The sequence below is a fragment of the Companilactobacillus keshanensis genome, from assembly GCF_003946205.1.
Taxonomy (GTDB): Bacteria; Bacillota; Bacilli; order Lactobacillales; family Lactobacillaceae; genus Companilactobacillus; species Companilactobacillus keshanensis.
Genome location: NZ_RHOS01000017.1, coordinates 1 through 47310, shown reverse-complemented (window position 1 = coordinate 47310; position 47310 = coordinate 1). Strand labels below are relative to the sequence as shown.

The following is a 47310-nucleotide window of genomic DNA, read 5'->3' as shown; positions in this document are numbered from 1 at the left end:
CGACTCAATTATCTTATCAATTGGACAAGTTAATGTCAACAACTTTTTAAAATAATTTTTTGAAGGTAAAGATGAATAAAACTCATCAATACGTTGTCGCCGTTGCTCTGTCGCAACAACAGGTAATATATTACTAGTTAAGTAACACCTTTGCAAGTACTTTTATAAAAAAAGTTAATTCTTTTTAATTTGCTCTATATCTAGTACCTTGTCGATCCAGTCACTACTATAGAAGCCCTCTTCGTGAGTAACTAGGATCATAGAACCAGGATAATTTCTAAGCGCTTTTCGTAATGAAGATTTACTTTCGTCGTCTAAATGATTGGTTGGTTCATCCATAAATAAGAAATTAGTTGGATCAAACATTAAATCGGCGATTTTAACTTTTGTCTGTTCACCACCAGATAATGATCTAATTGGTGACATGATTTGTTGACTCGTTAAACCAGTTCTAGCCAAAACTTGTCGAACTTCCTTGTTATCTTTCTCAGAATGTTCCTCTCCCACGATTTGGAATGGGGTCGCCATCTTATTCTTCCAATCAAGATCTTGCTTAAAGTATCCCACCTTGACCACCTCTGAGAAATCAAAATTACCTTCTATGGGCTTGATTATATCTAACAGAGTCTTGATAAGAGTGGATTTACCGATACCATTGAATCCCTTAATAACCATTTTTTCTCCACTTACTATAGAGAAGTTAAGCATTTGCTCAAATAAAGGTTTGTCATAACCTATCTTCAAGTCGTTTACTTCAAGTACCATTCTAGAACTTGGTATTTCTTGATAAGGAAAGTTGAAGCTGGCAATTTTTTTATTACCCGGTGGTGTCAAAACATCCATATGTGATAGTTGTTTTTCACGACTCTTAGCACTTTTTGATCTAGTACCAGCTTTAAACTTTCTGATATATGCCTTAGTCTTAGAAATTTTTTCCTGTTGTTTAACATAAGCTTTCATATATGTTTCTTTATTGGCAGTCTTTTGCTTCATAACTTGTTTAAGATTACCAGTATACTTAGTGATCTTTCCAAACTCAATATCAGCCACACAATTAACGATTTTATCCAAAAACCCATAATCATGAGAAATAACTATAAAGGCACCTTCAAAATCATTCAAATAGTCTGATAACCATTCAATATGATTAGTATCCAAATAGTTGGTTGGCTCATCTAATAAAATCATATCTGGTTTTTCCAAAAGAATTTTAGCCAAAATGATCTTTGATCTTTGTCCACCACTTAATTTTGAAACGTCGTGATCATATCCAATGGCGTCTAATCCTAAACCAGTGGCAACCTGTTCGATCTTAGTATCCAGCTCATAAAAATCATTAGCGTCTAATATTTCTTGAAGTTTACCAGCTTTTTCCAGATCATCATCGTCTGGATCATTCATGTAAATCTCAGTTAATTTATCATTTGCTTCATACAACTTGTCAAAAGCAGTCTGAAGATATTCTTTTATGGACATCCCCGCAACTAATTTTGCCTGCTGATCAAGATAGCCAACGGTTAAATGCTTTTGCCAAGTGATCTTGCCTTCGTCTGGTTCGATCTGACCTGTCAAAATCTTAATAAAAGTAGACTTGCCGACCCCGTTTTGACCAGTGATCCCCAAGTGATCTTCTTTGTTTACTTGGAGACTTGCGTCATCGTAAAGTTTTTTATCCAAAAATTGTTGTGTTAACTCATGTACCTCTAAAACACTCATAAATAAACTCCTTATTTTAAAAACATAACAAAAGGCCGAAACAAATTCTGCTTCAGCCTTTTAATTAAAATCCTGATAGTCCGATTGTATCGTTTCTATCTTTATTAGTACCTTCACTGCTTGGCGTACTTTTAATCTTAGTTTCGTAATTCTGGTTTTGATCCCCAGTGTAATTAAACGAGAATCCTAAAGACTTATTGTACTTATTCAATTTTGTTTCCTGATTATCCAAAGTTGCTGGCGTTAAATCTAACTGCTTTCTTAGCTTATTAGATACTCGTTGCAATTCTTTGGTTGGTGCAATTTCATACGAAGATCCATCAATCGTTGAACTAAATCCTTGAACATGATCCGAACCGATTTTTTTGGAGGCTCCTCGATAGTTAAGGAAGATAGACTGCATATCACTGAAACTCAGATTAGTTGTCATTGAATTTGAAATACTGTTCAAGACTTTCTGATAATGAGTGAACGTATTCGCACTTGCTGCACTCTTAATAATAGCAGAGATTACCTGTCTTTGACGTTTTTGTCTACCATAATCACCTTCAGGATCCTCATATCTCATTCTTGAGTAATCCAATGCCTGCTTGCCATTAAGGTGCATTTTACCCTTCTTAAAGTGAGATTCTTTTTCGTCAGTATCCCCATAAGAAAAGCTGAATGGAACATTAACATCAACGCCACCGACACTATTAACGATTTTCTTCAACGAGTTAAAGTCGACTTTTACATAGTAATCAATGGGAACATTTAAGAGTTTTTCAGTCGTCGTAACAGCACTTTCTTCGTTACCTATATTGTAAGCAGAATTGATTTTTTGAATCTTATTAGTGTTGTTATTAGTACCCTTCCAAATTTGAGCCATGGTGTCTCTTGGTACTGATACCATTGTTGTCTTATTTGTCTTGGGATTAACTGTCACAACAATCATCGTATCTGAATTACCACGATAATCTACTTCTGTATCTCTAACGCCGCCATCAGTCGTATCTACCCCTAAAAGTAAAATTGAGATAGGTTTCTTATCAGAAATCTTAACTGAAGCTTGTTTACCGTCGAGTGCTTTGTAAGTCTTACCCAAAGTTTCTTGTGTTTGAGCATAAATTCTAAATCCATATGCACCTAATATGAAAAATACTGTTAAAACTACTAAGCCTAGAATTTTTAAGAAGGATTTCTTTTTTCCTCCACCATTGTTAGAAGCCAACGCACTATTTCTAGTTAAACGACGTCTGTGCTCTCTAGACATATTATTCTTATTATTCATAAATAAACTCCGTTTAGTATATCCTTGAGATTTTCCATTAGTTTATGAAAAATGGACATATTTGTACAACGTTAATAATATACCCTAAAAATATGAAGAAATTTAGTGTACGTTGAAACAATTATAAAAGTTTAAGCTATTCTGTCAAATTACGAACGTGGATATCCACTCATAAATACTAAAAGAAGGATGCGATCTTAACCGCATCCTTCTTGAACTATAGCTCACTTGAACTGAGATCCTCAGTTACTTTAACGCTGACTTTAGTTTTATTTTTCTTTTTTCTTGGTTCATCCATAGCATCATTTAAGTCATTTAAATCACGACCCGTTGTCTCAACGGATAGATATGCACTAACAAAGGTAAATAATGAAAAGACAATAACCATAATTGCAATTGGTAACCAGCTACCTGTAAAAGCTGAAACTAAACTGGCAGCAATTAAAGGACCAAATCCAGTTGCAACAACACCAGCAATTTCTTTTGCCAATGCCATGAAAGTCATCCTATTCTTTGATCCAAACAATTCGGCTAACATTACGTTTTCAAGAGCGAACATACCTTGAACACCAACATTTAATCCAATAACCATTGCAATAGTCAAAAGAACTGTGTTCTTAGTTTGAATCATGAGCAACATTGGAATAGCATAAATCGCCATTGCTCCTGACAAAAACATGTACATCTTTCTACGTCCAATTTTGTCTCCCAAGTATCCGACAATTGGGATCGTAATGAAGGAAACTAGTGAAGCAATAATATTTGCATTAGTTGTTACTGTCTTTTGAACGCTTAAGAAAGTTACCATAAATCCAGCAATATAGGTTTGTAAAATACCACTATTACCAGCTTGACCAAAACGAAGACCTAAAGCTACTAATAAACTCTTATTAGCTACCTTTTTCTTAGAAGTCACTGGGGCTACATTTTTTAAATCAGATATTCTTTCTTCTTCAAGTAGTTTTTTCTTCTCAGCCATAACGGGACTTTCTTTAATAAACAATCTAATCAAAATAGCTACTATCATAATTAAAAATGAAGCATAGAATGGAATTCTCCATCCCCAAGTATATAAACTTTTTTCATCTAATTTCATTAAAATAATTGTCCAAATTAGGTTTGCCAATAATGTCCCTGTTGCAGTACCTAAACAAACAAAACTACCAATCAAACCACGATTACTCTTCTTAGCAAACTCAGCAACCATAACTCCAGCACCACTAATTTCGGCACCTGCACCGAATCCTTGAACAATACGTAAGACCACTAAACCGATTGGGGCCCAAATTCCAACTTGCTGATATGTTGGTAAAAATCCGATAGCTGTAGATGCTAATCCCATCAACATAATTGTTACAAACAAAACTGTTCTACGACCTATCTTATCACCCATACGACCAAAGACATATGCTCCTAAAAGTCTAGCAACATACCCGGCACCATATGTTCCCATAGCCATAACCAAAGCCATCGCAGGAGATGAATCAGGGAAGAATATCTCCCCAAAGACAATCGCCGCAGCTAAGGAATACAATTGAAAATCCATGAATTCCATCGCTGTTCCCATCCAGCCACTAGCAGTAACTTTAATTAACTCCTTTGTATCTACTTCTGTATCATACTTGTTCGCCATTACTTAGTTCACCAGCTTCCATAAAGGTTAGATCCATTAAATTTTAATCAAAGGTCAATACAATTTTACGAGCTTGTTCTGGATGTTCATTCATCAGATCAAATGCTTTTTGAGTATCTTTAATATTGAATTTTTGGTTAACTATTCCATCATCATCTAACAAACCTGATTCAATTGACTTGATGATTGGAGCAAATTGATAAGCCTGTAATCTTGAACCACAGATAGTTAATTGTTTCTGCATAATTGGTTTTTGAGGAATATTAGAAAATTCTTCTGACATACCTAATGGAACAATTCTTCCAGCCACTGAAGTTAGGTCTAAGCATGCTTCAAATGTCTTTGGTGCACCTACGGCATCGATAACAACATTAGCCATTTCACCATTAGTCCATTCTGTAACACGATCTTTAAGATTTTCCTTAGTAACATCAACCACTTCATCAGCACCGTTATGTTTAGCAAATTCTAGTTTTGATTCCAAAACATCAGTTAACATAACTTTGGCACCTTTAGCCTTGGCTACACGTAAAATCAATTGACCAATTGTTCCTCCACCTTGAATTAAAACTGTCTTTCCTAAGCCGACTTCAGCCCTAGTTGTTGAATTTCCAGCAATTGTATAAGGTTCAGACAAAACTGCAGTTGTCCACGGAACATTACTATCTATCTTATGAACCTGTTTTAATGGAATTCTTACATATTCCTGCATACCACCGTCAATATGAACACCTGATACTACCAAGTTTTTGCATACATTAGGCATCCCATGACGACAGGCATAGCATTTTCCGCAATACGCAATTGGCTCAACTACTACATGATCTCCAACAATCACTTCTTTGACATCATCAGAAACTGAATCTATCTCACCAACAAATTCATGTCCCATAACTCTTGGCAAAGTAGCAAAAGGATTTTCACCATGATAAAGGTGATTGTCACTACCACAGATACCTACAGCCTTAACTTTAACGATTACTTCTTTAGAATTTTCAATTTCCGGTTTTGGAACATCTACGATCCTTAAATCTTCTTTTCCATATACACGAGCTGCTAACATTTTTAAAACTCCCTTCCGTAATTAAGCTTTATTGATTGCTTCCCATAAACCATTTAAATACGTTGCTCCCAGAGCTCGATCATAAAGACCATATCCAGGTCGGCCTGATTCATTCCAAATATTCCTACCATGATCTGGGCGGACATAACCTTCAAAATCACTGTCATACATGGCCTTCATAATTTCATACATATCTAATGAACCTTCACTTGATAAATGGGCTGATTCGTGAAAATCAGTTTTACCAGTAAATTTAATATTTCTAGTATGAATAAACGGTGCTCTGTCTTTTTTTACAAATTCCCTAACAATTGCTGGTACATCATTATCTGGATTCTCACCCAAACTTCCTGTACAAATCGTGAAACCATTGTATTTAGATTCATGTAATTCTTCAATTTCTACCATATCTTCACGATTTTTATAAATTCTTGGAAGCCCAAATAATGGCATTGGAGGATCATCTGGATGCATGGCCATCCTCACATCACATTCTTCACAAACTGGAATTATTTCATCCAAAAAATATTTCAAATTATCAGTTAATTTTTGTTCGTTAACATCTTTATAAGCATCAAATAATCGTTTAATCTTACTTAATCTTTCAGGTTCCCAACCAGGCAATGAATATCCTTTAGAATTGCTTTCTACTCGATCAATCATCTCTTGTGGGTCATCCGCCAACTTGTCTAATTCAAAAGACATAACATTAGACCCATCCTGTAAATCAAACTGCAGATCGGTTCTCAACCAATCAAAAACTGGCATAAAGTTATAACAAATAACTTTAACTCCATATTCGGATAAGTTTCGGATCGTCTCTTTGTAGTTTTCAATATATTTATCACGACTAGGTTTCCCAATTTTAATGTCATCATGAATATTGACTGATTCAATTACGTCCATTTTCAAACCGGCGTCATTAATTTCTTTTTTCAATTTAGAAATTTTCTCTTTAGGCCAAACTTCCCCAACGGGAACATCGAAAAGTGCCCCAACAATTTGTGTCATTCCGGGAATCTGCTTTATCTGTTGTAATTTGATTGGATCATCATCAGATCCAAACCATCTAAATCCCATTTCCATAATGTTTAAAAATCCCTTCTATAATTTAGCTAAGGCTTCTGCAATAGCCCCTTTACCCCTAACAAGCTCTTTAAAATAAGCTTCAACCTTGTCTGCTAAACCTATTTCATATAAATCATGAGCAAATATTTGCTTATTATTAAGTAACTTTTTAAAAGTTGTATGAATCAATTCTTCATCCTGTGTTCCTAATTTAATAGGTTTCATAATTTCTTCAACATAGTCATGTAATGGATCTGGGCTCAATGTAAACTCATTACCCATATCATCAACAGCCAAAATATATCTACACCATCCAGCTAATATAAATGGAATAAATTTCAAATCTACTACATTGAGGTTTTTATCATCTAAATAATGTTGAATTGTCACACCATAGCGAATTGGGATTTTTTGAGAAGTATCACTAGCAATTCTTTGTGGTGTATCAGGAATATTTTTATTAGGTAAACGTTTTTTAATTAATTCATTGATGAAATTGTTTGGATCGATTATTTTAGGATCCTTAACAACAGGAAGATCTTCATCAAATCCAAGTCCTTTAATCAACTTAACTAAATCGGGATTAGTCATTTCATCGGCGATGGATTCGTAACCTAACAAACATCCAAAAATTGCTAATGAAGTATGTAAAGGATTAAGGCAAGCGGTAACTTTCATTTGATCAGCATCATTAACGGTTTCTCTATCTGTCATGATTACGCCTGCATTTTCTAATTTGGGACGTCCATTTGGAAAATTATCTTCGATTACTAAATAATGAGTTTCTTCAGTATTACCAAATGGTGCTATATTTGTATGTTTTTGTGTGTGAGTGATTTTTACATCGTCAAATCCCTGATCTTCTAATATTTGAGATACTTTTTCTGAAGGATTAGGAGTAATCCTATCGATCATTGACCAAGGAAAACTAACCTTGTTTTCATCCTTCAAATACACTACAAAATCAGATGTAACTGAACCGTTATCTATCCAACCTTGAGCAATAGTTAAAATTTCCTTTTCAAAGCGTTTTCCGTTCTCAGAAAAATTATCTGTGCTGACCATAGCGATAGGATATTTTCCAGCTTTATAACGAGCCAAAAGCAATCTTGCAATAGCACCCATGTTGGTTGTTGCTTCATCTGGATTACCAGCAATATCTTTTTGAGCGCTTTTTGTAAGATCTCCATTCATATCTGTTAAGACATATCCTTTTTCAGTGATCGATAGGGTAACGAATTGCAATTTAGGATTTTCAAAAATTTTTTTTAATTCTCCCCAACCGGCTGGATTGGCATGGTTGTAGTAAATACTGTCAGCCACACTTGCAAGTAAATTTTTTTGATAGCTACCATCACTTTTCATAATTACTTGTAGCATCTGATTGTCATAGGGATGATAAATATTTTCGATAACTTGATCGTCATATGTTTCTGCAACAACTATTCCACTTTCCATATCTCCACTGTTTAATAAATCGTGAGCAATTTTTGCATGGAAACATCTAAATAAATTACCTCCACCAAAGTGAATCCAAACTGGATCAGTCTTTGTTTTCTCCTTAACTGTTTTGAAATCATATTTGGGAATTGTAATATCACTAGTTGTAAATTGACTGGCGTTATTTAAATAGTTGTCTTTAATGCTAACCATGAAATTCATCTCCTGTTTGAATTCTTTAACATACTAGCATGCTAGTATTTCGATAAAGCTAATTTAGCATCATTTGTAAGCGCTGTCAATAGAGATAAAAAAATAACCCTTCAAGGGTTATTGATAAACCTTTGAAGGATTATGTTAGAAACTAAAGAAGCTTTGTTTTTTTAGTTTTAAATTTTTAATTTCTGCATTTTTCCAATTAGAAAAATATTCAGGATATTTGTCATGAATTGCAATTGTATCTCCAGCAAACTTAGAAATATGTTTATAGATATTTAGCGCCGCCTCTTCTGCTTTTCCCCCTCGAATAGATTCCAAAATATTATTGTGTTCTTGAAGTGTCGGATCGGCCCGCATATTAGATAAAACTTTTAATTTTCTCAGACGATTTTGATCGGCTGAAATTTGTGCCAGAGCCTTTTCAATGTATAACATATTTGCTGCTTTATAAATTATGTGATGAAATTGTTCATCAATTTCAAAAGATTCTTCGTATAATTCTCTTTCTAAAACTTTCTTTTGATTATAAATATTTTGTTCTAATTGCATACAAACATCTTTGCGATCATCAAAATCACAAATCTTAATAACTGCAGCTTGTTCAACTAAGTTACGCATATAAAATGACTCATAAATTCGATCAATATTTATTTGGGATACGTAGGATCCTCGTTGTGGTAAAACTTCTAATAGTCCATCCTCAGCTAATTTTGCACTGGCTTTCTGTATTGGAGTTCTACTGATACCTAACTCTTTGGACAATTGAACGGGACTAATACTTTCTCCTGGAGATAACTCTAAAGATACAATTTTATTGTATAGAGTCTGGTATGCATAATCACTAGCCAATTTGGGTTGTGCACTATTATCCATCACTTTTTCTCACTCCTAATTATAGTAATAACTTCAACTTGTATTCACATCTAAAAAACATCTTAACTCAAGAATACTCTATTTAGATAGTTTTTTAGTTCTTTAACATAATCTGAAAGTAAATTTATTCTTTCAAAATAAAAAAGAGAAAAAAGATAAAAACTTGAAAAAAATCAAGTAATATCTGTTTTCTCTGCCTATCAATGAATCATGAAAATACAATCATCTACAATACTCGATCCAAATTAGGAACTTTATCTGTTTTTTCAGATTTAGATGCAACATCAATTTTACCATCATTCAAGGTAAATCCATCCTTATTGCGACAACGTGGACACTGCATCGTAATTTCATATTTAACAGAGTTGTCTGGATTAGTTCCCAGTTCTTTTTTCTTAAGGATCAGCATGGCTGGATGATTGCACTGACTGCACTTGAACAATAACATTTTACCTTCAGAAACTTTATCTGCTAAGCTCATTGTCCTTAACCCCCCCATTAATTATTCTACTTAGATGTTAATAGATTGCGTACCTCATGACAACCTATTAATTGCTACTATTAGTGTTTATTTTAACATCTGGAACATTTCCACCATAACTTCTGATTTCATTCATAATATCAACAAGCTTTTGCTTTTGATTTTCCTTGTCAGAATCATCATTATTGTATGCATCTTTAACTTTTTGCAGTTGAGAATTATATTGTGGCATCAAGTCACTTACTTTAGTTTTACGTTTTGCAGCTCGTTCGGACTCGATTTGCTCTTTTTCTTGATTATATTCGGCAATTTTCTTATTATCTTTTGAAGTTTGGAACATAGCTTGACTCATATTAAGATCCTTTTGCAAATCAAGAATCTGGTTGTTAAAGTCACTCTTAGCGTTTTGACGTTTAACATTAGCATTCAAATAACGAATTTTTTGTAGTTGATCCAATTTTTTATTGTATTGAGATTGTTTAATGATCGGAGACTCTTTATACTTCTCGATTGCCTTTTCAACCTTGCGTTCGCGAGAATATTCTTCCTTTTTAGTTAAATGATAAATAATACGGTAATCCAAGTTAGCTAAACGTTCAGAATTTTTATTTGTCTGTTCTGAATTATATTTAGAAAAATCTGTATCAATAATATCTTGGATAGATGGCTTCTTATTCTTAGTTTGAACTGATAATTTATCGCCATTGACTGTGATCGTACTTGGCTTCTTAAAATCTTTATTCTTTTCTTTAAGTGAATCGACCAAGTACTCACCTTCCGCTTTAAAGGCCTGCATCGAAAGATTTTCTTCAGCAGTTGTCAAAGTTGATGGCATATCATTACCAGTCCAATTAGCAATCGTAAATTTTGGAGTCATTCCTACAAAATATGAATCCTTACTGTCGTCAGTTGTACCTGTCTTTCCGGCTGTGAAATCATAATTGTCCAATTTTGCATTTTTACCTGAACCATCAGTAATTACTGATTGCATGGTATTCAATGTCATATAACTGGCATCCCTAGTATAGATCGACTTCTTAAGGTGGGTATTTTGATAAATATATCGTTCATTAGCATTGTCATAGATACTACTCAAATTACTTGGAGCTATAAATTTACCGCCTCTAGAAAATGAACTATAAGCTGAAGCCATCTCAGTAGTCGTTACACCATTTTGGAAACCACCAATGGCAATGATCGGATTATCATCTTCTGGTGCTAATCTTGCAAAGTCCATCTTGATCAAATTGTTGTAGTACAAATGTTTACTGTCTTCCAAGGCTAATTTATAAGCAACAGTATTAATTGAATTTGCCAAAGCATCACGAATTGTTGTCTTTCCTTTATAACCACTATACCAATTTTTTCTACCGGCAATAGCCGAATCAATTACAGTACTTTGTGGCAAATAACCACGCTCGAAAGCCGGGCCATATGCTGTAATTGGTTTTGAAGCAGAACCTGGTTGACGATAACCAGTAATAGCACGGTTGACTTGGTCACCATCAGTTGTTCTACCACCAATAATCGCTAAAACATCTCCAGTTTGATTATCAACAATCGTACTAGACACTTGTGGTGCTAGTTTTCCATGTACGTCTCGACCAGTATATGACTTATAAGTATCAGAAACGATACTCTCAATTTTATTCTGAACATCCATGTCAATAGTCGTATGGATACTATATCCCCCTTCCAACAACTCACCACGAGCACGTTCAAATTCTTGTTGATATCTAGTGTAGTACTGACTCATTTCTTTATCACTGCTGAATTTGTATTTCATCATAAAGCCAGAGGACTTCATAAGCTCTTCGGCGGCATTGTTGACGGCATAGCTCAACGCATAATTATTAGAAACATCGTTATCAAATTTATGTTCGTTGATCTTCAATCCTAATGGACGGTTTCTGGCTGTCAAATAGGCGTTATGACTGATCAATTTATTCTTATAGAAAATGTATAGTACCATGTTTCTACGCTTAAATGAGCGTTGCGGATAGCTGACTGGATCATAGTAAGCTGGATTATTTGGAATACCAACTAACATCGCTAATTTATCAATTGATAATTCATTTTGATTCTTTGAAAAGTAGTATTCAGCCGCACTGCTAAATCCGTATGAACCGTGTCCCATATAAACATCATTGATATAGAATTCTAGAATCTGCTTTTTAGTAAATTTCTTCTCTAACTGTTGAGCAATGACCATTTCTTTTAACTTACGATCAACGGTTTGCGACTGATCTTTTAGAACAACATTTTTAACCAGTTGCTGCGTCAAGGTTGATCCACCTTCGATCCTACGATGCAAAATTCTTGCTCCGATTGAACGAATGATAGCATAAACATCAACCCCATGATGAATATAGAATCTCTGATCTTCAACTTTTACCAATCCTTTAGTGATCTTAGGATTGATTTTATTTATCGGAACATAATTGGAACTTGATTGTGACAGTTTCTTTAAGACCTTTCCGTTACGATCGTATATAACGGTAGAATTTTTAGGACGAAAATCGCTCTTCGTCAGCCCTTCACTGTATGAATAACCATCAGCAATAGCGCCTTTGATATCATAACCATACTTCATCCAGAATGTTCCGATTCCACTTAAAATAAGAATGATCAATATCAGTATTATCCACGGCCATTTTCTGTGTTTTCTTTTAATATTTCTTTTAGCTTCTCGCATAATGACCCCTAATCAGCGTAGAATGTTGTTCCTGATGAAATCTTAGATTGCAGACTGGATAAGTCTGATGAACTTATTTGTAGTCCATTGTTGTAGCTGCTTCCACCAGAATAGATAAATCCGATTGTTGATCCATTGCTGAAGTAGATCGACTTACTTAAACTACTATTATTCTTCATCCAAAAGACCGGTGTAGCAGAATTGAAATCAGACGTTGTATTATCTGCGTCAGTGATATCATTACTCTCTAAAGTACTGTCAGTTGCATTATTTAGATACTGCCCAAAACTACTATTACTACTATCAGTGATAATTGCATCATTACTACCGGCCGAAGTAATGACCTTCTTGATATTATACTTGCCTGAACTCACTCTTGAATTACTTACCGAGATATATCCATCCTCGGCAACATAATTTCCATTAACATTAGTCATCAAGGCTAATTTACTACTGCTGGAATCATAATAAAGAACTGTTTTACCTGTTAGCCCAGCATTACTCAATGTATCGGAATCATTATCTGATTTGTTCAAAGTACCGATAATATCGACATTGGCTGGCTTATACTTCTCTGTCAAAGGCGAATTTCTCAAAGCATCCAATTGTTCTTTTGCAGCTGTAACTCTAGCACTAGCACCTTTATGATTAGAATAATAGTCAGTCATCTTCGAAACGGCATCGGTCCATTGCTTTTTAATAGTTTTATTCTTGATCAACTTATAATAAGCATTGACCATAGATATTTTTTTGATATTCAAGCTAGCATTGTTATCGTTGAACTTATCCCAAGTTTTTGAAATATATCCATTGGCATCTTGAGTCTGCTCAAACCAGATTTGAATCATATCTAGTCTATTACGTTGTTTTTGGTAAACATCCTGATTCTTTTCCTTTAGCAGTTTTTTATCTAACTCATTGATCTCACCGCTAGAAACGCCATCTTTATAGTCACTCTTTCCATCAAATAGAGCTGAAACTTGGTTGGATCGAGTCGATCTAGCGTCGATATATCGTTCTAATTCCTGATATCTTTTAACGTTATTCTTAGTTATGATATTATTCCCACTGACTTTGATCAGCTTCCCAACAAAACTAACTGAACCGGAATCAACACGTGTTTTCAAAACCTTATTGCTCTTATCCTGATACTGACCATTTATCTTGGCCGTAACAGCTGCATTGACTACCCCACGTGAAAGCATGACAAAAAATATAACTGCTGTAACAATAGCAATTACCTTGGCCCCTAGTAGTAAATAGTGTACTGATGGAGAAGTACCTTTTAAATATTTTTTATCTTTCACGATTTTCCTCAAATAACGTTTCTTTTTGTATATTATATATATTAAAGTACCACAATTATAAAGGGTGAGAAATTTTGAAAAAATTATTAAAAAAACATCTGAAATTATTAATCACTTTACTGATCCTAATCTTAATAATTTTAACCTATGTCTTCAACTGGGGAAATATCAAAGATAGAACTGTCGACAAAATATCTTCGATCACGATTCCTTTTTCTTTGATCGTTAATCCTAAAAATGTCGATCAAGATGTCACACCAAAATCTATCAAATTAAATGATAAAGATTTTGAGGCAGATAAGACCCAATCGATCAATTTAGTTAATACGATCAATAATAATTATAAGACTACCAAAGATTTTAATTTTCTCACTGAAAAACAGGATAAGTCTCTCACCGATAAAATCAAAAAGCAATCTCATCAATATATCCATGATGTCACCTTGCTGAACTTTGGAAAAGATCGTAAAGGAAAGTACTTGACCATCAGTTTGAATCAATACAATGACACCAAGCAAATCGTCAGTTACCGCTATCGTTTGTACCATAGAAAATCACAGATACTCTCAGTTAAATATCTGAAACAAACTTCAAATATCTATCCTCCACGTTTCATCATTCCTGATGTTAAAGTTGGGGATGCTGGCATTAATAACTCTAAAAACTTTATGCAACGTTTAAAAACCGCTGTCATTAATTCCAATTTGACGATGAATAATGCTTCTGAACCGGGTAATTTCAATCAAATTGCCATAAACCTAGGACTTAGTGCCGACAAGAGTAATAAAGGACTCTACAACTTAGCTAAAAATTCTAATTCTAGAGTTACTAATTACGGAATAGTTGGTTACGAAATATCCGATGTTCCGCGCTATTCGCGGGTTTATATCAAACAACTAAGTAAAGATGAAGATTACTATTACACCTTGACTTACAATCGTAACAGCAAAAAATTTATAAGTTTTCAAAAAGGAATCATCTCAACTGATAACAGAACAAAATAAATAGTGGATACCTAAACGGTATCCACTATTTATTTTGTTAATTAAGCATTCCAAACATCATTAACTTCAATTGTTTGCTCACGATCAGGACCAACAGATATGGTTGCATATTCAACGCCAAGTTGCTCTTTCAAGAAATCAAGATATACTCTAGCTGCTTCTGGAAGATCACCGATTTTTTTAGCACCTGTAATATCATCATCCCAACCTGAAAATGTCTTATAAACAGGTTTGCATTGAGCCAATATATTAAGATTAGCAGGATACTCATCAATTATTTTTCCATTCAAGTCATATCCAGTACATACTTTGATCTCTTTTAAACCAGTTAAAACATCAAGACAGTTCAGTGAAAGGTGAGTAACACCAGCCACATTAGATGAATGACGTAAAACAACTGTATCTAACCAACCCACACGACGAGGACGATGGGTAACTGTTCCATATTCATGACCAGCTTCACGTAAGAAATCGCCAACTTCATTCTCCTGTTCTGTTGGGAATGGACCAGCACCAACACGGGATGTATAGGCTTTAACAACTCCGATAACTTTGTCAACCATTGGAGCACCTATACCGGCACCTGTAGTAACACCGCCGGCTGGATTAGATGAAGTTACATATGGATACGTACCATGGTCAATATCAAGCATGATTCCTTGTGCACCTTCAAATAATACGTTTTTACCGTTCTTTAGTTCTTTATTCAAATAAGCTGAAGTATCGATAACACGATTTTTTACATCTTGTCCAAATTGATAATACTTTTCAAAAACATCATCAAATTTGATCTCATCAGAATTGTAAATCTTTGTAAATAACTCATTCTTTTGCTTTAAGTTTTCTGTAAGTAGGCTCTTGAAGACATCTTTATCCAAGATATCAGCCATTCTGATACCGATACGAGCCACTTTATCCATATAAGCTGGACCAATACCTCTATTAGTAGTTCCTACCTTAGAATCGCCTCTGGCAGCCTCTTGGAGAGAATCCAACTTGATGTGATAGGGCAAGATCAATTGTGCGCGGTTTGAAATCTTCAAACTTGAAGTATCAACACCTTGTTCATGCAAACGATTTAACTCTTCTAAAAGAGATTCTAGATTTAAAACAACACCATTACCAATAACACTAGTCTTATCAGGATAAAGAATTCCTGATGGGACTGATCTTAATTTGTAAACATTACCATCAATGTTTAGGGTATGACCGGCATTATCTCCACCTTGATATCTAGCGATAATATTTGCTTCACCACTGAAGTAATCAGTGATCTTACCTTTACCTTCGTCACCCCATTGGGTACCTACTACGACAACTGTTGTCATGTCTATCTCCTCTTAATTGATTGAGTTTTTGGAACTTGGTCTCGAAATGAGCTGCTAAGAGACAGATTTCTACACTTACTACGACTAACTATCATGGTAAGACTTACCACTATAGTTAGTCTGGGTAATACTCAAAGTCTACCATCTATTCTCCGCTCTCTCTAATTTTCAGGGATATTGGCTATCGATGAAAACTTATTATAAGACTTCACGAACAATAACTTGGCGGTTCCACGCGGACCAGAACGGTTTTTACTGACGATGACCTCTACTTCACCGACATCTTGATCCTCCTGATCCTGTGGTTCACTGTTATCGTCGCCATCTTCATCACGATAATAATCATCACGATAAAGAAAGGCAACGATATCAGCATCCTGTTCAATTGAACCAGATTCACGAATATCTGACAACATTGGTCTCTTATCTTGACGTTGCTCAACGCCACGGGAAAGCTGTGATAACGCAATTATTGGCACATGTAATTCTTTAGCCAGTTTCTTCAAATTACGAGAGATTACCGAAACTTCTTGTTGTCTGTTTTCTTGACCTGTACCTTCGATCAACTGTAAATAATCAATAATAACTAAGTCCAGCTTGCCGCTTTCCTTCAACAGTCGACGACATTTTGATCTGATCTCAGCCATTTTAACACCGGGAGTATCGTCAATATAGACATTAGTCCGTGACAAACTACCCATGGCAACAACCAAACTATTCCACTGATTTTCATCCAATTGGCCTGTACGCAATGAATTGGCATCAATACTACCTTCGGAACATATCATACGGTTAACCAATTGTTCGGCACCCATTTCCAATGAAAAAATAGCGACCGTTGCTTGATCTTTAGTTGCAGCATTTTGTGCCAAATTCAAGGCAAAAGCCGTTTTACCAACACCAGGACGTGCAGCTAAAATAATCAATTCATCTTTATGTAAACCAGTTGTTAAACTATCAAGATCTTTATAACCGGTTGAAAGTCCAGTAACGTCAGTATCTTCACCATACAACTTGTCAATTTCATTGAATGATGACTTTACAACATCGGAAATTTTTCTGAATCCTTGGTGGTTCCGATTTTCAGAAACTTCCATAATGTCTTTTTCAGATTGATCAATGATCGTATCAAGGTCATCAGACTCTTCAAAACTACGGGAGACAATAGTTGTACCAGCATTGATCAAACGTCTTAACACGGCCTTATTTTTGACGATACGAGCATAATAACTGGTATTAGCTGCCGTTGGTACAGCATTTGCTAACTCAGCTAAGTAACTGACCCCACCTATATCCTCAACTTGATTTAAACGATCAAGTTCATTTTGAACAGTCACGACATCGACTGGAGATTCTTGATCATTTAAATTAACCATTGCCTGGAAGACTAATTGATTAGCGTGTTGATAGAAATCCTCTGCTTCAACATATTCCATCGCTTCAATTAGTGCATCTTGGCTTAAAAATACCGCACCTAAAACAGCCTGTTCAGCATCTTTATCATTGGGCGGTATTCTTGTTGTCATTTCATTATTCATTTAAATTACTTCTTTTCGGCAACATGTACTCGAATAGTTGCTTCAACACCCTCAAAAATTTTACTTTTAACATTGATGTAGCCTAATGACTTAACACCTTCGTTTAATTCCATCTTGTGCTTATCAACTTCAAAGCCATATTGTTTTTTTAATTCTTCTGAAATTTTCTTGCTTGTGACTGAACCGAATAGCCGACCATCAGCACCTGATTTAGCCGATATCTCAACAATAGTTTTATCATCTTCAATTTGCTTCTTTAATACTTCTGCTTGAGCTAATTCCTCTTTATAATTCTTAGCCTCTTTATTTTGTTCAGCCTTGAGTTTGGCTACATTTTGGTTAGTAGCTTCAATAGCTTTGTTATTTTTGATCAAGAAGTTTTGGGCATAACCATCTGCAACGTTCTTTACTTCACCCTTTTTTCCTTTTCCTCTTACATCTGCGGTAAAAATAACTTTCACGATGGATTCCTCCTAGTTTTTATTTTCAGATTCAGATAAAACCTGGACCAGTTGTTCTTTAGCCTCATTGACAGTTACGTCAGCAATTTGGGTTGCAGCATCAGATAAGTGACCCCCACCGCCCAATTTTTCCATAATGACTTGTACATTAATATTACCCAAACTACGTGCAGAGATACCTACACGATCATCTGGACGCATACTGATAACAAATGAAGCCTCGACATTATTTAATGATAACAATGTATCAGCTGCTTGAGCAACAATTACTGGATCATAAACTCGATCATTTTCACCAAAGCAAACCGCCATCTGATTTCCGACCATGGTAATTGATTCGATCAGATGATTTCTCTGAATAAATGAATCAATATTTTCTTTTAAAAGATTTTGAATCAAAGTTTCATCGGCACCAACCGAACGTAAATAACTAGCGGCATCAAAGGTTCTGGTACCAGTCCTGAGTGAGAATGATTTGGTATCGACTGTAATACCAGCCAATAACGAAGTAGCCTCGATTTTTTCAATAGCTTTTTTATTCTTAGGTTGATACTCCAACATTTCGGTAATCAGCTCACTGGTTGATGATGCGTAAGGTTCAATATAGATCAACATTGGATTCTCAGGGAACTCTTCACCACGACGATGGTGATCGATAACAACCACTTTTTCACTAGTCTTATTAAATAGATCCGGATTGATCGAGATACTTTGCTTAGAATGATCGACCATAACGATCAAAGTATTTGAAGTAACAGTATTCATCGACTCTTCTGACGAAATAATGTCGTTTTTAATAGCTGGATCTTCATCGATCAAACTGATCAAACGACTAACATCCGTATGCAGATCTTTAGTGTCAATCACAATTTTACATGGTGTATTGTTCATCTGCGCGATCCGTCTAATGCCCAAGCATGATCCTAAAACATCCATATCAGGATGATTATGACCCATAACTAACACTTGGTCGCTGTCCTTTAATAATTCTTGTAAAGCTTCACTTATCATTCTAGCACGAACACGCGTTCGTTTCTCCATTGGATCTGTATTACCACCATAGAAGCGAGCTTTTTGACCGATCTCTTTAACAACGACCTGATCTCCACCTCGACCCAGCGATAGATTGAGGTTTTTTTGCGCTTCGTCATTCAAAACATTCAAATCATCAACACCGTATGAGAATCCCATACTCAAAGTTAATGGAACATTCTGTTGGGATGTATACTCTCTAATGACATCTAAAATCTTAAATCCTTTTTTCTCCATATTAAAAATTTTACCTGAATAAGCAACTATGAAGAAATGATCATCATCGATCCGTTTTAAAAACATTTGTTCACTGGATGCCCAATTAGACAATTCATTGGTTATATAATTATCCAGATTGGAAACGTCACGATCACTCATTGACTGTGTGATCTCTGCATAATTATCCAAATATACTTGACCGATAACTGAACGGTTATCTTCATAGCGCCGTTCAATCTTGGAATAACGAGTTATATCCATAAAATACATCGTCTGTAATTCTCTTTGAATCTGAACTAAATAGTACTTATCACCGATTTTTATAGTCTGATGAGATTCATTTTCTTGATCATCGCTGACCAACGAAAGTAAATCATTTGAAATATCAGATAGACTCATACTAAATGCGGATTCGATCCCTGTCTTTTCAACAAAATAAGGATTGACCCATTGAACTCGATTGTCATCATCATAAAGTAAGATTCCTAAAGGATATTCGACAAAACTATTGTCCGTTCCTCGATCAATTCGATACTGCAAATTATTCGTATACTTACCCGCTTTTTCACCTAAAAGCAAGAAGAGGTATACAAAAAGTATCAACGAGATAATTACAAGCACAGCTTGAATATAGCCACTGATTGAACCATGTACCATACCAACAATTAAAATTGAGATCAGCATGACAATTAAAGATAGCGCTGTCAGTTGTGTTGAATAATCTACTCGAGAAAGGAAAAATCGAAGGTTAGATTTTATTTTTTCCATATTAGTCCCCTCTTAAACGTACCTCTTAATTTTATCACAGCAGGGTTTCACTTTTAATATTTAAATATAAGACTTTGACGATATCAAAATTGAAATTTTGTTAATTCAGAGAATAAAAAAAGACCACTTTTCAGTGGTCTTCAATTAATTTTCAATTAATCTTCAGCGACGAATGGTAATAGAGCCATGATTCTTGCACGTTTGATAGCAATTGTAAGCATTCTTTGGTTCTTAGCACTTGTACCAGTTACACGTCTTGGCAAAATCTTACCACGTTCTGAGATAAATCTCTTAAGTAATTCTGTATCTTTATAATCGATAAATTCGATATGGTTAGCTGCGATGAAGTCAACTTTACGTCTTCTACGTCCGCCTCTTCTTTGTTGAGCCATTTATGTCATTCCCTTCACTTTAGAATGGTAAGTCGTCATCTGATATGTCGATTGGTTTACTGTTATCAGCAAATGGATCGCCCATATTATTTGAGTTGTTACTGTTACTATTATTGTTAGATTGATTATTAAAGTTATTGTTATTGTTGCTATTATTGTTATTTACTGGAGACTGATTTGATGATTGATTTTGTTGGTTGTAATTAGGAGCTTGATTTGGATTATTATTGCTACTTGAACTTGATCTCTTTTCACTGTCAGATCTTGACTCTAGTAATGAGAAGTTTTCAACAACTACCTCAGTAACATAGACCCTTTGACCTTGTTGGTTTTCATAGTTACGTGTTTGAAGACGTCCATCAATTCCAACAAGTGAACCTTTATTAGTAAAATTAGAAAAGTTTTCTGCGGCTTTTCTCCAAATAACACAATTAATAAAATCAGCTTCGCGCTCACCTTGAGCATTAGTAAATTGTCTGTTTACAGCGACTGTAAAACTGGCAACTGCTGCACCATTGGCAGTATATCTAAGTTCAGGATCACGTGTCAGGCGTCCCACTAGAACTACTCGATTAATCATATACCTGCCTCCTTAAAATGTTTCACGTGAAACAAAATTAGTCTTCACGTTTGATGATCATGTGACGAAGAATGTTGTCTTCGATCTTTGATAGACGATCGAATTCATTGATTGCTTCATCGTTGTCAGCGTCTACGTTTACAATATGGTAGACACCTTCTTTATAGTTAGCAATTTCGTATGCTAAGCGTTTCTTTTCCCAGTCTTTTGAATCGATTACTTTGGCGCCGTTATCTGTAAGGATCTTATCAAAACGATCGATTAGAGTTTTCTTTGCGTCTTCTTCAACATCAGGTTTGATGATGTATGTAATTTCGTAATGTGTTTCAGCCATGACTGTACACCTCCTTATGGTCTAATGGTTCTACTTAAAGAACAAGGAGCATAAATTAACTACATTTTATACTCACGATGTTATAGTTTAGCATAACTTACAAAGAATTTCTAGATAAATTTACCAATAAAAAAGTGTTTCTGCCTGACACGTATCAAAAACTTGATACATATCAAATTACGCAGAAACACTTTTTTTTACTCTTCAGTATTATCTGAATCCTTATTTACGTCAACGGATTCATCATTATCTTCACTTGTTTCATTATTAACTGGATCATCAGAATTATCTTGATCAGTATCTTCTTCAGTTTCTTCATGTTGGATTTTAGCCATAGTTGAAACGATAGACTCGCCATCAACCTTGATCAATCTAACACCTAAAGTAGCACGGCCTGTTTGTGAAACGCTTTGAACTTCAAAACGGATCATAACACCCATATCTGTAATCAGCATGATATCTTCATCCCCACTGACGGAAGTAATTCCGGCAATCGGTCCATTCTTTTCAGTCACGTTAGCAGTCTTGATACCTTTACCGCCACGTCCTTTGATTGGATATTCTTCAACCTTAGTTCGCTTACCATAACCCTTTTCAGAGATTGTAAGAACCTCTTGTCCTGGCTCAACGATTGATGAACCAACGACATAATCTTCCTCTCGAAGTTTGATACCACGAACACCGGCTGCAGTTCTACCCATTGGACGAACATCGCTTTCTCTAAAGGTTACAGCATAACCTCTGTGAGTTCCGATAAAGATAACTTTGCTGCCATCTGTTAAGAAAACATTAGTTAATTCATCACCGTCTTTTAACGTGATCGAACGAAGGCCGGAATGTCTGATATTGGCAAAATCAGTTACTGGCGTGCGTTTAACGGTTCCATATTTAGTAACAAAAAAGAGGAATGAATTTTCCTTATCAACGTCACGTCCAACATTGATAACAGTTTGAATCTTTTCACCCTTTTCAATGTTCAACAAGTTGATCACGGGAATACCCTTAGCCGTACGACCGTATTCAGGTACCTCATAACCCTTAGTCCGATAAACTTTACCAGTATTAGTAAAGAACAACATTCGATCATGAGTCGATGCGTAAATCATATGTTCAATAAAGTCATCATCATGAATACCCATACCTTGGATACCACGGCCACCACGATTTTGAACTCTGAATTCATCAGCAGATAGGCGCTTGAGATATCCATTATGAGTCAAGACAACTAAGATATTCTCTTCTTCGATCAAGTCCTCATCTTCAATATTAGCAACTTCACTGGCACGAATTTCGGTTCTTCTAGGATCACCAAACTTATCTTGGATATCTAGTAATTCATCATAAATAATTTTATCTACACGTTCTGGTGTATTCAAAATATCTTTGTAATCAGCAATTTTTACTAAAAGATCTTGATATTCGGCCTCAACTTTTTCACGTTCCAAACCAGTCAAACGAACCAAACGCATATCAAGGATAGCTTGTGATTGTTTATCTGATAATTTAAAACGATCCATCAAAGTTTGTTTAGCCACACTGGAAGTTTGTGAACCTCTGATAATACTGATGATTTCATCAATATGATCCAGAGCAATTCTCAATCCTTCTAGAATATGAGCACGAGCCTGAGCACGGTCCAATTCATATTTAGTTCTTCTTCTGATAACAACTTCTTGGTGCTTCAAATAATAAACTAGAACTTCTTTAAGTGATAAGACACGTGGTGTTTTATCAACGATAGCAACCATATTGATACCGTAAGAAATTTGTAGTTGTGTCAATTTATAGAGGTTATTCAAGACAACAGAAGCACTCATATCACGACGAATATCAATAACGACTCTCATACCCTCACGGTCAGATTCATCGTTTAAATCAGTGATACCATCGAGTTTTTTATCACGTGCTAATTCAGCGATACGTTCCACTAAGTTGGCTTTATTGACCATATAAGGCAATTCAGTAACAATAATTTGTTCCTGACCGTTCTTCTTAGTTATAACGTCGACTTTGGCACGCAAAATGATTGTACCTTTTCCGTTTTCATAGGCTTTTCTAATTCCAGAACGGCCCATAATGATTCCTCCAGTGGGGAAATCAGGTCCAGGTAATACCTTCATCAAATCAGCAATACTTGCATCTTTATTTCTCATCAAAATATGCAAAGCATCAATAACTTCTTTTAAGTTATGTGAAGGGATATTAGTAGTCATACCAACGGCAATTCCGGTTGCCCCATTGACCAAAAGATTTGGAAAACGTGCAGGAAGTACCATTGGTTCCTTTTCTTCACCGTCATAGTTTGGTACTAAATCAACGGTATCTTTATTAATATCACGCAACATTTCAACTGCCATTTTACTCATACGAGCTTCGGTATAACGCATGGCAGCGGGTGGATCACCATCAATTGAACCAAAGTTTCCGTGTCCATCAACTAATGGATAACGGTAACTAAAGTCCTGAGCCATTCTGACCATTGATTCATAAATGGCAGAGTCCCCATGTGGATGATATTTACCCATGATGTCACCGACAAAACGAGCACTCTTTTTATATGGTTTATCTGGCGTAACGCCAAGTTCATTCATACCGTAAAGAATACGACGGTGAACTGGCTTCAATCCATCACGCACATCTGGAAGTGCTCTTGAAACGATAACACTAGCGGCATAATCCACGAAAGATTTTTTCATAACTTCCGTTAGATTAACATTGGATATTCTTCGATCGTCCATTAACTTGCTTTACCTCCCTAATAATCTACTTCGGCATAACGTGCATTGTCTTCAATAAATTCTCTTCTTGGTTCAACTTTGTCACCCATTAACATTGAGAAAACTTTGTTAGCTTCAATGGCATCATCAAGGTTAACACGGTCCAATCTTCTCTTTTCAGGGTCCATAGTCGTTTCCCATAACTGATCAGCATCCATTTCACCAAGACCCTTGTAACGTTGGATCTTTGGCTCTGGTTTTGGTGAAAGCTGTGATACAAACTCATCTTTCTCTTTATCAGTATCAAAGTACTGCATCATCTTACCTTGACGAACTTGATACAAAGGTGGCTTAGCAATATAAACATAGCCTGCGTCAACAACTGGACGCATATAACGATAGAGCAATGTTAACAACAGTGTTCGAATATGAGCACCATCGACATCAGCATCAGTCATAATGATTACTTTATGGTAACGAGCCTTAGAGATATCAAAATCTTCTCCAAATCCTGTTCCCATAGCTGTAAAGAGTGTTCTGATTTCTTCGTTAGCTAGGATCTTATCCATAGTTGCTTTTTCAACATTTAAAATCTTACCTCTGATCGGCAGGATAGCTTGTGTCAAACGTGAGCGACCAGTTTTAGCAGAACCACCGGCAGAATCACCCTCAACGATAAATAATTCAGAGATTGCTGGATCTTTACTTGAGTTGTCAGCCAATTTACCAGGTAAATTACTGATCTCTAGTCCATTTTGCTTTCTAGTAACCTCACGGGCACGCTTGGCAGCCATTCTAGCTTTAGTAGCTAAACTACCCTTTTCAACGATTTTTTTAGCTAAACTAGGATTTTCCATCAAGAACTTCATGAAGTGTTCACTGAATAGACGATCGGTGATAGTACGAGCATCACTATTACCTAATTTCGTCTTAGTTTGGCCTTCAAATTGAGGATCCGGATGCTTAACACTGACGACCGCGGTCATCCCTTCGCGAACATCCTCACCAGAAAGTTTTTCACTATCTTTTAATAATTTATTTTTATGAGCATAGTCATTGATAACACGTGTTAAGGCCGTCTTAAACCCAACCTCATGAGTACCACCTTCATAAGTGTGGATATTATTGGCGAAAGTCATCAAATTAGTATGGAATTCATCAGTATATTGAAGTGCTACTTCGACCGTAACGCCATCTTGAACACCTTCAAGATAGATTGGGTCTTCGAATAGGACTTCTTTTTCTTTGTCCATAAATTCAACGTAACTCTTGATACCACCCTCGTAATGGAAGACTAGTTTCTCAGCTGTATCCGCTCTTTTATCTGTGAAAGTTAATTTCAAACCTTTGTTTAAAAAGGCCAACTCACGAATTCTAGTTGTCAAAACTTTATCATCGTAAACAGTTGTTTCCGTGAAAATATCAGAATCTGGAACAAAGTGAACTAAAGTTCCATGTTCAAATTCGGGTGCGTCACCAACAACATGCATTGGATGGACAACTTTACCTTTAGCAAAGTCGATTCCATATTGTTTTCCGGCACGAGTAACCACAACGTCAAGTTCACTACTTAACGCATTAACTACTGAGGCACCAACACCGTGCAAACCACCAGAAACCTTGTATCCGCCACCGCCGAATTTACCTCCGGCATGCAGAATCGTATAAACAGTTTCAAGAGCTGGTTTACCAGTCTTTTTTTGGATATCGATTGGAATACCACGACCATCATCAAAGACAGTAATTGAATTATCGGGTTCAACGGTAACGTCAATTTTAGTGGCGAATCCGGCTAAAGCTTCATCGATACCATTATCAATTATTTCCCAAACAAGATGGTGCAGACCTTGTTTACTGGTTGAACCAATATACATACCAGGTCTCTTACGAACGGCTTCAAGTCCCTCAAGAACTTGAATTTGACTGGCATCATATTCTTCGGCTAATTCTTCTCTTTTTTCTAATTCAGCTTCTCTATCGTTCTCAGCCATTAAATTTCCTCCTGTTGAACTACTCCGTTACTAATATTCAAAATATTAGGATTTCTAACTAAAGTTTGATCGACATCTTCGAGCGAAGTTGTCGTAATAAACGTTTGAATGTGATCACTTATTGATGTCAAAAGATGAGTCTGTCGCTTATGATCCAACTCTGACAAAACATCATCCAATAATAAAATTGGATAATCACCTACTTCTTCTTTGATCAATTCGACCTCAGCCAGTTTCAAACTTAAAGCCACAGATCGTTGTTGCCCCTGAGATCCAAAATCCTGAGCATCTTTTCCATTGATCATGAATTTAATGTCATCACGGTGTGGTCCATATAATGTAACCCCGCGCTGGATCTCTTTTTTGACATTTTCTTTGAAAATATTCTTGTAATTATTATAAATATTTTCAACAGATTTTTCATTAACATCGATTACACTACTATATTGCAATTCTAGTTTTTCCTGCTGATCTGTTATATCAGAGTGAATTTTACTCATGAAAGTTTGTAACCTTGCTAAGAAATCCAAACGCATTTTTACTACTTCAGCACAATATCCGGACAGTTGATCGGACAAAACATCCAAATACATCAAATCCGGATTTTTTTGATGCTGTAATTTTTTCAGATAGACATTTCGTTGCTTTAAGACACGACGAAATTGACTAACTGTTTTTAGATACTGTGATGAAATCTGACCAAACTCCATATCAATAAATTTTCTTCTGATCCCAGGATTTCCCTTTACGATCGACAAATCCTCCGGAGAAAATAAAACAACATTCAAATTACCGATATACGTCGATAACTTGCGTTGTTCCAAATTGTTTAAACGAGCTTTTTTTCCAGATTTACTTATAACCAAATCCATCTGCAGGTTGCTAGAATTATCTTTAATGACAGTTCCAGAAATTCTAGCAAAGTCACTGCCCCACATAATCAAATCTTTATCACTAGATGTTCGATGACTTCTTGTTAAAGCTAAAAAATACATAGCCTCTAATAAATTAGTTTTACCTTGGGCATTTCTTCCCAAAAAAATATTAATGTTTGGAGAAAAATCAATTTTTAAAGACTCGTAATTTCGATAACTGCGAAGTCGTAATTCCTTTATATACAAGTGCTTTTATTCAATCTCGTAAGATTCTTTATCGATAATTAATACATCGCCTTTATGCAATTTCTTGCCTCGACGATCCTCCAATTCTCCATTAAGTTGCACCTCATTATCTTTCAGATACCACTTGGCTTGGCCACCGGTTGAAATGATTCCAACGTCCTTTAAAAACTGTCCTAACGTTATAAATTCCGTTTCAATCTTTATTTTTTGCGACATATTAACACCCTATTTATTAGATTTACATATTTAATGACATATTATAATTATAGAGGTTTTTAACTCGAAAAACAACTTATCAGGCGTTTAGAGCAATTTTCAAACAGTTTAGTAGCTCCCCACTAAAAAAGATAAAAAAATCACAGACAGCGCAAAATAAAGGCATATTTCCAAATCAGACAAAAAAAAGGGTCAGAACGAAATGTTCTGGCCCTTTTGACATATTTAAAACGTTCTAACAGGAGTAATCAGTTGAACAAAGTCTTCCTTATTCTCTACTGGTCTCAAAGTGAACGGATGTAATGGTGAAGTAAAACTCATCTCAATATTGGTATTTCCACCAAATGATCTTAAAGCATCTTTCAAATAATCAGGGTTAAATGAAATTTCCAGATCATCACCTTCAATACTCTCAAAATCAAGAACTTCTTCAACAGTTCCGACCTCTGGTGAATTCCCATAAAGGGTTGCTTTCTTTTCAGCAGTCTTTATTTCCAGCTTGATAACATTATTGCGACTCTCATGTGAAAGAAGTGAAGCCCTCTCAACGGAACCTAATAATTTTGTCGTATCAAAAGTAATTCTGGTATTTGAGTCAGCCGGAATCAAACGATCTGTTTCAGGATATCTTCCGTCAAGCAGACGTGAGTAGAACATAACATTGTCAAAACTGAATAGAACTTGATTCTCAGAAATTGACATTGAAATTTCTTTGACTGAATCACTGATTGTTCTAACTAGTTCGGTCAAACTCTTTCCAGGAATAATCAAGTTGTAATCTTCATCACTGGTGATATCGATTCTTCTTTGAGCCAAACGATGACTGTCGGTTGCGACTGAAACTAGTCCCTCGTTGCTGATCAAGAAATTAACACCAGTTAAGACCGGACGACTTTCTTGATTTGAAACAGCAATAACAGTTTGATTAACGACTTCCTTAAATAAATCTGTGGGGAAAACTAATTGATTTGATGTTTCTACCTCTGGGAGGTGTGGATAATTGCTTGCATCCAAACCATTGATAGTAAATTCGGATACGCCAGAAGAAATTAGAGTTTGATTATTACTTAAAACTTCTAAATCAAAGTTATCCCCAGGCAACTTTTTGATGATTTCGTTAAAGAATCTAGCTGGCAATACGATCGATCCAGTACTTTCAATTCTTAAATCATTATCAGTATCGTCTTTTGAAATAAATGAAGTTATAGAAATATCTGAATTACTACCAGTAATGGTCAAACCATTATCTGATAAATCTAGTTTCATTCCTGTAAGTATTGGAATTGTAGTTTTTGTGGAAATTGCTCGTTGAACGTTATTTGTCTGGTTTACGAATTTTGATCTGTCGATTGAAAATTTCATAGGTACCCCTCTTTTAATTAATTAATATATAAATAGAAGTAGTAGTAGGTGCTGTTGATTCTGTGGATAACTTTTATGAGGCTAAGATATTATTGGATTTAACCTGTTATTAACAGGTGTGGATAACAAGATACAATTTAAATACTTTTCAACATGTTAATTTCTGAGTTCATCTTTCAATTCATTGACGGCTCGTTTTATTTCATCATTTTTTATAACTAACTCGGATATTTTATCACATGAATGCATAACTGTCGTATGATCCTTACCACCAAATTCCATTCCAATTTGTGGCAAAGATTTATCTGTAAGTTCTCGGGCTAAGTACATAGCAATTTGTCTAGGAACAACAATTGTTTTTACACGTTTCTTACCTTTTAGATCATTGACGGAAACACGATAGTATTTAGCAACACGACTCTGGATTTTTCCGACGGTCAACCCGTTTTGTTCCTTGTTAAGTTTTAATGATTTTAAAGCATCAGCTGCAATGGATTTAGTTATGTCTTCTTTATTCATTGTTGAATAAGCTTGAACTCGTAGTAAAGCACCTTCTAATTCACGAACATTGGTATCAACTTGTTCAGCGATATATGAAAGAGTGTCATTAGGAATTTCAAGATTTTCAGCTTCAGCCTTGTTACGTAAAATGGCAATTCTTGTTTCAAGGTCAGGTGCAGTGATATCAACTGGTAAACCCCATTTAAAACGTGAAACCAATCTGTCTTGAAGCTTAGGAATTTCGTTTGGTAAACGATCAGAAGTCATAACTATTTGCTTACTATTAGCGTACAGTTCATTAAAAGTATGGAAAAATTCCTCTTGAGTCCCCTCTTTTTCGCCAAAGAACTGAATATCATCTATTAGTAATAAATCTACATTACGATATTCTTGACGGAATTCTTCTTGAGTTCTGGTTTGAATGGAATTAATAAAGTCATTAGCAAAAGTTTCACTGGTAACGTATTTAACATTTGCGGCGGGTTCTAGTTTTATCATTTGATGTCCGATAGCTTGCATCAAATGAGTTTTTCCAAGTCCCACACCACCATAAATAAACAATGGATTGTAAATAGTACCAGGATCTTCTGCAACTGCTAAAGCTGCTGCGTGGGCCATTTGGTTACCACTACCAGTTATGAATGAATCAAAAGTGTATTTTGGATTTAAGTGAGAATTATGAAAAACGTGTCCAGTGGTAGTTGTTTTTTCGACATTATTTTTAGGAGTAGCCGGCTCCTCTTTTTTTGCTTGGTCCTCAGCAGTTTCAATAATAGGATTTAGTTCAATACCATTTAATTCAAATGAATAAATTGCAATATCCTCGGTATAATGTCGCTCCCAATAGTCCTTGTGTAAATTACTAGGAACAGAAATATGAAGATCATTTCCAGAAATATATAAAGGATGTGCGCTTTCTACCCAAGTCGTGTAACTTACGGGGGTTAAACTAGATTTTAATTTTTTAGTTAAATAATCCCAGAATTCTTTGATTTGAGCATTTGAATCGTCGTTTATATTTTGCAAAGATTTCCCCCCAATCTTTAATGTGGATAAATTTTTTACGGAAAAAAGACATTGTATAGTTTATCATTGTATAAAAGAGTTTTCCACAGAACAAATGTTTAAATAATAAAAAAATAACAAGAAGGAAATATTAAAAAAGATGGTCTGTGAAAAAGTAGGATAATTTAAGTTGTTCACATAGTTATCCACAAAATAGTTCACCTGATAAGCCCTTTATATCAACTAATAGTACCGAAATATTTTTTTAATCTCAAGCTGTGGATAACTAAAGCACAGTAAAAAAGTTCAGGTGAAAAGATTGTCGATAACTTTGTGTGTAAAAAAAGTTGTAAAATGCTTCCACAGATTATCCACAGGAAAACTGTTCAAAGATTTTCCGAAACAAATTAGTAACTATATAGAAGTAATCGAAAATTTATTGTTTAAATTCATTGCACGGCATGGTATTATAGTTAAGCAATTGTCTGAAGAAGTGAAAAATTTTTGTTAAATAAGATTCAGGAGGTTTATTGATGACTACAAAAAGAACATTTCAACCTAAGAAGCGTCATCGTGAACGCGTCCATGGTTTCATGAAGAGAATGAGTACAAGTAATGGTCGCAAGGTTCTTGCAAGACGCCGCAAAAAGGGTAGAAAAGTATTATCAGCTTAGTTTTGAAGGATCACTGATTTTTAGTGGTCCTTTTTTATTACAAACAAGGGATCGTCTGGTGACATATGAGAAAGAGTTATCGAATTAAAAAAGAAAATGAGTTTCAATATGTTTATTCAAAGGGACAATCAGTCGCAAATCGTAATTTTGTTCTTTATCAAATTGATAAAAAAGATCAAAAACATTTTCGCGTCGGATTGTCGGTTGGGAAAAAAGTTTCGCATACAGCGGTCGGCCGTAATCGAGTTAAACGTTACGTCAGACAATCATTGTTCGAATTGAAACCAGAACTACCAGCTGAACTGGACTTTTTGATCATTGCTCGAAAACCATCCGTTGATTTAGATATGTTTGAAACGAAAAAAAACATCGTACATTTACTAAAATTAGGTAAAATACTAGGGTAAGATAAAAAATAATAATATATAGGTGTAAAAGTGAATAAAAAAAGCTTAAAAAAATACTTAGGTGTGGCGTTATTACTTGGTGTTGTTTTAGTTTTGTCAGGTTGTTCTAACCTTAATGAACCGATCACTAGCCATAGTACTGGGATTTGGGATCACTATGTTTTATATAGTTTCTCGCAATTTATCCTTTGGCTAGGTTCGTTAGTTGGCAATAGTTCAGGTTGGGCTATCGTGCTGTTTACTCTGATCGTAAGAATTGTTTTACTACCACTGAACTGGTATCAAATCAGAAGTATGAACAAGCAGATGACTGTTCAACCACAAATACAAGCACTTCAGAAGAAGTATTCTGCTAAGGATACTGACACACAAGGTAAGTTAAGAGAAGAGACTCAAAAACTTTATAGTGAGGCTGGAGTTAATCCGGTTGCGGGATGTTTGCCACTTTTGGTGCAGATGCCGGTTATGTTTGCTTTGTATCAAGCAATTTATAAAACTGAACAACTGCGTAATGGAACTTTCTTGTGGATGCAATTAAGTAAAGCCGATCCATATTACATTATGGCTATTTTGGCCGCTGTGTTTACTTTCTTAAGTACATATATTGCCAGCTACTCACAACCAAATCAAAATAAAACTACTAAGTTAATGACATACGTTATGCCAATATTTATTTTCGTTCCAGCTTTGACATTCCCATCAGCCATTACTTTATATTGGGTTGTAACAAATGCTTTCCAAGTTATTCAGACATTGATTTTCCAAAATCCTTTCAAGTACCGTCGTGCTCAAAAGGAAAAGGATGAAGCAGAACGTGAAAAGCAACGTAAGATCAGAAGAGCTAAAAAGCGTGCTTACAAACGTCGTTAATTGACAATTTTTCTAAAACTAGTTAAGATGTTTTAGAAATTGTACAAATATATATAGAAAAGTAGTCAAAGTGCTTTTCCGCCAAAATTGGTGGATTACGCACTTTTTTTGTGCTTAAAAATGGGAAAAGAGGACTATTATGGCAAGTGCAGTTACTGAATATGATACTATTGCTGCTATTTCTACCCCTCCTGGGGAAGGTGCTATTTCGATTGTTCGCCTTTCAGGGGATCAAGCGGTAACTATAGCCCAAAAGATATTCATGGGTAAGGATTTGACCAGAGTTAAGAGTCATACGATAAATTACGGTCATATCATTGATCCTACTGATGGGTCTTTAGTCGATGAAGTTATGGTTTCTATCATGTTAGCTCCAAAAACATTCACTAGAGAAGATGTTGTGGAGATAAATACTCACGGTGGTATCGTAGCCACTAATAAAGTATTACAGCTTTTAATCGGTTCAGGAGCACGTATGGCCGAACCTGGAGAATTTACTAAGCGGGCCTTCTTAAACGGCAGGATCGATTTAACCCAGGCTGAATCAGTAATGGATTTAATTCGTGCTAAAACTGATAAAGCTATGCAAGTTGCGGTGAACCAATTAGATGGTAATTTGAATCATTTGATCTCAAACTTACGTCAAGAAATTTTGGATGCTTTAGCTCAAGTTGAAGTCAATATCGATTATCCAGAATATGACACTGAACAGATGACAACGAAGATGCTGCTAGAAAAAGCTCATTTAGTTAGCAAAAATATTGATAGTCTATTAAAAACAGCTGATAGTGGTGAAATATTGCAACATGGGCTAGCTACAGCAATTGTTGGTAAACCTAATGTTGGTAAATCCAGTTTGCTGAATCGTTTGCTTGATGAAGATAAAGCTATCGTCACAGATGTTGCCGGTACGACTAGAGATATTGTCGAGCAATATGTCAATATTGATGGCGTGCCGCTTAAATTGATTGATACAGCCGGTGTTCGTGATACAACGGATAAAGTGGAAAAAATCGGAGTTGAACGTTCTAAAAAGGCTCTAAAAGAAGCTGATCTAGTTATTGTTGTTTTAGATTCCAGTAGAGAACTTGAAATTGATGATATTCAGTTACTTGATGCAACTAATGACAAACGTCGAATCATTATTTTTAATAAAAATGATTTAGTACCCGTTATAACGCCTAAAACTGTAAATCAAGTTAAGCCTGATGATACGATTCTACAAACGTCCGCTATAACGAACGATGGAATCGAAATGATCAAACAAACAATCAGTCAGATTTTTAATGCTGGTATTGAAGATAGTAGTACAGATGTGATCATTACTAGTGCCAGACAGGCTGGTCTGTTAAGACAAGCAAAGGGAAATTTAAATGATGTTATTTTAGGAATTGAAGCAGGGATGCCAATTGATTTAGTACAGATCGATATGACAGCTTGCTGGGATACTCTAGGTGAAATAACCGGAGATAGTTATCCGGATGAGTTGATAACACAACTATTCTCGCAATTCTGTTTAGGAAAATAGGTGAATGTATGCAAGTTAAGGAATTTGATTCAGAGAATTATGATGTAATTGTAGTTGGAGCTGGTCACGCCGGTTCAGAAGCTGCCTTGTCTGCTGCTAGAATGGGACAAAAGACACTTCTTGTAACAATAAACTTGGATATGGTGGCCTTTATGCCGTGTAATCCTTCTCTTGGTGGACCAGCCAAAGGAATCGTTGTACGTGAAATTGACGCCTTAGGCGGTGAAATGGGCCGTAATATCGATAAAACGTATATTCAAATGAGAATGTTGAATACAGGTAAAGGTCCAGCCGTTAGAGCCTTGCGTGCCCAAGCGGATAAGAACATGTACCATCGTATGATGAAAGAAACACTTGAAGAGGAACCTAATCTTACTTTGAGACAAGGGATTGTTGATAAGCTAATTGTTGAAGATGGTATTTGTAAAGGCGTTGTAACGGCAACTGGTGCTAGATATCATGCCAAGTCCGTTGTATTAACAGCCGGTACATCCTCAAGAGGTAAGATCATTATTGGTGAACTTACTTATTCCTCCGGTCCTAATAACAGTATTCCTTCAATTAAATTGTCAGAAAATTTGGAAGAAAACGGCTTTAAATTAACTCGTTTTAAAACTGGTACACCTCCACGTGTAAATAAAGATACAATTGATTTTTCTAAAACAGATGAACAACCTGGTGATAAAGAACCAAATCATTTTTCATTTGAAACACCAGATTCACAATATTTAAAAGATCAGTTGTCTTGTTGGATGACTTATACTAATTCAACAACACATCAAATTATTCGTGAAAACCTTGATCGTGCTCCAATGTTTTCTGGAATTATCAAAGGTGTTGGCCCAAGATACTGTCCATCAATTGAGGATAAGATCGTTCGTTTTGCTGACAAGCCTCGTCACCAAATTTTCTTGGAGCCAGAGGGTAGAGATACTCAGGAATATTATGTTGGTGATTTCTCAACTTCTATGCCTGAAGAGGTCCAATTAAAAATGGTTCATTCAGTTGCCGGTCTGGAAAACGCTAAATTGATGCGTCCAGGATATGCGATTGAATATGATGTTATCGAACCTTGGCAATTGAAATTAAATATGGAAACAAAGGTCGTTAAAAATCTCTTTACTGCTGGCCAGATGAATGGAACTTCAGGTTATGAAGAGGCTGCCGGACAAGGTCTTATGGCTGGTATCAATGCAGCTTTGCGTGCCGAAGGTAAAGATCCATTTGTCCTACACCGTGATGAAGCTTATATCGGCGTTATGATTGATGATCTAGTTACTAAAGGTACAAATGAGCCTTATCGTTTGCTTACTAGTCGTGCTGAGTATCGTCTAATTTTACGTCATGATAATGCCGACCTGCGTTTGACTGATAAAGGATATGATTTAGGACTTATCAATTCAGATCGTTATGCTAAATTTAACGAAAAACGTGATGCAACTGAACGTGAATTGGAACGTTTGAATCGAAAGATGATAACCCCAAAAATGGCTGAATCATTTATGACAAATCATAACTTTAAGAGTTTGAAAGATGGCATATTAGCTGATCATTTATTGAGACGTCCTGAAGTTCACTATGAGGATATTATTGATATGATCGGTGATCCAGAGGATGGTCCAGTTGATCGTCGTGTTAAGGAACAAGTTGAGATCAGTATTAAATATGCAGGTTATATTAAAAAAGAAGAGCTTAAGATCGAACGATTGAAGAAGATGGAATCAAAGAAGATTCCTGATCGTATCGACTATACTAAAGTACCAAGTTTGGCTACTGAGGCCGTTCAGAAGTTGTCTAAAATAACTCCCGAAACAATTGCTCAGGCCAGCCGTATTAGTGGGGTAAATCCTGCTGATATTGGAATTTTGAGTGTTTATATTGAACAAGGAAGAATCGCTAAAATAACAGAATAGAAAAGGCGTCGTATTTCGACGTCTTTTTTGGTATAAATTTAGTTAGAGGTGATCATATGACCGTAATTGAAAACTATATTAATAATGCAGATACTTCTCATCAAGAGAAGCTCAATCAAATTTACCTGCTGATCAAGTCAGTCGTTCCTGAGGCTGAAGAAAAGATATCCTATGCTATGCCGACATTTTATTTGAAGAAGAATTTAGTTCACTTTGCTGATTTTAAACATCATTTAGGATTTTATCCAACGCCTTCAGCGATTGTTGAATTTGAAAAAGAATTAAAACCATATAAAACATCTAAAGGTGCAATTCAATTTACTTATGAAAAGCCGTTACCTGAAGAATTAATTAAAAAAATTGTTCAATTTCGAAAAGAAGAAATTGAATTAAAATAACTTTCTGAAAACATTTATATAATGGGAAAATCTAACGAACGATTTTCCTATTTTTTTTATTATTAAGTTTTATTACGTATAAAATACGAACTATATTAAAAAACAAATTTGAAATTGTTCGTATTTTCTGCTATATTACTGGTATTGATTTCAGAAAGGTTGTCATAATTTGAAAAGATCTGCTGTTTTATTACTATCCCCGGGACTTTTATTGATAATTGTTCTGTTGATATTACCGATCTTACAAATGTTCTTGCCGACATTTGTGGGAGATCAGTTTTTCTTGGAAAAGTATCTTAACTTTTTCCATAGCAATGGCAATATCCAAGTAATCTTACGAACGTTGATGATTGCAGTTATTACAACCTTGATAACCTTGTCATTGGGGTTGCCAACTGCATATTGGATGTCACGTTTAGGCGACAGATGGAAAAAAGTCGTATCAATAATTGTTTTATTCCCAATATTGACCAATGCCGTAGTTAGAAATTTTGCATGGATAACGATTTTAGGAAAAAATGGTGTAATCAATAACTTTTTGATGCAATTACACATAATTGATAAACCTATGACCTTGCTGTACACAAACTTTTCGATCGTTATTGGATCGGTTTATCTATTTTTGCCGATCATGATCACTTCGTTAGTTAGCTCGTTTAGTCAACTTAACTTTGAAGTTGAAGAAGCCGCTTCAGTCATTGGTGCTCGACCTTCGATCGTATTTTTCAAAGTGATCTTACCGCAACTTTCGGTGGGAATGCTTACAGGTTCAATTCTAGTTTTTGTTGGTTCGCTAACGGCATATACAACGCCACAATTGTTAGGTGGAAACAAGAACATGGTATTGGCAACATTGCTACAACAACAGTCGATCACATTAGGAGATTGGACAAGTGCTAGTGTAGTTGCCGTTATCCTAACTGTAATTGCTGTCTTAGTTATGACGATTATGAATTACGGTACTAAGTTAATGGATCGGAGGAATGCTAAGTGAGAACAAAAATTAAGTTTTCTTCCGTAGTAGGATGCTTAGTTTTGGTAATACTGGTTGTACCACTGTTGATTGTTATTGTTACTTCATTTGGTGAAGAATCTGCAATTTCTTTTCCAATTAAGGGTTTTACTTTTGAATGGTATGCCAATGTCTTTCAACAACCGGATTTTGTTGAAGGATTGAAGATGAGTTCAATTGTAGCCATTTTGGCATCTTTTCTGGCTCTATTGGTCGGAATACCGATCGTCTATGTTTTGACGAGATTTGATATCCATCATAAAGACTGGTTTCAGACAATTTTCTTGAGTCCAGCCTTGATACCAGAAATAGTAATTGGATTTGCTTTATACCAAGCTTTAGTAATCAGCTTACAATTGCCACTCTTTATAAGTTTGATAGTTGGACATTTTCTATTGTGCTTGCCATACGTGGTTCGTTTGATCACGGCTGGAATGATGGAATTTGATGAAAGCATAGAAGAAGCAGCGTGGATGGTAGGGTACGATAAAATAACAACTTTCTTCAAAGTTGTTATTCCTAACATTAAACAAAGTGTCGTCGCAGCGTTTATCTTATCTTTTATTACATCTTTCAATAATATTCCAATAAGTTTGTTCCTGAATGGACCGGATTTAAACATGTTACCAACGTCTATTCTTAATTACTTAGAGAACAATTATGATCCAACGGTTTCAGCGGTTTCAGTTATCTTGATGATTATCACAGCTTCGATCATGATCCTCGCTGAAAAATATTTAGGATTAAACAAATTGACTTAGGAGACTTAAATTGGCAAATATCGAAATATCAGATCTATCTATGTCTTATCAAAAAGGTAAACAAATTCTTGATCAATTATCGTTGAATATCAAAGATGGAGAACTGTTATCAATTTTAGGGCCCAGTGGTTGTGGTAAAACAACTATGCTACGTTTGATCTCCGGTCTTATCCCGATTCAAAAGGGAACCATCAAAGTGTCAGGGAAGGATATCAGCAAGGTTCCGGTCTATAAAAGAAATTTTGGAATGGTTTTCCAAAGTTACGCACTTTTCCCACATATGACAATTTTTCAAAATATTACGTTTGGCTTAAAGAGGCGTAAGTTAGACAAAAAAACAATTGAACAAAAAGCACTTAATATTTTAGATATAACAGGTCTATCAAATTTAAAGGACCGTATGCCACATGAACTATCCGGTGGTCAGCAACAACGTGTTTCATTGGCACGTGCCTTAGCGATAAATCCCAATGTTCTACTTTTAGATGAGCCACTAAGTAATTTGGACGCTAAGTTGAGAATTGAGATGCGAGAAGAAATTCATCGTCTGCAACAAAAGCTCGATATGACGACTATCTTTGTTACCCATGATCAGGAGGAGTGTTTTGCAATTTCTGATCGAGTAGCTCTGATGAATCAAGGCCAAATTGAACAATTAGATACACCGCAAAATATTTACAAAAATCCACGAACTGAATTTGTAGCCCGCTTTATCGGTTATGAGAATTTTATTCCTAAAACTTGGGCTGAAGATCAGCAATGGCAATTTCATAAAGAAATTACGGGAAAATTGTTGACCATTCGTCCAGAAAATATTGGGATCGGCACAGGAGAGAATACTCTTTTGGGGAAAGTCGTTTCTAAAAACTTTTTAGGAAATTACTATCAATATATCGTCGATACAGAACTTGGTATTTTGAAAGTAAATACGACTAAAGATCAGTCAGAAACAAATGCTGAAATTACATTGAATTTTCCAGAATCATCATTAATTGAATTAGAGGATAAATAGGAGATTAACATGAAAAAAAATACTAAATTCTTTGCGATAATTACAACTTTACTAGTTACATTACTTGTAGCAGGGTGCAGCAATAATAGCAGTAAAGAAAGTAAGCAGTTGACGGTTTCCACTTTCGGATTAGCAACTAAGCAGATGACAAATGATGTCTTCAAGCCATTCCAAAAAGATAACAAGCTAAAGGTTAAGAGCCAATTTGGTGATAGTTCATCTAGATTTACTCAAATTGAACATAATCCTAATTCAAGTGTTGACGTGATCGAGTTAGCTCAAAACAATGCAGTAGCCGGACAAAAAAAGGGTCTATTTAAGAAATTAGACTTTAGCAAACTTAAGAATTTCAAGTATTTAAGTAAGGAACAACAAAAATTGGCTAAGGATACTAACAGTGTTCCTTATACCGTTAATAGCATTGGTATTATCTACAATCCTAAGACAGTTGGTAAAATCACTTCATGGGATCAATTATGGGATAAGAAATTAGAAAATAGAATTGCCATTCCAGATATTTCAACTACTTTTGGACCAGCCATGGTTTATATGGCTAGTGAACATGCTAAAACTGACGTAACAAAGGATGACGGTAAAGCAGCCTTTGGTGCCTTGAAAGAACTAAAACCAAACGTTGTTAAGACATATGCAAAATCTTCTGATCTTGCTAATATGTTCAAATCTGGTGAAATCGACGTCGCAGTTGTTGGTGATTTTGCAGTCGATATGATCCAAGGTGCAGCTCCAGATGTTGATTATGTAGTTCCGGAATCAGGTACATACGCTAACTACGATACAGTATCAATTTTGAAGAATAGCAAGAATACAGAAGCAGCTTATAAATATATTGACTACCGTATTAGTAAGGATTCACAAACAACTGTTGCTGGCTCAGATTCGTTAAATAATGCACCAGTAAATGATCAAGTTAGCTTAACTCGCGATGTTAAACATATGACATATGGAGATGTTGCAAAACGTGCTAAATTAATTGATTTTAACTATGTAAATAAACAATTACCAACATGGATCAAAACTTGGAATCAAACAATGAATTAATGAGGCGAATATGAAAATAGACACTTTGATCATCAATGGAAAAGTTTTTAACAGTTTTAATCAAACTTTTGAATCAAAAGACATAGCGATTTCCGATGGAAAGTTTGTCAGAGTTGATACTAATTTAAAGTATGAGGCCAAAAAAACGGTTGATGCGAAAGGTCAATATCTTATTCCTGGTTTGATAGATTCTCACATGCATATCGAGAGTTCGATGACTGGGCCGGCTAATTTCGGAGCAGTCGCAGTTAAATTTGGAACAACAACAGTAGTTGCCGATGCCCATGAAATTTCTAATGTTGCAGGATTACAAGGATTAAAGGATTTTATGAATCAGAGCAGTGTGGTTGATACATTCTATGCGATCCCTTCATCAGTACCATCAACTAGGCCAGATATGGAAACGACTGGTGGAATCATTGGATTATCCGAAGTAAATGAACTATTGAAGGATAAGCGAATAGTTTGTTTAGGTGAAGCTATGAATTTTAAAGGCATAGTTGATGAACCAGACTCATTAATCAGACAGATAATTCGCTTATGCCAAAATAAACGTCCAACGATGCCGCTTGAAGGCCACTGTCCAAAATATACAGGAGAAGATCTAGCTAAATTTGTTGCCAGCGGAATTACTTCTGATCATACTTTTCAAGCTCCAGAAACTATGCTCGAACGAATCAGCAACGGGATGTATATTCAGATTCAAAAGAAGTCACTTTCAAAAGAGAACATGCAAACGATAGTTGATCATAATTTGTACGAATATGTTGGCTTTGTGACTGATGATGTAATGGCTGACGATTTGGTCCATGGACATTTGAATATGATTGTTCAAAAAGCAATTAGTCTAGGATTACCAGCTGAGAAAGCTATTTATATGGCAACATATACGCCAGCTAGAAGAATGTCCCTCAATGATCGTGGGGCAATTACTCCAGGTAGAGTGGCCGATCTGATTGTGTTGTCCGATCTTAACGAATTTACTATTTCTAAGGTCTTCAAATCTGGAGTCTCCGTTTCAGATCTACCATCTCAAAGAGCTGATTTTCCTAAGTATTTAGAGACAACGGTTCATGCTAAGAAATTTACTAAAGATGATCTGATTCTTAAAAGTTCTCAAGATTTAGTTGTTGCTAATATAATGGCAGTCAATGAACATGGTACTTTCACTAAACATGAAAAAATGGAATTAAAAGTAGTAAACGGAGTAGTTGATTGGCAGAGTGTAGGATTATCATTATTGGTCGTGCAAGAACGCTATGGTAAGAACGGCAATGTCAGTTTTGGATTGGTCAAAAATACTTTGAAAAAATCTGGTGCAGTGGGAACGACTTGGGCACATGATCATCATAATCTGATGGTTATGGGAACAGATCTTGATTCCATGTTAAGTGTTCAGCATCAAATCATCGATCAACAAGGTGGTTATGTGGTTGCTGAAGACGATAAAATAACTGCTAATGCACCACTCATTATTGGTGGAATCATCAGTAGCGAGCCAGTAGAAATTTTGGCTATGAAACTAAAACAGGTTAGAGAGGCCATGAATCGTTTAGGATATGTAAACTTTAACGAAATAATGTCCTTCTCAACCTTGTCATTATTAGTATCTCAAGAATTGAAGATCTCCGATGTGGGGATGTTTGATGTTAAAACACAGAAAAAAATTCCACTATTTGATTAAAGTAAGAGCGTTTGGAGTAATCCAAACGCTTTTTTTGTATACTGGATTATAAATAGAGACCTACAAATATTTAGTATGTAAGGAGAAATATTTTGGAAAAAATCGGTGTTATAGGATTAGGAAAGATTGCTCAAAAAGCATATCTACCCGTTATGTCAGAATTACAAGGTCAATATGAATGGCATTTAACTACGCGTAATAAAGAAAAAGGCGAGAAGTTAAGGGCCAAGTATAATTTCAGTCATCTGCATCAAACTTTGGATCAATTGATTGATGAACATCCCTTGGCAGTTTTTGTACATACACCAACAGAAACCCATGCTGAAATTATTCAACAGTTATTGTTGGCAGGTATCAATGTTTATGTTGATAAGCCGGTTTCTGCTGATATTGCTGAAGTTAAACGACTTTACATGTTGGCCGAATCCAAAAATTTAATACTTACATGTGGTTTTAACCGGCGTTTTGCACCCTTTAATCAGGATTTAAAAGCAATGAAAGATAAAAGAATGATAACCGTTGAAAAAACTCGTGAAGATACGGAACAGTCTGTAAATAAGGCTGTCTTTGATTTAGCCATTCACAGTGTAGATACGGCACTATATTTGATGGATGGACCAGTAGAAAAAATTAATTCCAGATTAGTTCTGCAGGATGAAGAATTGGCACAAATGTATTTAGAAATCGCAGGCAAGAACAGTCAAACACGTGTTGTAACTAATATGATCAGTGGTCTAAACTTAGAGCAAAGTGTAGTTCAGACCGAAACACAAAGAGCAGTCTTAAAGGATTTGAGTTTATTACAGAACTACACTACTAGTGGAATCCAGCAAAAATCCCGTCCTGATTGGGAACCAAACTTAGTTACACGTGGTTTTAAACCTATTATTGTAGCGTTTTTAAAGGCTGTTTCTGAAAAATTAGAGAATCCAGTTAGTCCTGAATCATCAATATTAAGTCATGAAACCTGTTACAAAATTGTTCATCAAAAATAGTACACTATATCTAGTAGAAACATATGTTCTAAATACAGAATGTTCCATGTGAAACAATTCTACTGATCTGACGTTTATACGCTTATTGTAATGAAATTAAAATAATGCTAATATACTTGCCAAAGTGCAAGCAGAGTACTTTAAAATGAGGGGGATTTACTATGTCAAAATTCAATACTACATTGATTCATGGAGGGAAAATTGATGATAATAATACTGGTGCGATCAATACACCAGTTTACAATTCATCGACTTACGTTTCTCCTAAATTTGGTGCAGACGTCCGTTGGGATTATGAAAGATCAGGCAATCCAACTAGAGCATCTTTGGAACAATTATTAGCTAAACTTGAAAATGGAGCAGGGGCATTTGCTTTTGCATCAGGAATGGCTGCCATTACAGCTGCATTTTCACTCTTTAAACCGGGTGACAACATTGTTATTGGTGATAATATTTATGGTGGAACTTTCCGTTATATCAATGATTATTTGAAGCCAAATGGCGTTACATTTACTTCAGTTGATACTAGAGATTCGGCTGCCGTTGAAAAGGCTATTTCTTCGGAAACTAAGGCAATTTATTTCGAAACAGTCACAAATCCATTATTACAATTAACGGATGTTAGACAAATTACTGCGATTGCTAAAAAACACAATATTTTAACAGTGATCGACAATACATTCTTGTCACCATATCTACAGCAACCGCTTAATTTAGGCGCAGATGTTGTGATCCATTCAGCAACCAAATATTTAGCCGGTCATTCGGATCTCGTAGCTGGTGTCGTCGTTGCTAAAGATAAAGATGTAGCTGATCAAATTTATAATTATCAAAACACTACTGGTGCTGTGTTACCACCACAGGAATGTAGTATTTTACAAAGAGGTATTCAAACATTAGCTGTAAGAATGGATCGTCACTTATTCAATGTTGAAAAGGTAATTGAATTTCTAGAAAGTGATTCTCGTATCAGCAAGATCCACTATCCTGGTCACGATGGTGATAAGAATTTTGATTCTATTAAAGATGAGTGTAAAGGATTTGGCGGAGTGTTGTCATTTGAATTAAATCCAGGATTAAATGCCAAAGAGTTTGTTAATCATATCAAAGTTATTTCTTTTGCTGTCAGCTTAGGTGCAGTTGAAAGCTTGGCCGAAGTTCCTGCCTTCCAATCACATGCCGAAATTCCCCGAGAAGAACGTCTGAAAGTTGGTATTACGGATGAATTGATACGTCTTTCAATTGGTTTGGAAGATTATCATGATTTGATCGATGATTTGAAACAAGCATTGGATTTTGTCTAAATTTAAGAAGAGTTTCGGACAAATTCAGCATATTTAGAATTTAGTCAAAAGATGTAAAAAAATTATTTTAATCGAATTAAAAAAGTTGAAGTATCTTGATTGTATTCAAGATACTTCAACTTTTTAGTTTAAATTAATTATCTGATTTACGATAACCATAGGCAAAATAGATTCCGGTACCAACTATGATCCAACCTATAAAGGCAATCCATGAATTGACGCTTACTTGAGTCATCAACAGGATACATAGAAATGCTGATAATAATGGGAAGAATGGATAAAAAGGAACGTGGAAACCACTTTCTGGTACGTCATCACGATGTCTCAATTTAATAACCCCTAGAGAAACAAAAGTGAATGACAGAAGGGTTCCAATATTAACTAGACTGGTTAATTCTTTTAAGGAAACAAAACCACCTAAGACAACAGCCATGATCGTAATGGCGTTTAGTGACAACATTGGCATATTGGATCTCTTTTCTAGTTCACCAAATTTTTCGGGGATCATTTTGTCACGACCTAGTGCATAAACTAATCGCGAACCACCATAAAGCGTATTTAGCATCATAGTAAACATCCCTGCTAGGGCGCCGATCGTAATAATAAAGGCAATTTTTCCTAAGCCGACATATCGCAATGCTAAAACAACAGGGTCAGAAACATTCAGATCTTTATAGTTGACCATACCCGTCAAAACTGCTGCCATAATCAGATAAAGTCCTGCACAGACGGCAAGAGAAATCATAATACCAGCGGGAATATTCTTTTGAGGGTCTTTAACTTCAGGTGCTGAAGATGGAATGACGTCAAAGCCTAAATAGGCAAAGAATACTAAAGCAGCACCTTTAACAACACCCAGACCACCCATTGGGAAGTAGGGATGATAATTAGCCGGCTTTACATAGAACAAACCGATAACGATAAAGGCAATGATGACAGCTAATTTAACAAAAACCATCACGGCATTCATTCTGGCAGAGGCTTGGACACCTCGTTTTAATAGAAAATAAATCAGAATGAGAACGATAACTGATGGTAAATTGATAATTGTTCCTTCTGAAGGAATAAAAGGTCCCGTTAGGGCCTTAGGAAGCTCTATACCGAATCCTTGGAACAGACTAACAAAGTAGGCTGAAAATCCTGAAGAAACGGCTGAGACCCCTAATACGTACTCTAGACATAATGCCCAACAAACGATCCAGCCAGGAAATTGTCCAAAAACGATACTTCCGTATGAATATGTACTACCAGCAACTGGAAAAGTCGATGATAATTCCGCAAAACACATTGCGGCTAAGATACAAACTATTGCTGCCAAGACAAAAGAGAGGGTAATACTTGGTCCAGATGTCGAGTAAGCAACGATTCCGGGAAGAATAAAAATACCTGTACCAATAATCGAACCAATACCCATGGCAATCAAGTTGTTTTTAGTCAACGATTTCGTAAAATGAGAGTCTTTTGAGATGAATTGTCTATAGTCTGCTTTTTTGAAAAGTTTTTCTTTCATATTTTTACCTACCTGTAAAATAACCTTTACTAGATTACGTAATTTTTAGACCGAATGTCAATATTAATCGAATAAATAGTTACAGGGAATATTTTACTAGACTAAATATAAAGCGATAAATCTCTGATAGAATAGAATTATACTCACAACAGATTACTGTTTGATTAAAAATAAACAAATACAATGCAAAAGTTAAGGCTTTTCGGTATATTTTTAATGATAGAAAAAAGTAAAGAGGCAAATGGATTTGGAAAATAAATTAGAGACTTCACGTGGATTTGTAAATATAAAATTAACCGGTGATATCAGTAACGATAAAGATATTATCGTCTTAGTTTCAGGTATCAATGGTTCGATCTCCTATTATGATACGATCACACCTTATTTGACTGATAAATATACGGTTATAGCGATTGATCTCTTGGGACAAGGCAATTCCGGAGAAGGTAAGGATGATCTTTATACAATTGATGTCGAGGCCTGGGCCATTTGGGAAGCTATCGGTCGTGTTAAAGTGCTAAAACCTGTCATTGTCTTTGGCTATGGTGTTGGTGGACTTATCGTCAATCGAATGGCCGAACAACATGATATTGCAATGTCTAAAAAAATTATGTTGAATACACCGGCTACACAAAAATATGCTGATTTAGATACATCAACTACGTTATCATCGATACCTCTACTAGGTAAAATGGCTAAGTCTTCAGTTAAATCGAATTTATATTTTGCAAAGAATTTTGATACTTCAAGTTTACCTGATCCTAATGTCATTGGTGATTCAGCCAAAGATACTGACAAAAAAGTTGCTAAAAAGCTATTGAAGTCAACAGATAGTTACCTTGAAGAAATGGCTCTAAATCGCCGTATGCGTAAAGCTAACTTACCAACTTTGGCCTTGTTCTCGGACAATGATCAAATTTTAGGAGAAGCCGGAATTAAAGATGCTAAAGCAACTATCGGCCGTGTTCCGAATCTTAAAATGGAAGATGTAATAGGGACCGGTCATATCGCCTTCTTAGAAAAACCGGAAGAAATCGCTAAAAAAATCATTGCCTTTGACGAAAGTACACAAACAGAAGAATCGTAATTTAGATTTGACTTAATCAATATAACCATCAATAATCAAAGTAAAAAGAAAGCAGGTATCTCTCATGTCAAACCAAGCTCTTTTAATTATTGATTATACAAACGATTTTGTTGCCGATAACGGTGCATTAACTTGCGGTAAACCCGGACAGCTGATTGAACCAAGGATCATGAAAATAGCTGAGGATATGAGAAAATCGGGTGATTGGGTATATTTACCAACGGATCTTCACAAACCATTCGATTCATATCATCCTGAAACAAAACTTTTTCCAGCGCACAATTTACGTGATACTTGGGGCCGAGAATTTTTTGGCGATTTGAAAGATTGGTATGAGAAACATAAGTCAGAAAATAATGTTGAAATGTTTGATAAAACAAGATACAGTGCTTTTGCCGGAACGGCCTTAGATATTAGATTACGTGAAAGAGGCGTTGATACACTCCATCTTGTCGGTGTTTGTACGGATATCTGTATCTTACATACAGCTGTGGATGCTTATGATTTGGGATATAAAATTGTTGTTCACAGTCAAGGAGTGGCATCATTCAATCAAGTCGGCAATGACTGGGCAATGGAACATTTTGAAAAAGTATTAGGTGCTACTATTAAAAAATAAATAAAAAGGCACTGTAATTGAAGTGCCCTAAAATTGTTAGACATAATCTAACAACTTTGGGGGCACTTTTTTTATGACCAAATACTCTTCAGAATTCAAAGTCAAACTAGTAAATGAATACTCTGATGGACAAATTTCTATAC

The 47310-nt window shown here is 35.5% G+C and carries 40 protein-coding genes; 16 read left to right on the top strand and 24 right to left on the bottom strand.

The window, feature by feature from the left end; all coding sequences use genetic code 11:
* Window positions 1-174: 174 nt before the first annotated feature.
* The 10 genes from EKM64_RS09060 to EKM64_RS09015 form a co-directional block, all read right to left on the bottom strand.
* Entirely contained in the window at window positions 175-1716 is a 1542-nt protein-coding gene (locus EKM64_RS09060) for an ABC-F family ATP-binding cassette domain-containing protein (protein WP_125677817.1), read from the bottom strand.
* Window positions 1717-1780: 64 nt separating this feature from the next.
* A complete protein-coding gene (locus EKM64_RS09055) occupies window positions 1781-2986 on the bottom strand; it encodes an LCP family glycopolymer transferase (protein ID WP_125677815.1) in 1206 nt (401 codons plus the stop codon).
* A 217-nt stretch (window positions 2987-3203) separates the two neighbouring features.
* The gene (locus EKM64_RS09050; RefSeq protein ID WP_125677813.1) at window positions 3204-4619 is read right to left on the bottom strand and encodes an MFS transporter; all 1416 of its coding nucleotides are present in this window, start codon (window positions 4617-4619) and stop codon (window positions 3204-3206) included.
* 43 nt (window positions 4620-4662) lie between these two features.
* The gene (locus tag EKM64_RS09045) at window positions 4663-5682 is read right to left on the bottom strand and encodes a zinc-binding alcohol dehydrogenase family protein (RefSeq protein WP_125677811.1); all 1020 of its coding nucleotides are present in this window, start codon (window positions 5680-5682) and stop codon (window positions 4663-4665) included.
* Between the two features lie 21 nt (window positions 5683-5703).
* Window positions 5704-6768, bottom strand: a complete 1065-nt coding sequence (gene uxuA, locus EKM64_RS09040) for a mannonate dehydratase (RefSeq protein WP_125677809.1) — start codon at window positions 6766-6768, stop codon at window positions 5704-5706.
* Between the two features lie 18 nt (window positions 6769-6786).
* Entirely contained in the window at window positions 6787-8403 is a 1617-nt protein-coding gene (locus EKM64_RS09035) for a mannitol dehydrogenase family protein (protein WP_125677807.1), read from the bottom strand.
* Window positions 8404-8547: 144 nt separating this feature from the next.
* Complete coding sequence (locus EKM64_RS09030; RefSeq protein WP_225420995.1) at window positions 8548-9282, bottom strand: GntR family transcriptional regulator; 735 nt, start codon at window positions 9280-9282, stop codon at window positions 8548-8550.
* Window positions 9283-9508: 226 nt separating this feature from the next.
* Entirely contained in the window at window positions 9509-9763 is a 255-nt protein-coding gene (locus EKM64_RS09025; protein ID WP_125677803.1) for a hypothetical protein, read from the bottom strand.
* 67 nt (window positions 9764-9830) lie between these two features.
* Window positions 9831-12458, bottom strand: a complete 2628-nt coding sequence (locus EKM64_RS09020; protein WP_125677801.1) for a transglycosylase domain-containing protein — start codon at window positions 12456-12458, stop codon at window positions 9831-9833.
* An 8-nt stretch (window positions 12459-12466) separates the two neighbouring features.
* Window positions 12467-13765, bottom strand: a complete 1299-nt coding sequence (locus tag EKM64_RS09015; protein WP_125677799.1) for a hypothetical protein — start codon at window positions 13763-13765, stop codon at window positions 12467-12469.
* A 74-nt stretch (window positions 13766-13839) separates the two neighbouring features.
* On the opposite strand from EKM64_RS09015, the gene EKM64_RS09010 reads away from it, so the two are divergent.
* Complete coding sequence (locus EKM64_RS09010) at window positions 13840-14769, top strand: hypothetical protein (protein WP_125677797.1); 930 nt, start codon at window positions 13840-13842, stop codon at window positions 14767-14769.
* Between the two features lie 41 nt (window positions 14770-14810).
* Here EKM64_RS09010 and EKM64_RS09005 read toward each other — a convergent pair whose 3' ends face one another.
* From EKM64_RS09005 to dnaA, 13 genes are all read right to left on the bottom strand, one after another.
* The gene (locus tag EKM64_RS09005) at window positions 14811-16097 is read right to left on the bottom strand and encodes an adenylosuccinate synthase (RefSeq protein WP_125677795.1); all 1287 of its coding nucleotides are present in this window, start codon (window positions 16095-16097) and stop codon (window positions 14811-14813) included.
* Window positions 16098-16258: 161 nt separating this feature from the next.
* On the bottom strand, window positions 16259-17635 hold the full coding sequence (dnaB, locus tag EKM64_RS09000) for a replicative DNA helicase (RefSeq protein ID WP_125677793.1): 1377 nt from the start codon (window positions 17633-17635) through the stop codon (window positions 16259-16261).
* Window positions 17636-17640: 5 nt separating this feature from the next.
* Window positions 17641-18096 (bottom strand): 50S ribosomal protein L9, encoded by a 456-nt coding sequence (rplI, locus tag EKM64_RS08995; protein WP_125677791.1) that lies wholly within the window; start codon window positions 18094-18096, stop codon window positions 17641-17643.
* Between the two features lie 12 nt (window positions 18097-18108).
* Complete coding sequence (locus EKM64_RS08990; RefSeq protein WP_125677789.1) at window positions 18109-20115, bottom strand: DHH family phosphoesterase; 2007 nt, start codon at window positions 20113-20115, stop codon at window positions 18109-18111.
* Between the two features lie 155 nt (window positions 20116-20270).
* On the bottom strand, window positions 20271-20507 hold the full coding sequence (gene rpsR / locus EKM64_RS08985) for a 30S ribosomal protein S18 (RefSeq protein WP_125677787.1): 237 nt from the start codon (window positions 20505-20507) through the stop codon (window positions 20271-20273).
* 19 nt (window positions 20508-20526) lie between these two features.
* Entirely contained in the window at window positions 20527-21087 is a 561-nt protein-coding gene (gene ssb / locus EKM64_RS08980; protein ID WP_125677785.1) for a single-stranded DNA-binding protein, read from the bottom strand.
* Window positions 21088-21124: 37 nt separating this feature from the next.
* A complete protein-coding gene (gene rpsF / locus EKM64_RS08975; RefSeq protein ID WP_125677783.1) occupies window positions 21125-21421 on the bottom strand; it encodes a 30S ribosomal protein S6 in 297 nt (98 codons plus the stop codon).
* 197 nt (window positions 21422-21618) lie between these two features.
* Window positions 21619-24159, bottom strand: a complete 2541-nt coding sequence (gyrA, locus tag EKM64_RS08970; RefSeq protein WP_125677782.1) for a DNA gyrase subunit A — start codon at window positions 24157-24159, stop codon at window positions 21619-21621.
* Between the two features lie 17 nt (window positions 24160-24176).
* Window positions 24177-26129 (bottom strand): DNA topoisomerase (ATP-hydrolyzing) subunit B, encoded by a 1953-nt coding sequence (gene gyrB / locus EKM64_RS08965; RefSeq protein ID WP_125677780.1) that lies wholly within the window; start codon window positions 26127-26129, stop codon window positions 24177-24179.
* A complete protein-coding gene (gene recF / locus EKM64_RS08960; protein ID WP_125677778.1) occupies window positions 26129-27250 on the bottom strand; it encodes a DNA replication/repair protein RecF in 1122 nt (373 codons plus the stop codon). Before recF ends, gyrB begins: the two co-directional genes overlap by 1 nt.
* A gap of 6 nt (window positions 27251-27256) precedes the next feature.
* Window positions 27257-27466, bottom strand: coding sequence for a S4 domain-containing protein YaaA (yaaA, locus tag EKM64_RS08955; RefSeq protein WP_125677776.1), 210 nt, complete (start codon window positions 27464-27466; stop codon window positions 27257-27259).
* A gap of 225 nt (window positions 27467-27691) precedes the next feature.
* Window positions 27692-28828 carry a DNA polymerase III subunit beta gene (gene dnaN, locus EKM64_RS08950; protein WP_125677775.1) on the bottom strand — a complete coding sequence of 379 codons (1137 nt, stop codon included), beginning with the start codon at window positions 28826-28828 and terminating at the stop codon, window positions 27692-27694.
* 156 nt (window positions 28829-28984) lie between these two features.
* The gene (dnaA, locus tag EKM64_RS08945; RefSeq protein WP_225420994.1) at window positions 28985-30322 is read right to left on the bottom strand and encodes a chromosomal replication initiator protein DnaA; all 1338 of its coding nucleotides are present in this window, start codon (window positions 30320-30322) and stop codon (window positions 28985-28987) included.
* Between the two features lie 545 nt (window positions 30323-30867).
* On the opposite strand from dnaA, the gene rpmH reads away from it, so the two are divergent.
* The 13 genes from rpmH (at window position 30868) to EKM64_RS08880 (ending at window position 43951) form a co-directional block, all read left to right on the top strand.
* The gene (gene rpmH / locus EKM64_RS08940; RefSeq protein ID WP_010625561.1) at window positions 30868-31008 is read left to right on the top strand and encodes a 50S ribosomal protein L34; all 141 of its coding nucleotides are present in this window, start codon (window positions 30868-30870) and stop codon (window positions 31006-31008) included.
* A gap of 65 nt (window positions 31009-31073) precedes the next feature.
* Entirely contained in the window at window positions 31074-31415 is a 342-nt protein-coding gene (gene rnpA, locus EKM64_RS08935; protein WP_125677771.1) for a ribonuclease P protein component, read from the top strand.
* A 30-nt stretch (window positions 31416-31445) separates the two neighbouring features.
* Window positions 31446-32285, top strand: a complete 840-nt coding sequence (locus EKM64_RS08930) for a YidC/Oxa1 family membrane protein insertase (protein ID WP_125677769.1) — start codon at window positions 31446-31448, stop codon at window positions 32283-32285.
* 139 nt (window positions 32286-32424) lie between these two features.
* Complete coding sequence (gene mnmE, locus EKM64_RS08925) at window positions 32425-33813, top strand: tRNA uridine-5-carboxymethylaminomethyl(34) synthesis GTPase MnmE (RefSeq protein WP_125677767.1); 1389 nt, start codon at window positions 32425-32427, stop codon at window positions 33811-33813.
* 8 nt (window positions 33814-33821) lie between these two features.
* Window positions 33822-35726 carry a tRNA uridine-5-carboxymethylaminomethyl(34) synthesis enzyme MnmG gene (mnmG, locus tag EKM64_RS08920; RefSeq protein WP_125677765.1) on the top strand — a complete coding sequence of 635 codons (1905 nt, stop codon included), beginning with the start codon at window positions 33822-33824 and terminating at the stop codon, window positions 35724-35726.
* Window positions 35727-35782: 56 nt separating this feature from the next.
* Complete coding sequence (locus tag EKM64_RS08915) at window positions 35783-36124, top strand: iron chaperone (protein ID WP_125677763.1); 342 nt, start codon at window positions 35783-35785, stop codon at window positions 36122-36124.
* Between the two features lie 283 nt (window positions 36125-36407).
* Window positions 36408-37118, top strand: coding sequence for an ABC transporter permease (locus EKM64_RS08910; RefSeq protein ID WP_225420993.1), 711 nt, complete (start codon window positions 36408-36410; stop codon window positions 37116-37118).
* Window positions 37115-37897, top strand: coding sequence for an ABC transporter permease (locus tag EKM64_RS08905; RefSeq protein ID WP_225420992.1), 783 nt, complete (start codon window positions 37115-37117; stop codon window positions 37895-37897). Before EKM64_RS08910 ends, EKM64_RS08905 begins: the two co-directional genes overlap by 4 nt.
* A 10-nt stretch (window positions 37898-37907) precedes the next feature.
* Window positions 37908-38909: an ABC transporter ATP-binding protein gene (locus EKM64_RS08900; protein WP_125677759.1), complete on the top strand. Its 1002-nt coding sequence runs from the start codon at window positions 37908-37910 to the stop codon at window positions 38907-38909.
* A gap of 9 nt (window positions 38910-38918) precedes the next feature.
* Entirely contained in the window at window positions 38919-39968 is a 1050-nt protein-coding gene (locus EKM64_RS08895) for an ABC transporter substrate-binding protein (RefSeq protein WP_125677757.1), read from the top strand.
* A 10-nt stretch (window positions 39969-39978) separates the two neighbouring features.
* Complete coding sequence (locus EKM64_RS08890) at window positions 39979-41652, top strand: adenine deaminase C-terminal domain-containing protein (RefSeq protein ID WP_125677755.1); 1674 nt, start codon at window positions 39979-39981, stop codon at window positions 41650-41652.
* A gap of 92 nt (window positions 41653-41744) precedes the next feature.
* Window positions 41745-42647: a Gfo/Idh/MocA family protein gene (locus tag EKM64_RS08885; protein ID WP_125677753.1), complete on the top strand. Its 903-nt coding sequence runs from the start codon at window positions 41745-41747 to the stop codon at window positions 42645-42647.
* Between the two features lie 161 nt (window positions 42648-42808).
* The gene (locus EKM64_RS08880; protein ID WP_125677751.1) at window positions 42809-43951 is read left to right on the top strand and encodes a trans-sulfuration enzyme family protein; all 1143 of its coding nucleotides are present in this window, start codon (window positions 42809-42811) and stop codon (window positions 43949-43951) included.
* 133 nt (window positions 43952-44084) lie between these two features.
* On the opposite strand, the gene EKM64_RS08875 is transcribed toward EKM64_RS08880, so the two are convergent.
* Complete coding sequence (locus EKM64_RS08875) at window positions 44085-45461, bottom strand: APC family permease (protein ID WP_125677749.1); 1377 nt, start codon at window positions 45459-45461, stop codon at window positions 44085-44087.
* A gap of 241 nt (window positions 45462-45702) precedes the next feature.
* On the opposite strand from EKM64_RS08875, the gene EKM64_RS08870 reads away from it, so the two are divergent.
* Window positions 45703-46548, top strand: a complete 846-nt coding sequence (locus EKM64_RS08870; RefSeq protein ID WP_125677747.1) for an alpha/beta fold hydrolase — start codon at window positions 45703-45705, stop codon at window positions 46546-46548.
* A gap of 64 nt (window positions 46549-46612) precedes the next feature.
* On the top strand, window positions 46613-47167 hold the full coding sequence (locus EKM64_RS08865; RefSeq protein ID WP_125677745.1) for a cysteine hydrolase family protein: 555 nt from the start codon (window positions 46613-46615) through the stop codon (window positions 47165-47167).
* Window positions 47168-47310 lie beyond the last annotated feature (143 nt).

Coding starts and splice junctions, on each gene's coding strand:
- EKM64_RS09060 (WP_125677817.1), bottom strand. CDS start 1,716: ATGAGTGTTTTAGAGGTACATGAGTTAACACAACAATTTTTGGATAAA.
- EKM64_RS09055 (WP_125677815.1), bottom strand. CDS start 2,986: ATGAATAATAAGAATAATATGTCTAGAGAGCACAGACGTCGTTTAACT.
- EKM64_RS09050 (WP_125677813.1), bottom strand. CDS start 4,619: ATGGCGAACAAGTATGATACAGAAGTAGATACAAAGGAGTTAATTAAA.
- EKM64_RS09045 (WP_125677811.1), bottom strand. CDS start 5,682: ATGTTAGCAGCTCGTGTATATGGAAAAGAAGATTTAAGGATCGTAGAT.
- uxuA (WP_125677809.1), bottom strand. CDS start 6,768: ATGGAAATGGGATTTAGATGGTTTGGATCTGATGATGATCCAATCAAA.
- EKM64_RS09035 (WP_125677807.1), bottom strand. CDS start 8,403: ATGGTTAGCATTAAAGACAACTATTTAAATAACGCCAGTCAATTTACA.
- EKM64_RS09030 (WP_225420995.1), bottom strand. CDS start 9,282: ATGGATAATAGTGCACAACCCAAATTGGCTAGTGATTATGCATACCAG.
- EKM64_RS09025 (WP_125677803.1), bottom strand. CDS start 9,763: ATGAGCTTAGCAGATAAAGTTTCTGAAGGTAAAATGTTATTGTTCAAG.
- EKM64_RS09020 (WP_125677801.1), bottom strand. CDS start 12,458: ATGCGAGAAGCTAAAAGAAATATTAAAAGAAAACACAGAAAATGGCCG.
- EKM64_RS09005 (WP_125677795.1), bottom strand. CDS start 16,097: ATGACAACAGTTGTCGTAGTAGGTACCCAATGGGGTGACGAAGGTAAA.
- dnaB (WP_125677793.1), bottom strand. CDS start 17,635: ATGAATAATGAAATGACAACAAGAATACCGCCCAATGATAAAGATGCT.
- EKM64_RS08990 (WP_125677789.1), bottom strand. CDS start 20,115: ATGGAAAAAATAAAATCTAACCTTCGATTTTTCCTTTCTCGAGTAGAT.
- rpsR (WP_125677787.1), bottom strand. CDS start 20,507: ATGGCTCAACAAAGAAGAGGCGGACGTAGAAGACGTAAAGTTGACTTC.
- ssb (WP_125677785.1), bottom strand. CDS start 21,087: ATGATTAATCGAGTAGTTCTAGTGGGACGCCTGACACGTGATCCTGAA.
- rpsF (WP_125677783.1), bottom strand. CDS start 21,421: ATGGCTGAAACACATTACGAAATTACATACATCATCAAACCTGATGTT.
- gyrA (WP_125677782.1), bottom strand. CDS start 24,159: ATGGACGATCGAAGAATATCCAATGTTAATCTAACGGAAGTTATGAAA.
- gyrB (WP_125677780.1), bottom strand. CDS start 26,129: ATGGCTGAGAACGATAGAGAAGCTGAATTAGAAAAAAGAGAAGAATTA.
- yaaA (WP_125677776.1), bottom strand. CDS start 27,466: ATGTCGCAAAAAATAAAGATTGAAACGGAATTTATAACGTTAGGACAG.
- dnaN (WP_125677775.1), bottom strand. CDS start 28,828: ATGAAATTTTCAATCGACAGATCAAAATTCGTAAACCAGACAAATAAC.
- rpmH (WP_010625561.1), top strand. CDS start 30,868: ATGACTACAAAAAGAACATTTCAACCTAAGAAGCGTCATCGTGAACGC.
- rnpA (WP_125677771.1), top strand. CDS start 31,074: ATGAGAAAGAGTTATCGAATTAAAAAAGAAAATGAGTTTCAATATGTT.
- mnmE (WP_125677767.1), top strand. CDS start 32,425: ATGGCAAGTGCAGTTACTGAATATGATACTATTGCTGCTATTTCTACC.
- mnmG (WP_125677765.1), top strand. CDS start 33,822: ATGCAAGTTAAGGAATTTGATTCAGAGAATTATGATGTAATTGTAGTT.
- EKM64_RS08915 (WP_125677763.1), top strand. CDS start 35,783: ATGACCGTAATTGAAAACTATATTAATAATGCAGATACTTCTCATCAA.
- EKM64_RS08895 (WP_125677757.1), top strand. CDS start 38,919: ATGAAAAAAAATACTAAATTCTTTGCGATAATTACAACTTTACTAGTT.
- EKM64_RS08890 (WP_125677755.1), top strand. CDS start 39,979: ATGAAAATAGACACTTTGATCATCAATGGAAAAGTTTTTAACAGTTTT.
- EKM64_RS08880 (WP_125677751.1), top strand. CDS start 42,809: ATGTCAAAATTCAATACTACATTGATTCATGGAGGGAAAATTGATGAT.
- EKM64_RS08875 (WP_125677749.1), bottom strand. CDS start 45,461: ATGAAAGAAAAACTTTTCAAAAAAGCAGACTATAGACAATTCATCTCA.
- EKM64_RS08870 (WP_125677747.1), top strand. CDS start 45,703: ATGGATTTGGAAAATAAATTAGAGACTTCACGTGGATTTGTAAATATA.
- EKM64_RS08865 (WP_125677745.1), top strand. CDS start 46,613: ATGTCAAACCAAGCTCTTTTAATTATTGATTATACAAACGATTTTGTT.